Source organism: Crossiella cryophila (genome assembly GCF_014204915.1).
In the GTDB taxonomy this organism is placed as follows: domain Bacteria; phylum Actinomycetota; class Actinomycetes; order Mycobacteriales; family Pseudonocardiaceae; genus Crossiella; species Crossiella cryophila.
This window is the reverse complement of record NZ_JACHMH010000001.1, coordinates 1307570-1363333: the sequence shown is the minus strand read 5'-3', so window position 1 is coordinate 1363333 and position 55764 is coordinate 1307570. Positions and strand designations below refer to the sequence as shown.

The following is a 55764-nucleotide window of genomic DNA, read 5'->3' as shown; positions in this document are numbered from 1 at the left end:
GCGCTCGAGCCCAGCACCGCCCTCGGCCGCTGGTGGAAGGTGACGTCGAGGAAGTCCGCCAGTGCGCCCCAGAACGCGGGCAGGTCGCTGGTGGACCACTGCCACAGTGCCGGGTAGTCGGCCAGGTCCAGTCCGTGCTGGGTGCGCAGCCAGCCGCGGAAGGCCGCCATCCGGCTGGCGCCGACCCGGCCTGGTTGGGGTTGCCACAGCAGTTCCGGCACTCCGGCATCGTTGCCGGGCGTGGAGTCGGTCATGTCTGAGTTCCTAGCTGATCGCCGCCGATCAGGCCAGGTGTGGTGAGCAGCGTCCCAGAACGCCGAACGACCCCGCACCGCGTGTTCCGGCCGGGGTCGCGAGGCTCAGCGCGAAGGGGTCAGCCCCAGCGCTTGACGTTGCGGGATTCCGCGTCCTGGTAGTTCTGGTTGGCGCTCTCCAGCGCCCGGCCGATCTGGCCGAGCACACCCTTGAGGTCGCCGTAGGAGGAGTCCCAGCGCTGCTGGTGCACCTGCCACGCCTCGGAGGCCTTGCCGGACCAGGTGGCCGCGGTGGGGGCCAGGTTGGCCTTGAGGTCACCCAGCAGGCGCTCCAGCTCGGTGGTGGTGGCGCGCACCTTCTCGGCGGTGTTGCCCAGCTGCTCGAAACTGACTTCGATTTCGCCGCTCATCGTCTTCGCTCCCGTTTTCCCGCGCTCAGCCCAGCTCGTTCTGGATCTTGCTCAAGCCCGCAGACTGCGTCTCTTCCTGCTGGGCGTAGCCCCGGTGCATGTTGTCCAGATTGGACGCGATGTCATTCAGCGCGAGGTTCAGCTTGAGGGCGTCCTGGTCCCACTGGTCCATGAGCCCGTCGAACGCCTTGGCCGCGTCACCACGCCAGAACGACTTCACGTCCTGGACGGCCTGGCGCAGCATGCGCAGCTGGTTGTCCACATCGCCGTTGACCTTGCGGACGTCCTGGGCGGCGCGCCGCATCTCCTCCAGTGAAGCGCCGTAACTCATGTGCGCTCTCCCCTTACGACCTGTTCAGTGGTATCCGGGAGCCCCTCGGAGTGGGAACCCGCCGACATCGTGTCAGACGCACTGGGGGGCCTGTGCGGTTCCCGGGAAATTCGTCACCCGGAAAAACCAGTGTTCACACAGGGTGAGGACACCCGGAACGGGGGTCAGCGCAGGTGCGCGTCGAACCAGTTGAGGGTGCGCTGCCAGGCGTCGGCGACCGCGGCCGGGTCCTTGGCCCCGCTGTCCTCGACCGGCCCGGGGTAGCGCACCACGTCGGTGGCCACCTCGGCCTCGGCGGCGGCATCGCGCAGCTTGGCCACGTCCTCGGCCGGGATACCGGTGCCCGCCTCGCTGTAGATGCCCAGCCACGGACAGGTCAGTTCACCGGCCACCTCGACCAGCGAGGGCAGCCCGTCCGAGAGCGGCGCGATGATGCCGCCGCCGTTGATGGTCACCGCCGCGCCCAGGGTGCGGCTGGCCGCGACCACCAGTGCGGCCGAGCCGCCGAGGCCGAAGCCGACGATGCCCATCCGGTCGACGGCCACCTGCCGCTGGGCCAGCCAGGAGAAGGCGGCGTCGGTGTCGGCCAGCACGGACTCGCCAGAGAGCCTGCTCACCTTGTCCGCCACCCGGTCGTCGTCCTCGGAGTCGATCTGCTCGTCGTCGCCGTCACGGTGGTAGAGGTGTGGGGCGACGGTCAGCCAGCCCTCCTCGGCCAGGCTGGCGGCCAGCCCGCGGACCGCGTCGGTGACGCCCCTGGCCTCGTGCAGCAGCACCAGTCCACCCCGCACCACCCCGTCCGGCTCGGCCACGGTGCAGCGCAGTTCGCTGCCGTCGGTGAGCAGCAGCGTCTCGGTGCGGGTCTGCGTCATGGACTCACCCAATCACGCGAGGGTGAACAGCAGTCAACGTGACCAACCATACGGAGCAATTCCGGCGAGCCCGCGTGTTCACCAGGTGACAACTTTCCCTGGACCAGCGGTGTCCCCCAGTTAGGCAACGACCAAGTGGGGGATTCATGAAGGTCAGGCTGTTTGCCCTCGCCACGCTGTTACTGCTGGGTACGAGCGCGTGCACGGTGCGCTTCTACACCAGCACAACGGAAATCACCCCGACGGCGGCACCGGATCCGGCCGCGGCGACCTGGCTGGCCAAGTCCTGCGCGCTGAGCCTTCCGGTGGTTTCGCAGAAGCAGCAGCGGGTAAAGGAACTGGACGAGTCGGCGCTGCCGGAGGAACGCGCCCGGCAGTTCGCCCGGTTGTACCGCGACATGGCGGGCTGGCACGAGACCGCGCGCAAGGCCCACCTGGACTTCATCGAGCCGGGCCCGGACGGTTCGGCGCCGTTCCGGCTGCACTGGATCGCCCTGCACGAGGAGAACCAGCGGGTGCTCACCGAAGTGGCCCCGATGCTGGAGCGCGCGAAGATCACGGCCGAGGCGGATCTGAAGCTCGTGCGGACGGATGTGGACGCGATCATCGACCGCAGCGAAAAGGGGCGGGTCCAGCGCAACCGTCAGCTGAGCCGCGAGTTGCCACCGGGATTCGTGGCCGCCTTCCACACGGTGCCGGCATGCAAGAAACTCGGCTGACCCGCCGGTACGGGTGGCAGGCCATCCTGCTCGTCCTGGTGAGCCTCACGCTGGGTGTGCTGGGTGCGGTGGCCTTCAACCACAATCCGCGGCCACCGCGCGGCGAGATGGACAAGCCCCTCCGGGGCTACTCGGGCGGTCCGGTGGACCAGGTCCTGGCGGGCTGGCTCGGCCAGGCGTGCGGGATGAGCGCGACCATCGTCGACCTGCGGGCCCAGCGTGCCAAGGAGATCGACCGGGCGGGCGGGGCCGAGCCGCTCCGGCGGCAGCTGGCCGGGTTCTATCGCGACCTGGCCGGCTGGCACGACACGGTGTGGCGGGCGCACCGCCGGTCCACCGAGCGGGTGACGACGGGCGTGGTGGAGTTCCGGGAGCACCTGCTCAACCAGCACGAGGCGCAGCTGACGGCGCTGCGGGACGCGCTGGCCATCCTGGAATCCGCGCAGGCCACCGGTGTCGGGGCGACGTGGCGGGCGATCACGACGGCGGAGGAACGGGTCCGGGCCGCGGACCAGGCGAACCTCGTGCGGGGCCGGGCCTTCATCCGCTCCCGGCTCGGTCTGCTCCCGGCCACCTTCCAGTCCGTGCCCGCGTGCGTGCGGCTAGGCTATTGACGACTACCGGAAACAGGTTGAATAATCGGTAGCCACGGGAAGGGGTGGGCCATGTCGATCGTGACCGAGACCCAGCAGTTGCGGGACCTCTTCGCCGAGATCGAGGTGATCGAGGAGGTCGCCGAGACGTTGCCGCGCAACGATGATCGGCGATTGCGACTGCTCAGCCTCGCCGAGAAGCGGCTGGCAGGGGCGTTGCCGGTGCGGCCTGCGGTGGCCGGGGAGCTGCTGGAGCTGACCGAGAAGACCGTGCGGGCCTGGGCGAGTGAGGGCGTGCTGACCATCGCGCAGGTGGATCCGACGTTGCGGATCGATGTGCGGCGGCTGCACCAGGTGCGGTTGCTGGTGGAGGATCTGCGGCAGGCCGGGCGTAGCCGGGGGTTGCTGGAGGAGGTGCACCGGCGGCTCAGCGATCAGGCGTTGCTGGACCGGCTGGACCTGGCCGAGAGCCTGGCCCAGATGGACCGCGGCGAGGGACGCGTCGTGCGGCGGGTGTGACCACCCGGAACCCATGCCCATCACCGTCATCGAGACGCCGGTCGCCGTTGCCCAGGTGGCCGCGCTGCGTGGTCCGTCCAAGCGGGCCTACGAGCATTTCCTGGACGAGCTGAGCCACCGCGCCTGCGCCGCGCTGTCCTACCGGGTGACCGGGCCGGAGCCGTTGCCACGGTTGTGCGTGCGGCATCTGTGGGGCGCGGACCGGGTGGTGGTCGCCTTCAACGACGCCGACTCCGCCTACGTGCTGCTGGTCGGCCCGCACGACACCGATCCGGACCAGGACGTCTACGAGCTGCTCTACCGGCTGGCCGGGGTGCGGCCCTCGGACAGCACCAAGCGCACCAAGCCGAGTTGCTGCGATCCCAGCACCGGGACCACCCCGACCGCGGAGACCCAGATCGTGGACGACCTGTGCCGCCGGGCCAGGGTGATCTCCCGGTCCCGCAGGCGGTTCTAGCCGAGGCGGCGCAGGGTGAAGGTGTCCACGGGCTTACCTGCGAGCAGGGTGCCGAGGCGGCCGTCGAGCACGTAGCTGCCGTGCGGGGTGCCCGCGACGGTGGTCGGCTCGGTGTCGGCCCACGGCTCGGCGCGGCGGGTGACCTGGGCCGAGCGCCAGCCGTCGGTGGAGCGCAGGGTCCGGACCGCGACCCGGCCGGGGGCGGAGAGCTTGTTGGTGACCACGGTGAGCGAGCCGTCCGGGCGCAGGTCGAGGCCGTCGCCGCCGACCAGGGGTTCGGGCAGGGTGACCTGGGTGAGCGCGGCCGGGTTGGTCAGCGGGATCTTCCACAGCTCGCCGGTGGCGTAGTTGACCGCGAGCAGGTGGCCGCGCGGGTGCCAGACAATGCCGTTCATGCCGATGCCGTTGGTGAGCAGGCGCGGATCGCGCACCAGCACCGAGGCCCGGCCGTGCACGTCCACCCGGTAGATCGCGTCGCTGAACGGGTCGGTGACGTAGGCGTTGCCCGCCTGGTCGATGGCCAGGTCGTTGGCGGCGTGGTCACCGGCGCCGATGGCCAGGTCGACCAGGTGCAGCAGGCGGCCGGTGCGCAGGTCGAAGACGCCGATGCCGGAGGACTTCTTGATCGTCTCCGGGGTGGAGCGCACGCCGAGGCCGAAGTCGCCGTAGGCGGTCAGCACCCGGCCGCGGGCCGCGTCCACGTGCACGCCGAAGGTGGAGATCATCCGCGGGTCCGCGGCCAGGGTGCGCACCTTGCCGTCCGGGCGGACCACCGACACGGTGCCGTGGCGCAGTGAGCTGACCAGGAAGGACCGCCGCAGCGGGTCCCAGGCCACGCCCTCGGGGTGCAGTTGGGCGGCACTGGCGGAGATCACCGCGGGTAAGCCTGCCTGCGTCGCACCGGCCTGCGCGGGCAGGACCAGCACCGATCCGGTGGCCACGGCCAGGGTCAGCAGTGCCCGTCGCCCGATCATCAGCTTGCTCATGTTGCTCCGTCCACTGTTCTTCATCAGGACTCGGAATGTAATCAGTACCCTGATGCTCGTCAACAGGCGAACAGATATTCGATGGACGTACCATCAGCGCATGGGCATGCCGATGGACGAGCGCCTTGGCGGCGACATCAAGCGCGTCGAGCACGAGCTGATGGGCGTCAAGCAGGCGGTCATCCGGCCGGTCGGCCTGACCGTGGCGCAGTACGCGGCCCTGCTGGTGCTCTCCGAACGCCCCGGCATCTCCGCGGCCGAACTGGCCCGCCGCTGCCGGGTCACCCCGCAGACCATGACCACCATCCTGCGGAACCTGGAGTCGGCGGCGCTGATCGAGCGCGCCCCGCACGAACTGCACCGCAACGTGCTGGAGACCCGGCTCACCGAGGCCGGCCGCACCGCCTTCGAGCAGGCCGACAAGCACGCCAGCGCAGTCGAACGCCGCCTGGCCGCCGAATTCACCGACACCGAACGCGACACCCTGCGCGCCCTGCTGGCCCGCTGCTCGGCGGTGCTGACCGCACCGGACATCAGCGGCTGACCGTCAGTCCACTGTGGACGCCCGGTCCGGGGCGGCACCTGAAGTTCCGCGATTGCGCTGATCCGGCAGGCCGCGCTGCCCTAACGTCCGCCGCATGGCGAGTAACGCGATCGTGGTCCTCAAGGGCCGGGGCGGGACTTTCCGACTGGGGAAGTCGGAGATCGAGGTCTTCCGCGGCGGACTGAGCAAGCGGGTGCCACTGGCCGCGCTGACCGGTCATCAGCGGTCCGGGCGGAGCGTGGTGCTGACCACGGCGACGGAGACCTACGAAGTACACGGCGGCAACGACGCGTCGGTGACGGCCTTCACCGAGGCGCTGGAGCGGGCGATGCGCCGGGTCGAGCACGATCCGGCGGCCGCCGTCACCAGCACCACCAAGCCAGGCAGGCCAATGCACTGGGCGGCCAAGGTGGCGCTGGGCGCGGGCGTGGCGGTGCTGTTGCTGGTGTGGTGGGCGGGACTGCAGAACGGGCTGATCATCGCGGCCGGCTTCGGTGTGCTCTGCGGGCTGGCCACGGTGGCGCTCTTCGGCCTGCGCGGGGTGTGGCGCTGGCTGCTGCGCGACCTCTGGGTGCTGCGCAGGCGCGGGGTCACGGTGGCCGGCGAGATCACCGGCTACCGGCACAGTTCCAGCGACCAGACCAAGTACGCCAAGCTGCGGTTCGTCACCGCCACCGGCCGGTCGATGGAGGTCGAGTCGGCGGCCTTCGTCTTCCTGCGGCGGCGGCCGGGCCCGGCGGACATCACCTACGACCCGGAGAACCCCAAGCTGGCCACGGGCCAGCCCGCGATCGGCCACCTGCTGGCAGGCATGTTCAGCGGGGTGCTCTGCCTCGGGCTGCTGGCGGCCGCGGTGACCGGCATCGTGCTCATGGTGCTCACCGGGCTCGGGCTGTACCGGTAACGAACTCCGGCGGGCCGTCCCTGGTCAGGGGGCCCGCCGGGCTGGCGGAAGCGGAGGGATTTGAACCCCCGGACCCGTTAAGGTCTCCCGCTTTCAAGGCGGGTGCATTCGGCCGCTCTGCCACGCTTCCGAGAGGAGAGATTAGTCGGTCCTGGTCGAGGGCGTGCTACTGACCGGACAGGTGGGCCTGGACCTTCTCGAAGACCCTGGCCAGCGCGGCCTGTTCGGTGGGGGTGAGCAGGTCGATCAGGTGCGCGCGGACGCCGTCGACGTGGGTGGGGGCCGCGGTGCGCAGGCGGTCCATGCCGGGCTCGGTGAGCTGGGCGAACACGCCGCGGCCGTCGCTGGGACACTCCGTCCTGGTCACCAGGCCCGCGCGTTCCAGGCGGGTGATCTGGTGGGAGAGGCGGCTCTTGGAGCTGGCCACGTCGCCGGCGAGCTGGCTCATCCGCATCCGGTGTTCGGGCTGTTCGGAGAGGCGGACCAGGATCTCGTAGTCGGCCAGGGTCAGGCCGTGCCCGTCCTGGAGTTCGCGGTTGAGCTGGTAGGCCAGCAGCTGGCTGCCGATGATGTAGGTGCGCCAGGCCCGCATCTCCGGGGTGCTCAGCCACCTTGGTTCGGCGTGCGGCTCGGGGGTCACCGGTCCAGGCTATTGGTTTCCCGGCCGCGCGCTGTTCATCACGACGCGACCACACCACTGGTGTACCGCCCTTGACACGAGGCAGACTCCTCGGCCGGGCTTCGCACCGCGCGGCCGCCCGGAGGAGGGACAGCGACACATGAGCAATCCAACCCGGCTGCCGCGCCGGGCGGGGATCCTGGCCGTGGCCGTGCTGGCCGTGGCCGGACTCACCGCGGGCACCGCGGCGGCGACGCCGGCGAACTGGGGCGGCACGGACGTCCGGTTGATCGCCTTCAACGACTTCCACGGCAACCTGGAGCCACCGGCCGGGTCATCAGGGCGGATCACCCTGTCCGACGGCAAGCAGGTGGAGGCCGGTGGCGCGGCCTACTTCGCCAGCCACCTCAAGGCGCTGCGCGCGCAGGCCCGCAACTCGGTGCTGCTCTCCGCCGGGGACAACGTGGGCGCCTCGCCCACCACCTCGGCGCTCTTCCACGACGAGCCGACCATCGAGTTCATGAACAACATCGGGGTGGCCGCCAGCGCGGTGGGCAACCACGAGCTGGACGAGGGCTACGCCGAGCTGCAGCGCATGCAGCGCGGTGGCTGCCACCCCACCGACGGCTGCCAGTTCCGCGATCGCTTCCGCGGCGCCCGGTTCCCGATCCTGGCCGCGAACATGACCTTCGAGAAGGACAACCGGCCCGCCGCGCTGCCGTTCACCATCACCTGGGCCGGTGGTTTGCCGGTCGGCGTGATCGGGGTGCCGCTGGAGGACCTGCCCAGTGTGGTCTCCGCCGAGGCGATCAAGGGCCTGAAGTTCGGCGATGAGGTCGAGGCGATCAACCGGACCGCGAACACGCTGGACCGCTTCGGGGTCAAGGCGATCGTGGTGCTGCTGCACCAGGGCGACAACACCGAGGGCGGCGGCCCCAACGACTGCCGCACCACCCCCGGCCCGGCGCGGGAGATCGCGCAGAAGGCCTCGGCCAAGGTGGACGCGATCTTCACCGGGCACAGCCACCAGCAGTACGTCTGCTCGATCAACGACCCGGCTGGCAACCCGCGGCCGGTGCTGCAGGGCGCCTCGTTCGGGCGGATCCTCTCCGCGGTGGACGCCCGGATCGACTGGCGCACCAGGGACATCGTGCGGTCCTCGGTCAAGGCGTTCAACACCGTGGTGACCCGGGACGTGCCCGAGGATGCCAAGACCAAGGCGCTGGTGGACGAGGCCAAGGCCAAGGCGGCGCCGATCGCGAACCGGCCGATCGGCTCGATCACCGCCGACGTCACCCGGATCGGGGTGGCCTCCGGCGAGTCCCAGCTCGGCAACCTGATCGCGGACTCCCAGCTGGAGGCGTCGAAGGTGGCCGGGGCGCAGCTCGCGCTGATGAACCCTGGCGGTGTGCGCACCGACCTGACCTTCACCTCCTCCGCGGCGGGTGAGGGCAACGGCGTGGTCACCTACGGCGAGGCATACGCGGTGCAGCCCTTCGGCAACATCCTGCAGACCATCTCGCTGACCGGCGCACAGCTCAAGGCGGTGCTGGAACAGCAGTGGCAGCAGGGCCCGGCCGGGATCGTGACCAGGGTGCTCCAGCCCTCCAGCACGCTGAAGTACTCCTGGTCGGCCGGTGCGGCACTGGGCAACAAGGTCTCCGGCATCACGGTGGCCGGGCAGCCGGTGGACCCGGCGGCCAAGTACCGGGTGACGGTGAACAACTTCCTCGGCGGCGGTGGCGACGGCTTCACCGAGCTGACCAAGGGCACCGAACTCGTCGGCGGCGCGATCGACCTGGACGCCTTCACCGGCTACCTGGGCGCGCACCCGAACCTGGCGCCGCCGGCCACCGACCGGATCACCGCCAAGCCCTGATCACTGTTGCGGCGCAGGGCCTTCCAGCGACAGGAGGGCCTTGCGCAGCAACGCCGCGAGCTGCTGCTGTTCCTTGGCCGAGAGCCCGGACAGCAGGTCCCGCTCGGTCTCCATGTGCGGCACCAGCACCTGCTCGGCCATGGTCACCCCGGCCTCGGTGAGCCGCACCAGCACGCCCCGCCGGTCGGCCGGATCGGGCTCGCGGGTGAGCAGTCCGCGCGCGGCCATCCGGTCGATCCGGTTGGTCATCGCCCCTGAGCTGATCATCATCGAGGCCATGAGCTGCCCCACGGTGAGCCGGTAGGGCGCACCGGCCCTGCGCAGCGAGGCGAGCACGTCGTACTCCCAGTGGGCCAGCCCGAACCGGGCGAAGTTGGCGCCGATCCCCTTGTCCAGCAAGGCGTGCAGCCGCGCGGTGCGACCGACGATGCCGACCGGGCTGACGTCGAAGCCCGGTTTTTCCCGCGCCCACTGCTCGATGATCACGTCCACCGCATCCCGCATCCCCGGGATTCTATCTTGACGTCGAGACACCTGCTGCCGTACAAATCTCGACGTCGAGATACTTGACGTCGAGATACCTGGGGTCCGCATGTCCGCACTGCTGGCCAGGACCGCGATCGCGCCGGTGCTGTGGGGCACCACCTTCCTGGTGGCCGCCGAACTGCTGCCGGCGAGTCCGCTGTGGAACGCGTTGTTCCGCGCGCTGCCCGCCGGGCTGGTGCTGCTCGCGCTGCGGCCGGGCCTGCCGCGCGGGGACTGGTGGTGGCGGGCGCTGGTGCTGGGCGCACTGCACATCGGGGTGTTCTTCACGCTGCTGTTCGTCGCGGCGCAGCGGCTGCCCGGCGGGGTGGCGGGCACGCTCGGCTCGGTGCAGACGGTGCTGGTCATCGGCCTGGCCGCGCTGGTGCTGGCCGAGCCGGTGCGGGCGGCGCAGTTGCTGGCCGCGCTGACCGGGATCGGCGGGGTGGCACTGCTGGTGCTCAACGACGAGGCGGGGCTGGACCTTCTCGGCGTGCTGGCCGGACTCGGCGGCGCGGTCAGCGTGTCCTGCGGGATCGTGCTGAGCCGCCGGTGGGGCCTGCCGCCGGGAGTCAGCGGACTGACGTTGACCGCCTGGCAACTGCTCGGTGGCGTGGTGATCCTGCTGCCGGTGGCGCTGCTGGTCGAGGGCGCTCCGCCCGCGCTGGACGGCGAGGCGCTTGGCGGGCTGCTGTGGTTGTCGCTGGTGGCAACCGCGCTGGCGCACTCGCTCTACTTCGCCGGGCTGCGCCGGATCCCGGCCGGCGCGGTGGCGCTGATCAGCCTGCTCACCCCGCTGACCGCGACCCTGCTCGGCTGGGCCGTGCTGGACCAGCGCCTGACCGGCCTGCAACTGCTCGGCGCGGCGCTGGTCCTCGGCTCGGTGCTGCTGGGTCAGGCGAGCAGGTCGACCCAGACCAGGTGGTGGTCGGAGGTGTCGTTCAGGCGGGCCAGCGGTGAGCGCGCGGTCGGCCAGAAAACACCCGCGGCCAGCGGGAACAGCGGCCGGGAGGGCAGCACGTAGTCGATCCGCAGGTTGCCGGGGGCCTTGTCGTTGAAGTCCCCGCTGTCCAGCCAGGACGGACCGCGCTGACCGACGTTCGCGCCGCCCTGGTCCCTGGCCGCCTCGATCGCGCCCAGGCTGCCCGGCTTCGGGTCGATCACCTTGGGCGCGTTGAGGATCTGCCGGATCGCGTTCTGGTAGCTGTCGCCGTCGACCGGGTCCGCGTTCTGGTCGCCCGCGATCACGAACCGCTCCCCCGGCTTCAGCCCGCCGCGCTTGCCCGCGTCGTCGTAGAGGTAGCCACCCTTGCCAGGGGTGACGTAGTCGGCCCAGAGCCGGATCTCGTCGTGGTTGCGACGGCCGTTGCGGTCCTCGGGGCCGTCGAAGGTGGGCGGGGTCGGGTGCGAGACCAGGAAGTGCGTGGTCTTTCGCCCGATCCGGATCGGCAGGTCCCAGTGCGATTTGGAGGAGAGCCGGAACACGCCCAGCTCCTCAGGGGAGTACCAGCCCTCGGGCAGCACCGCGCCCGGCATGTCCTGCCAGCGGAAGTTCTGGAAGGTGCGCACCGCGGCGGTGTCGATCGGGTACTTCGAGAGCACCACCATGCCGTACTGGCCGGGGAAGAGCCCGAAGCCGAAGGCGTCGTCCCCGCCGCCGACCTTGCCGTCGTTGTTCAGGTCGAACCCGGACGGGACGCCGGTGTTGACCGGCGCGGTGTAGGCGTGCGGGTAGTCGATCGGGCGCGCGCCCTGCTGGCCGACCGCGAGGTAGTTGCGGCGGAACAACTCAACCGCGCGGTTGCCGCTGACGTAGTCGAACTCGTTGATCAGCAGCACGTCCGGCCGCACCCGCTGGATCACCTCGGCGGCCTTGCGGGCCTGCGGGTTGTCCGGGGTGGCCAGGTGCGCGAGCAGCTCGCCGTCGGCGTTGCGGTTGAGCGAGGCGTTGAACGTGGCGAAGCGGACCGCGCCGGGGATGTGGGCACGGTCCTGCGTGGCCTGCGCGGTTGGCGCGAGCACACCGGTCGCCACGGCCAGCGTTGCCGCCAGCACGAGCAGTCGACGCATCCGGATCACGGACACCTCCCTTTCCGATGGGGCACCCTTCCACTCGCGAACGACCGGTGGTTGAGCGCAGGATGAACACCAGCTGGCCTATCTTCGGCGACGAGCGGGAGTTGTGGTGCGTTTCAACGAGGACGCCGAACTGGATGTGTCCCAGGTCGAGGACCTAGGCGGGTCCGGCGGGGGTGGTATCGGCGGGCGGGTGGCGATCGGCGGTGGCGGCCTCGGCGTGCTCGGTGTGCTGATCTGGTTCCTGTTGTCCCAGTTCGGCGGTGGTGTGCTGCCCGCGGCGCCGGGTGGCGCGGCGGACCGGGACACCGTGCCGCGCGGCGGGATGATCAACAACACCAAGCTCGCGGAGAAGTGCAAGACGGGCGCGGACGCCAACCGCAACCAGGATTGCGCGGCCATCGCCTCGATCAACTCGATCCAGGGCTACTGGACCGACGTGTTCGCCCGTTCCGGCCGCACCTACCGCAGGGCCACCACGAACTTCTTCAACGGCGCGGTGAGCACCCGCTGCGGCAACGCGGACTCCTCGGTCGGCCCGTTCTACTGCCCCGGCGACAGCGAGGTCTACATCGACCTGAGCTTCTTCCAGGAGCTGCGGGACCGCTTCGGCGCGGCGGGCGGCACCTTCGTCGAGGCATACGTGCTGGCGCACGAGTACGGCCACCACGTGCAGAACCTGCTGGGCACCTCGGCCCAGGTGCGCGGCAACGCCACCGGGCCGACCTCGGGTTCGGTGCGGCTGGAGCTGCAGGCCGACTGCTACGCCGGGGCCTGGGCCAACCACGCCAAGACGGTGGCCACCGCCTCCGGCAAACCGCTGATCGCCGAGATCACCGACGACGACGTCAAGCGGGCCCTGGACGCGGCCGCGCGGATCGGTGACGACTTCATCCAGTCCCAGCTCAACGGGCGCAAGCCGGATCCGAGCCAGTTCAGCCACGGCAGCTCCAAGCAGCGGCAGAAGTGGTTCACCACCGGCCTGCGCACCGGCAACCCGACCTCCTGCAACACCTTCGACCGCAATGTGGACCTGGGTTAGGCGCCGAGCAGCTCCCGGCAGGCGTCCAGGCCCTCGACCTCGAGTGTCCAGTCCGGCCGGACGAACTCGGCGGCGGGCAGCCGCAGGCCGATCTCGGTGGCCTGCTGACCGCGCCGGGCCACCAGCTTGGTGCCGTTCTCCCGGTAGCCGAGCCGACGGCTGACCGCGCGCGAGGCGGCGTTGTCCGCGAACGCCTCCGATTGGGCCTGCACCGCGCCCAGGTGGTCGAAGGCGAAGGCCAGCACGGCCGCGCGCATCTCGGTGCCCAGGCCCTGGCCCTGGTGGTCCTGGCCGAGCCAGGAGCCGGTGCGCACCTCGCGGGTGATCGCGAACTCCTCGCCGGTCAGGCCTTGGGTGCCGATCACCCGGCCCTGGTGCCGGACCAGGAAGCTGATCGTCCACTTGGCCGGGCCGAGTTCGGCGCGCTGCCGCCAGTTGTACTGGACCACGCCCAGTTCCAGCTCGCCCGGCGCCTTGTCGGTGAACGGGACGATGAAGGGCATGTCGCCGGGCGGGTGGATGCCGCGACCGGCCAGCTCGGCCAGTTCCAGCAGGCCGGCGTCGTCATCGGGGCGCAGTTCCAGGCGCGGGGTGCGCAGCACCAGCCTGCGTAGTGGCCACGGGTCCATGTCAGGCTCCCAACAGTTCTCGGCAGGCCTCCAGGCCCTCGACCTGGAGTATCCAGTCCGGCCGGCGGAACTCCGCCGGGGTCAGGCGCTGGTCGACCTGGAGGGCGATCTTGTCCCGTTGCAGGACGCGACGGGTGCCGTTGTCCCGGTAGCCGAGCTTGCGGCTGACCGCGCGGGATCCGGCGTTGTTCACGAAGGCCGCGGCGTGCGCGTGCGTGGCGCCGAGGTGGTCGAAGGCGAAGGCCAGCACCGCGGCCCAGGCCTCGGTGCCGAAGCCCTGACCCTGGTGTTCCAGGCCGTACCAGCAGCCGCAGCTCACCTCGCGCAGCTCGGCGAAGTCCTGCGCCATCAGGCTCTGGGTGCCGATCACCCGGCCCCGGTGCCGGACCAGGAAGCCGAGGTCCCAGCTCGCCGCGGTGTGCCCGGCGCGCAGCCGCCAGCGCTGCTGCAGCGCGCCCAGGCTCATCTCCGCGTGCGGCAGATCCGTCCACGGCATGGAGAAGGGCATCTCCTCCGGCCGGTGCACACCCCGGCGGGCCACCTCGAGCAGCTCCAGCATTCCGGCGTCGTCATCCGGGCGCAGCTCCAGGCGCGGGGTGCGCAGTACCAGGTGGCGGAACGGCCAGGGGTCCATGCCCGGATCGTCCGGGATGGCGGACTGCCCCGCCACCGAATTGGGTCTAGCTTCAGGGCATGTACGCGATCAGTATCCGCGAGCCCGGTGGTCCAGAGGTGTTGCGCTGGGCGCCGAGGCCCGATCCGGAGCCGGGTCAGGGCGAGGTCGTCATCGACATCGTCGCGGCCGCGGTGAACCGGGCCGACCTGTTGCAGCGTCAGGGCTTCTACCCGCCGCCGCCCGGGGTGACCACCGTGCCGGGGCTGGAGTGCTCCGGCCGGATCGCCAAGGTCGGCAAGGGTGTGACGCAGTGGCAGGTCGGCGATGAGGTGTGCGCGCTGCTGGCCGGTGGCGGTTACGCCGAGCGCGTGGCGGTGCCCGCGGTGCAGGTGCTGCCCGCGCCCAAGGGCGTCGACCTGGTGACCGCGGCCGGGCTGCCCGAGGTGACCTGCACGGTCTGGTCCAACGTGGTGATGCTGGCCGGGCTGGCCGCCGGGGACACCTTCCTCGCGCACGGCGGTGCCGGTGGCATCGGGACCTGCGCGATCCAGATCGGCAAGGCGCTGGGCGCGACGGTCGCGGTGACCGCCGGGACGCCCGAGGGCCTGGCCGAATGCGCCCGTCTGGGCGCGGACATCACGGTGAACTACCGCGAGCAGGACTTCGTCGAGGTGGTCAAGGAAGCCACCGGTGGCAAGGGCGCGGACGTGGTGCTGGACAACATGGGCGCCTCCTACCTGGCGCGCAACATCGACGTGCTGGCGGCGGGCGGTCGGCTCGTCGTGATCGGCATGCAGGGCGGCCGCAAGGCCGAGCTGGACCTGAGCAAGCTGCTGGCCAAGCGGGCCAGCGTGGCCGCGACCGGGCTGCGCGGCCGTCCGGTGGACGGGCCGGGCAGCAAGGCCGAGGTGGTCGCGGACGTGCGTGAGCGCCTGTGGCCGCTGGTCGAGGAGGGCAAGGTCACCGTGGTCGAGCACGCCAGGGTGCCGATGCAGGAGGCAGGCGAGGCGCACCGGCTGCTGGAGGCCGGCGGCGTGGTCGGCAAGATCCTGCTCGTGCGCGGGTGAACGGAAACCTGCCCATCGGTGCGATGTAACTAACTAGTTGGTTGACAGCCGTGGACCGCGGGTGTTCCCTGGTGGCATGAGCAGAATCTGGCTTGTCACCGGCAGCTCCCGCGGTCTCGGGCGGGAGATCACCAGGGCCGCGCTGGCCCGCGGCAACCGGGTGGTCGCCACCGCGCGACGACCTGAGGACCTGGCCGAGTTCACCGAGACCTACGGCGACGCGGTGCGCGCCACCTCGCTGGATGTCACCGACCCCGCCGCGGCACGGGCCGCGGTCGAGCTGGCCGTGCGCGAGTTCGGCGGCCTGGACGTGGTGGTCAACAACGCCGGCTACGCCAACAGCGCGGCCTTCGAGGAGACCCCGGAGGATGACTTCCGGGCCCAGGTGGAGACCAACCTGTTCGGCGTGGTCAACGTGACCAGGGCGGCGTTGCCGGTGCTGCGCGGGCAGCGGTCCGGGCACATCGTGCAGATCTCCTCGGTCGGCGGCCGGGTCGGCGGTTCACCTGGGCTTTCGGCGTACCAGACGGCCAAGTTCGGGGTGGCGGGCTTCTCCGAGGTGCTGATCAACGAGCTGGCGCCGCTGGGGGTGAAGGTGACCGTGGTGGAGCCGGGTGGTTTCCGCACCGACTGGGCCGGACCGTCGATGCGGATCGCCGAGCCGGGACCGGACTACGCGGAGACGCTGCGGATGATGACCGACTACCGCGAGCAGCGGGCGGGCCGGGAGCCGGGCGATCCGGCCAGGGCCGGCCAGGTGATCGCGGACCTCATCGAGCACCCTGATCCGCCGCGGCGGCTGCTGCTGGGTTCGGACGCGCTGACGGTCACTGTGACGGCGAATGAGCGGCAGATGGCCGAGGCGCAGGCGTGGGCGCAGGTCAGCCGGTCCACCGATTTCCCGGCCTAGCCGGGGTCCATCACGCCGATGGCCAGGCGGGAGCCGGTCGGGTCGGCGCGGAAGCGCAGCCCGAACTGCTCCTGCCAGCGGGTGAGCACGGTCAGCTCGCCTGGCCGGTCGACGTCGTCGAGCAGGATGGTCGCGCCGGGGGCGAGGGCCCAGCGCAGCACCGGCAGCGCCGGGTAGCGAGCCAGGTCCTTGCCCGGTTCGAAGGCAGGCGGGCCGTCCACCAGCAGCAGGTCCACCAGGCCGAAGCGGTCGACGTAGGCCATCACCTCGTCGTGCACGAGCTGCGGGGTGTACCAGTGCAGTGCGCCGACCGCGGCCGGGTGACCGCTGAGCGGGGTGTGCACCACCCTGGCGATCTGGTGCAGGCCCTCCCGGCGGAGCTGGGTGTTGACGAAGGCGGCCCAGCGCTCGTCGTGTTCGAGCGAGAGCAGGTGGCCGAAGCCGCGGCGGGCCAGCATCCGGGCCACCACCACCGAGGAGGAGCCGCTGCCGCATTCCAGCAGCACGGTCCGGTTGCCGATCATGGCCTCGTCCAGCACGGCGGTCAGCCCGGACGGGCGCAGTGAGGCGTCGCCGAAGGGCAGGTACTCGGTGAGCAGCGGCGCGAGCTTGTGCCAGGCGGCCAGGTCGCCCATGGCCCGCGCGAGCGAGTCGTTCAACCAGCCTCCATGCGGCCCGGCTCAGCGCAGTTCGGCGACCGCGCGCACCAACTGATCAACCTCGGCCGCGTTGGTGTAGTGGGCCAGACCGACCCGGATCGCGCCACCGACCTCGCCGACCCCGAGTGCGGCGAAGACGCCATTGTGCCCGGAGTCGTGGAAGGCGCACACCCCGCGTTCGGCCAGATGTTCCACCGCCTCCCAGGCTTTGGCGCCGGTGATGGTGAAGGCGAGGGAGGGCACCCTGCGCATGGCGTCGCCGATGACCATGACGTGCCGCATCGAGCGCAGCTCGTTGATCAGGTTGGCCAGCAGGCCGGCCTGGTATGCCTTGACCGAGCCGAGTGAGGTGAGCAGGCGTTCCCGGCGCGGGCCGATGGCGGCGTCGTCGAGTCCGGCCAGGTAGTCCACTGAGGAGACGAGTCCGGCCAGCAGCGGGTAGGCGTGCGGGCCGAGTTCGAGGCGTTCCGGGCCGCGGGCGCCGTGTTCGAGGGCGGCCGAGGGCAGCCGGTCGAGCAGGCTGGCGTCCCGGAAGGCGAGTGCGCCCACCGGCGGGCCGCCCCAGGCGGAGGCGGACACGGCGACCACGTCCGCGCCCATGGACAGCACGTCCAGCGGCACGAACGGGGCGGCGGAGGAGGCGTCGACCACGACCAGGGCGCCGTGTTTGCGGGCCGCGTTGGCCACGTGCCGGACGTCAGGGCGGGTGCCGACGGCGCCGGAGGCGGCGGTGATGGCCACCGCCTTGGTGCTGCCGGTGATCAGTCCGTCGTACTGCCAGGCGGGCAGTTCGCAGGTCTCGATGTCGATCTCGCCCCAGCGCACGCTGCCGCCCGCGCGCTGTGCGGCGCGTACCCAGGGTGAGACGTTGCCGGGGTGGTCGAGCCGGGAGACGACCACTTCGTCGCCGAGCATCCAGGCTTCGCCGAGGGCGTCGGCGAGGCGTTGCAGCAGGACGGCGGAACTGGGTCCGAGGACCACGCCGGCCGGGTCGCAGCCGACCAGGTCGGCTACGGAGCGACGGGCCGCGTCCACGATCGCCTCTGCCCGCTGTGAGGCCGGAAATATTCCGCCCGGCCCGGACACCGGGGCGCGCAACGCGGTGGATACCGCGGTCGCCACCTGTTCGGGTACCTGCATACCCGCTGGTGAATCGAGGTGGACCCACCCGTCGCCCAGCGCGGGGAACAAGCCCCGTACCCGAGCGACGTCGTACGCCATGAAAGACACCGTACGGAGGACGCCAAATCGCCTGAACCCCGGGGTTACCTGGTGACCGCGGGTAGGCGACGGTTCGGGGTATCCGGGTCGCATTCGGCCACCAAGGCGAGCGAGGATGTGCACATGAACCAGCCCAACGACAGCGAGCAGCAGGTCGTGGTCATCGGACCGGACGGCACGCCCATCGGCACCGCGCTCCCGTTCGGCGCCTCGGTCACCGACGGTGACGGGGAGCAGCCGGGGAACGATGTGAGTGACATGGTCGAGCAGCCTGCCAAGGTCATGCGGATCGGCACCATGATCAAGCAGCTGCTCGAGGAGGTGCGGGCCGCGCCGCTGGACGAGGCGAGCCGCAACCGCCTGCGGGAGATCCACAAGTCCTCGATCACCGAGCTGGAGCAGGGCCTGGCGCCCGAACTGCGGGACGAGCTGGAGCGGCTGTCGCTGCCGTTCAACGACGACGTGACGCCATCGGACGCGGAGCTGCGGATCGCCCAGGCCCAGCTGGTCGGCTGGCTGGAGGGGCTCTTCCACGGCATCCAGACCGCGTTGTTCGCCCAGCAGATGGCCGCGCGGGTGCAGCTGGAGCAGATGCGCAGGGGCGCGCTGCCGCCGGGCAAGGGCGGCGAGACCGAGGGCGGGCACCTCGGCGGCGGCGGTGGGCAGTATCTCTGACCCATTGTCAGGCTAATTGAAAATGATTATCGTCCCCTCCTGAAGTGACCTTCAGGAGGTAGGACGACATGCTGAAATCCCTCACCGCGGTGGCGGCGGCGTTAGCCATGACCGCGTCAGCCGCACCCGCGGTCGCGGCCCCGTCCGGGGCCCGGGTGCTGGTGGCCGACCAGCACGCGGCCACCGTGCACGTGCTCGACCCGGCCACCGGTCGGGTGACCGGCTCACTGCCCGACCGGGTGCTCAACGACCACGCGGGCGTGGTGACCCTGCCGGACGGCCGCGCGATCTTCGTCGACGACCGCAACCACGCCCTGGTGGTGCTGCAGCTCAGCGGCACGCCGAAGGTGCTGGGCACCGCGCCGGTGGACGGCGAGGTCGCACACCTGACCGTGGACCCGGCAGGCGGCTACGCGGTGGTCAGCAGCGCCGCCCACCACGAACACGAGGAACCGGCCGCCCCGCACGCGGAGGGCGCCCACCTCACCGTGGTGGACCTGCGGACCTGGCAGACCAAGGAGGTCCCGGTGGCCGCCGGTGAGCCGGGGGTGCTCATCGACGCCGCCACCGACTCGGTCCTGCTGCGCAACGACGACCCCGCCGCGGTCCAGGCCTTCCCCCGCCGCGCCCTGCTGGCGCACACCGGCGAGGCGCCGCTGTCCCCCGCCCGCTCGGCCGAGATCGGCGCGCACGGCCACGGCGAGGCGTTCTCCGCCCGGCACCGGGTGATCGCCGCCGCCACCGAACGCGGCCTCGACCTGCTGCCCACCCACCCCGACGGCACCTTCGGCCCCGCCCGCACGGTGCCATGGAACATCTCCGGCCGCACCGGCGGCCGCGCCTTCTACCTGCGCCTGGCCGACGACAGCCGCACCGTGGCCAGCTACGTCCGCGACGACCGCGCCACCGACTGGACCCAGTGGACCGAGGACGCCTACCTGACCAACGCGACCACCGGCGAAGCCCACCGGATCCCCCTTGGCACCGGCTACCTGTACCGCTTCGGCCTGTCCGACAGCCTGGCCGGGTACGTGGTGCAGGGCGGCCGCACCGATGAACTGGTGCTGGTGGACCTGGGCACCGCGAAGGTGACCGGGCGGGTCGACCTGGGGACGCTGCCGGGTGGGCCGCAGGGCGGTACGGAGCCGTTCAGCGCGCAGGGACGGCGGGTCGCGCTGACCGATGACGGCGGGCGGGCGTTCGTGACCGCGGGCGGTCAGGGGCGGGTGGATGTGGTGGACACCGCGGGCAGGCGGATCCGCGGCACGCTGAAGCTGCCCACCGCGCTGACCGGCGGCGGGTCGGTGGCGGTGTGGGAGCCCGGGGTCCGGCACGCGGACCTGGTGGGTCGCTAAGGCCCGACGGCCAGCGCGTGCAACACGCGCTGGCCTCCGTGCCAGGCCCGGATCCAGCACCCCACCGGCCGGACCGACAACCCCGCGGCGGTGGCCAGCAACCAGGCCCGATGCACAGCCATCCCCGCCCGCACGAAGTTCAGCGGTTCGGGCTCGCCGGTGGCCAGGAGCAGGAGTTCGGCCTTGGCGAGTTCCGGTTGCCCGCACGAGCTGCCAGCCAGTTCCGCGGTTGGCCGGATCGCGATGAGTCCGTGCTCCGGCAAGGAGATCGGGCCGCGGGTTGGCCAGGGGGCGGTGTGGCGGGTGCGCAGGGTTTCCGGGGTGACGGCGGGGGGTTGCCAGGGCAAGGGGGTGGCTGGGTGGGTGCTCAGTTCGGTGAGGGCGGCTTCGATCAGGGGCAGGGCGGGTGGGTCCGGGAGGGGGGCCGGGGTTGGGCTTTCGGGTTGCTCGCCTGTGGACAGTCCTAAGTGGACTGTTGCGAGTGGGTATTCGCCGTGGCGTGGGGGTTGTGGGGTGAAGGTGGCTTTGGCGGGGATGCCGAGGGTGTGGGCGGCGGTGAGGATGGCGGCGAGGGCGTGGCCGAGGTCTAGCAGGAGGACGGGGAGGGCGCGGGGGCCGTAGCGCCAGGTGGTGCGTTGTGGTTGCAGGGCAAGGGTGATGGTGTTGGCCGGGGGGCCGTGCAGGGTGTGGGTGATGGGGTCGTAGTAGGCGGGGCCCAGGTAGGCGTTGACGGGGTAGCGGCCGCCCGCTGAGGGGACCCGGCGGAGGCGGACGCCGCCGACCTTGCGTGCCGGGTCGCCTGCCAGGGAGAGGTCGAGTAGCGCGCCGAGGCCGGGGGTGGGGTGGCGTGGGAGGTCCTGGGCCGGGCCTGGTGGGAAGCGGCGGCGGCTGGGTGGCCAGTTCTCCAGGATGGTGGGGCCGGGGTCGGCGCCGGTCCAGGCTGCGGTGAGAGCCTGTTCGATCGCGGTCACAGGAACGGGGGCGGGTCCAGGACCAGGCCCTCCGGACCGGCCAGTGGACTGGCTGCCGGGGCCCAGCCGCGGGCGCGCTGTACCTCGCGCCAGCGGGGCAGGCCGAGGTAGCGGAAGGCCGCCGGGGCGTTGGGGACCAGGCCGGTGGCGGCGACCCGGAGGACTCGCCACGGGGTTTCCGCGACGTCCGGGGTGGTCAGGTCGACGGTGGCCACCCGGCAGCCTTGGGCGCGGAGGCTTTCCTGGAGTTCGGGGAAGGTGCCGACGGGGAGGTCGGCGGCGGTGATGTGGGTGCCGGGGTTGGTGAAGCGGTGGAGCAGGGATTCCTGGGTTCTGGGGTCGAGCCAGATCTGGGGTTGGGCGCCCAGGTCGCGGACTCGGGCGAAGTGGGGGCCGGCGTTGTCGCGGTAGTGGCGGTCGGCGCGGTGGTCCAGGTACAGGCCCTTGGCCAGGATGCCGGCTTTGATCGTGTCGAAGACCCAGCCGTCGGGTTCGAGCAGGCCCAGGGTGAAGACCCAGGTGTGGATGGCTTCCATGGCGGCCTTGGCGCAGGCCTCGGCCGGGTCGAAGCGGGCCGCGCCGCCGCCGGCGACGATGCCGGTCTCCTCGTCGATGGCCACCGCGGCGACGCAGGCGACCGGGTGTTCGGTGGGGAGTTCGACCAGGTGGATCTTGAGGCGGGTGCCGGCGAGGTCGGCTCGCAGGCCGGGGACCGAGTCCAGGGCGATGCCTCTGCTGGGGGCGTCCAGGTGCCACCAGAGTTCCAGGGCGTCGCGTTCCAGGAGTTCGAGCAGGCCGCGGCGGTGGGCGTCGGGGGCGTCCGCGCCGGTGGCGATGCCTGCGTAGTTGAGGTGGTGCAGGCGGGGTTCCCGCCTGCGTTCGCCGGTGAAGTAGTTGAGGTAGACCCAGGAGGCGGGCAGCCAGCAGGGGTCGCCGTCCTCCTCGCCGCGGGTCCACAGCAGCTCGGTGTCCGGGGTGAATTCCTGGTACGGGAAGCCGGGTTCGCGGTGTTGCCAGGGGGCGAAGAACGGCAAGTCGGCGGGGCCGAAGTGGCGGTGGCCCTCGGCGGCCAGGGTGGCCGCGGTGGTGCGGCGCAGGCGGGGATCGTCGAGTGGGGGCAGGCGGTTGCCGCAGTAGCGTTCGACGGCCTCGCCAAGGGCGGCGACCCTGGCGCCTTCGACGTCGCCGAAGGTGGTGCCCAGGCTGACCCGGTCCGCGGGCCAGGCGCCCAGGCGGCGGGCGTCGGAGACCTCGGCGGTGACGCCGCGGTAGCGGTGCGGCAGTCCGGGCACCGGCGCGACGTCGACGAACCGGCGCACGATGCCGGTGAGCGGGTCGACCATGGTCTCCGGCGGCAGGCTCACCGGACCACCTCCTCGATCAGGTTCGCCGCGGCCACCGCGTCGGTGGCCGTGGCCAGGGGCAGGGTGAACTCGGCTGCCAGGACCTCGCGGCGGCTGGGGCGCAGCTCGATCGCGTCGACCGGGTCCACGCCGGTGTGCGGGTTGCGGGCGTGCCGGGGCCAGTGGTGGCCGGCGATCTCCAGCCGCAGCCGGGTTCCCGGCGGCAGCTCGACGCCGAGTGGGCCCAGCTCGGCGGTGCGCTCGACCGGGTGGCCGGGTGGGGCGGTGTCGCGGAAGATCACGTGCGCGAGCTGCCGGTTGTCCTCCACTGTGGACAGTCGGAGCAGCCAGTCGTTGTCCGGGGTGTCCGCGCGCAGCCGCAGCCGGACGCCGATCCGGCCACGCAGCACGCCGCCGGGCAGCGGGGCGGAGTGCAGCAGGGCACGGTCCGGGCGGTTGGCGTCGATGCCCAGGTCGGCGGCGGGGGCGCGGGAGGGGAACGGGTTCGTGGGGTCGGCGGTGAACACGCCGCGGGCCACGGACAGCTGGTGGGTGGGGCCGGTGCCGGTGGGCCAGTGGGACCAGTGGTCGCCGGTGGCGATCCAGGCGCGGTGACCGGTCTGGGTGTCGGCGAGGGCGGCGTGGGCGAAGGCCAGGTAGAGCGCGCCGATCCGTTTACCTGCCAGGGCGGCGCCCGGGGCGTGGCTGTCCAGGAGGTGGCCCCAAGGGCCCAGGACCAGGCGGGACGGGCCGCCCCAGGTCGCGGCCAGTTCGGCGGTGTCGGCGGCGAAGGGGTCGTGCACGCCGCCGATGGCGAGCAGGGGGACCTCGCAGTGCGGGAGTTCGGACCAGAGTGGGCCGCGGCGGGGGGCGGACCAGAGTTCGGGCCAGCCGGGCTGGTCGACCAGGTCGCGGACGGGCAGGTGGGTGAGGTCGAGGTCGGCCGGTGGGCGGGGCCGGCCGGTGCCGCCGTGTTCGGACCACCAGCCCGCGCGGCAGGCCAGCCTGGCCGCGCCGCCGGGGTCGCGGGCGGTTTCGCCGGGGCCCATGGCCGGGACGGCGGCGATCACCCCGGCTACCGGGGCGGTGCGGGCGGCGGCGGTGACCAGGGCGCAGTAGGCACCGTAGGAGGCGCCGGCGAGCAGGACCCGGCCGTCGCAGAAGTCCTGGGCGTGTACCCAGTCGAGCAGGGTGGCCCCGTCGGAGCGTTCGTGCGCGTACGGCAGGAAGGTGCCGCCGGAGCCGAATCTGCCCCGGGTATCAGCCGTTACGCAGGCAAAACCCCGGCTCGCCCAACTTTTTGCCTCGGCGTGGTTTAGCCGCTGATCGTAGGGGGAACGAAGAAGTACCACCGGAGATCGCTCACGCTCGGGAGAGCGAAACACGGTGGTAGCGAGGGGCACCTCGTCCGCGGCGGGGACGAGGTGCCCCTCTACTTCTGCGCTCACGGGGCGCAGTCCGGGACCCGGAGTACCGGGTGGTCGGTGATCGCACCGGTGTCCAGGTCGAGGACCCGCAGCCGCCGGTTGGCGGGGAGTTCGCTGGTCACCAGGGATCCGGCGGTGCGGGTGGGCTGGTCGGTCGCCCAGACGCGGAGATCCAGGGCGGCGGCGGCGAGCACCAGGTTCAGGTCGGCGGGGTCGAACTGCTCCGCGCCGGTGAGGACATCCCGCTGGGCCCAGTACGCGCTCAGGTGCTCGTGCCCGGAACCCGCGGCGGCCAGGCGGCGCAGCCGGACGTCGCGGTGCCGGACGTCGGCCGCGGTGGCGGCGACCGGTTCCAGCAGGGCGTGCCTGCCCTCGCGGCTGATCCGCTGCCAGGCGATGCCGCGATCGGGCAGCTCGTCCAGTTCGGTCCACCACTCGGGGGCTGGGCCGTCGTGCAGGGCGCAGACCGCGGCCAGGCCGTCCAGGGAGTCGGTGCCGGTCAGCAGGCGGGGCTGGGCGCCGTGGCCGCGCAGCAGGTCGGCGTAGGACTCGGCCAGGTCGTCGGCGGCCAGGATGCCGACGGTCGCGCGTTCGGTCGGCCAGCTCCGGCGCCGGCCCAGGAAGCCGGACGCGGCGAAGGCGGCCAGCTCCGGCGGGGCCTGCGCACTGCCGGACAGGGTGGCCCGCACGGCGGCGAGGACCTCCGGCGGCAGCGCGATGTCGAGCACCTCGCCCTCGGGCGAGCGCAACGCGGTCCGGTCCGCGGGCAGCCCGAAGAGCACGGCGCCCGGCGTCAGCTTGCTCATGCGCACCTCCACCACCAGCGGTGGCCCGCCGCACCCCGGGGTACGACGGGCCACCTTGAGGTCAGACCGGAATCAGTCCTGGTCGGCGAACGGGTTCTCGACCAGGGCGTTGCTGTGGCTAGCCGAGTTGTGCGGCAGCTCGCGCTCGGCCTCGACGCGCACGAAGACCTTGTCCATCTCGTACCTCCTCCAGATCGCGGTTGACCTTCAACCTCCTCATGCCTATCACAAATGAAAGTCATTACCAATAGTGTTAGTGTGCTCGGGTGACGAACGTCGTAGCCCTCCGGCGGGACCCGGACTTCCGCCGGTACCTGGCCGCCAGGGTGGTCTCCGTGGCCGGTTCGCTGGTCACCGTGGTCGCGCTGCCGATCCTGGTGTACCGATTGACCGGTTCGGCGGCCTGGACCGCGGCCGTTGCCGCCGCGGAGGCATTGCCCTACCTGCTGTTCGGCCTGCTCGCCGGCGCGCTGGCGGACCGGCTGGACCGGCGCGCGCTGATGGTGACGGTGGACCTGCTCAACGCGCTGCTGCTGGCCAGCGTGCCGATCGCGTGGGCGCTGGACGGGCTCAGCGCGGTGCACGTGGTGGCGGTCGGGTTCCTGTCCCAGACGCTGTTCGTGGTCTTCGACTCGGCCAACTTCGGCGCGCTGCCCACGCTGGTCGGCAAGGACCGGACCACCTCGGCCTACTCCACCGTGTTCGGGGTGACCACGGTGGTGGAGATGGTGGTGCCGCCGCTGGCCACGCTGGCCGTGACGATCTTCTCCCCCGCGCCGATGCTGGCCCTGGACGCGCTCAGCTACGGCATCTCCGCACTGCTGATCCGGGCCATCACCCGCCCGCTGTCCGCGGCCGACCGGGCAGGGCGACCGCGCTCGATGGCCGACATCAGGGCCGATGTCCGGGCCGGGCTTGGCTTCCTGTGGCGGCAGCCGACCGTGCGCACGCTGACCCTGGTCGGCGCGACCCACTCGGCCGCCGGCGGGGCCTGGGTGGCGATGGTGGTGCCGTGGGCGGACCGCTCGCTCGGCGTGCCACCCAGCGGCGATGCCCGGCTGGCGGTGCTGATGAGCTGCTGGGGCGTTGGCGGGCTGATCGCGGCCAAGCTGGTGCCGGTGCTGAGCCGTCGGCTGGGACCGGCGCGGCTGGCCTTGCGGGCGCTGCCTGCCTCGCTGCTGTCCGGGCTGGCGGTGGTGTTCAGCTCGCACTGGCTGCTGGGCGCGCTGGCCGCGATCGCCTGGGGCACCGCCTACACCACGGTGGTGATCAACGCGATCACCTTCCGGCAGCAGGTCACCCCGGTTGAGCTGCAGGGACGGGTCAACACCACGGCCAGGATGCTGTCCTGGGGACTCGGTCAGCCGCTGGGCGCGACGCTGGCGGGCGCGGTCGCGGTGGCGGCGAGCCCGAGTGCCGGACTCGCCGCCGTGGTCGGCGTGCTCGCGATCGGCGTGGTGCTCGCCTGGTGCTCGCCGTTGCGCACCGAGGCGAAGCCGGAGCCGGTCTACAGCACCGTGTCGTAGGAGCAGGCCGGACGGCCGGTGTGCTCGTCCCGCCAGACCCGGCCACGCACGCCGAAGACCCCGGCCAGCAGGTCCGCGTCGACCACCTCGGCGGCCGGGCCGTCCGCGTGCACCACGCCGTCCCGCAGCGCGAGCACCCGGTCGGCGAACCGGGCGGCCTGGGCCAGGTCGTGCAGCACGGTGACCACGGTCAGGCCGCGTTCGGCGCGCAGCCGGGCGACCAGTTCCAGTACCTCCAGCTGGTGCCGGACGTCCAGGTAGGTGGTGGGTTCGTCGAGCAGCAGCACCGGCGCGTCCTGGGCCAGCGCGAGGGCCAACCGGACCCGCTGGCGCTCGCCGCCGGAGAGCCGGTCCACCGCGGCGTCGGCGTACTCGGCCACCCCGGTCTCGGCCAGCGCCCGGCGCACCGGTTCGTCGTCACCGGCGCGCAGCATGCCCAGCGGGCCACGCACGGCGTAGCGGCCCTGCCGGACCAGCTGGCGCACGGTCAGCCCCGGCACCGCGGGCATGGCCTGTGGCAGCACCGCGATCCGGCGGGCGATCTCCCTGCGGGACAACGAGTTCAGCTCGTCCGCGCCGAGGGTCACGGTGCCCTGATCCGGTGGGTGCAGCCCGGCCAGCACGCGCAGCAGGGTGCTCTTGCCGCAGCCGTTGCGGCCCACCAGCGCGAGCCACTCCCCCGCGGCCACCCGGATGTCCACAGTGGACAGAACCGCGCGCAGGCCGAACCGGACGGTGATACCGGTTCCACTGATCATGACTGGTCCCTCCCCGCCAGCGCGCTGGAGAACCGGCGCGCGACCACGATCAACACCACCGCGCCCGCCAGCGCGGTCACCGCACCGACCGGCACGCCCAGCCGCTGACTGCCCGAGGCCGGGACCAGCAGCGTCACCGCCTGCGCGAGGAAATCCGCACCGCACACACTGGCCGCGCCCGCGATCCCGGCCGCGGGCAACAGCAACCGGTGCTCGGCCCCGGCCAGCAGCCGGGCGGCGTGCGGGGCGAGCAGTCCGACGAAGGCCACCGCGCCCACCGCGGCGACCGCGGCCGCGGTGGCCAGCACCGCACCGAGCAGGGCCAGGCTGCGCCACGGGGTGACCGCCAGGCCGACGCCGCGGGCGTGGTCGTCGTCCACCGCGAGCAGGTCCAGCGCGGGCGCGACCATGGCCAGCAGCAGGACCACCGCGAGCAGCCAGGGCCACAGCGCGTGCCAGTGCTCCCAGGTCCGCCCGTTGAGCGAGCCGACCAGCCACCGGGCGGCCGCCCCGGCCAGTTGCGGGCGGGCGGTGAGCAGCACCAGGGACAGCCCGGCCAGCACCGCGGACACCAGCACGCCGAGCACCACCAGCCGCAACGGATCCGTGCCCGCCCTGGAGGCGATCAGCCAGAGCGCCGCGCCGCCGAGGACCCCGCCCAGCACGGCCGCCGCGGTGAGTCCGCCCGCGGTCCCGGCCAGGCCGAACACGGTGGCGGTCACCGCGCCGAGCACCGCGCCGGAGCCGACCCCGGTGACCTCCGGGGAGGCCAGCGGATTGCGCAGCACGGCCTGCAGCACCACGCCGCCGAGGCCGAGACAGGCGCCGGTGCCCAGCGCGACCAGCATCCGCGGCAACCGCAGTTCGCCGACGATGGTCAGTTCCAGTTCGCTGCCACTGCCGAACAACGCGCCCAGCGTGGTCAGCGGGCCGACCGCACTGCCGACCGAGAGCTGGGCCAGCGCGGCCAGCGCCAGCAGCACGGCCAGCACGGGCAGGGCGAGTGCGCGGGTCATCCCAGTGCCTCCCGGTCCGCGCGGCGACGGAACATCAGCAGCGCGCCCAGCACCACCGCGACCACCGCGGTCAGCCCGCCCACCGGCAGTTCGACCGGGTAGAGCACGGTGCGGGCCAACAGATCCGCCACCGCGACCAGCAGTGCGCCGAACAACGCCGACCAGGCCAGCCAGCCCCTGGCCTCGGCCGAGGGACGCAGTCGCCGGGCCAGCTGCGGGCCGAGGAAACCGACCCAGGCGATCGGCCCCGCCGGTCCGACCGCGACCGCGACCAGCGCGCAGGCCAGCACCAGCACCGCCAGCCGGGCCCGGTCGGCCCGCAGGCCGAGTGCCGAGGCGGTGTCATCGCCCAGCCGCAGCAGGCCGAGCGCGGGCACCGCGAGCAGGGCCAGCGGCAACGCGGCGAGCAGGCCGGGCGCGGCGAAGGCGACCGTGTCCCAGGTGGTACCGGTCAGCGAGCCGAGCAGGTAGCGGAAGAGCACGCCCTGCTCCCGGGAGTCCGACAGCGACAGCCCGGTGAACATGATCGCCTGCAGTCCGGCACTGACCGCGGCGCCGATCAGCAGCACCGCGGCCGGTCCGACCGCCTTGCGCGCGGCGAGCAGGGTCAGCAGCCCGCCGAGCACCGCGCCCAGCAACGCCGGGACCAGCGGCGCGCCCGGCACCGGCAGTGCCCACACCACGGTGATGGCCACCGCGGCCGAGGCGCCGCTGGAGACACCGAGCAGTTCCGGCACGGCCAGTGGATTCCGGAGCGACTCCTGCAACAGGAGTCCGGCCGCGCCCAGTGCCGCGCCCGCGCACAGCCCGAGCAGCAGCCGGGGCGTGCGCAGCAGCACCACCACGGCGTGCTCGAGGTCGGTCTCGCCGGCGAACGCGGCGGGCAGCCGGTTGACGCCGACCAGCGGGGTGCCAAGGCAGAGCGTGGCCGTGCCGATCACCAGCAGCGCCAGCACGGCCAGCAGGGGCGCGCGGAACCGGCTCACGCCGCAGGCGCCGCGGACACCTTGGCGATGGCCTCGTCGATGATCGCGCCGAGGCTGCGGGTGCCCCGGCCGGAGCCCCAGAGCTTGGGCACGACCTCGTGCACCTGACCGGACTGCACGGCCTTCACCTGCTTCCACACCGGGTTCGCGGCGAGCTGTTCGGACAGCTTCTTGTCGCTGGCGGCGAAGATCAAGGAGTAGACGAAGACCACGGTCGGCTGCTTGGCCAGGATCTCCTCGACGCTGTAGGTGTTCGCGGTCTCGGCGTTGGTGCCCTTGGCCGGGAACGGGTAGCCGAAGAGCTGGCCCAGCAGCTTGCCGTTGATCGAGTCGGCGGTGTCCACGCCGATCGAGTCGGCGCTGCCGAACATCAGCAGCACGGTCTGCTTGTGCAGGCCCTTCTGCTTGCTGGTGGCGATGGCCTTGGCCAGTTTCGTCCGGAACTTGGTCTCCGCGGCCACCGCCTGCTCGGTGCGGCCGGTGAGCGCGCCGAGGTTGCGCAGGTAGCCGACGGACTGCTCCCAGCTGTTCGGGTTGACCGTCCACAGTGGAGCATTGAACTTGGTCACCGCGGGCCGGAGTCCGTCGTGCACACCGGAAAGTCCGATCACCAGGTCCGGTTTGAGCGCGCCGATCGCCTCCACGTCCTCCTGACCGAAGCTGCCGGGGACCACCGGCACCGACTTGCCTGCCTCGCCGGCGATCTGCGGCAGGGTCAGCAGCACCGCGTTGGAGCTGCCCGCCGGTTTCAGACCGAGTTCGGTGAGCGCGTCGTCACACAATCCGGTGAGGCAGACGATGCGTTCCGGGATCTTGGGCAGGGTCAGGTTCTGCCCGTTCGGGTCGGTCACGCTGAGCGAGGGCGCGAGCGGTGCGGCACTGACCGGAACGTCGGTTCCGGCGGCTCCGGAGGTGTTCGCGGGAGCGGTCGCGGGTGGTGCCGCGGTGCACGCGGAAACCAGGACTGTCGACACTGTGACCAGGCTGAGCAGGCCGATCTTGGCGTGCGACGGACGCACCAGGCACCTCCAGGTGGGAACGGGACCAAGCAAGACGATAACGGTTTTCATCTTGCCTTGGTTTTGTCACCCGGAAGTCGTGGGCACCGTCACGATCCCCTAACGCCACGCTTGGTGAAATCCACTGTTCGGGCGGCCGGTCATCGCGCACCGCGACCGCGCTATGACCCACCGGTGGCCAAGTACGGATTGTCGCGCCGGTACCCTCACTTTCGTGTCCAGCAGCACTCTTGAAAATCCAGCGGTGAACACTGCCCGCGCGTACCGCAGCTGGGGCCGGGCCTTCGCAGACCTGCGCGCCGGCTGGAACCAGCGCTCGCTCTGGGGCCACCTCGGTTGGCAGGACATCAAACAGGGCTATCGGCGCTCCGTGCTCGGTCCACTGTGGATCACCATCAGCACCGGTGTGATGGCACTGGCGATGGGCATCCTGTTCTCCGCCCTGCAGAACCAGCCGATCAACTTCTTCCTGCCGTACGTGACCGTCGGCCTGGTCTGCTGGACGTTCATCGCCAACTGCGTCAATGAGGGCGCGAACGTCTTCATCGCCAACGAGGGACTGATCAAACAGCTCCCCTCGCCGTTGACCACGCACGTGTTCCGGCTGATCTGGCGGCAGGTGCTGCTGTTCGCGCACAACTTCCTGATCTACTTCATCATGCTGGCGATCTTCCCGCAGGACCTGAAGTGGACCGTGGTCTACGCGATCCCGGCCTTCGTGCTGATCGTGCTCAACGGCGGCTGGGTCGCGCTGCTCACCGGCATCATCAGCACCCGGTTCCGGGACATCCCGCCGATCATCGGCAGTGTGGTGCTGCTGCTGTTCTACATGACGCCGATCGTGTGGGACTTCCGGATCCTGGAGAACCACTCGAACCCGCTCATCGCTGATCGCGCCTACCTGGCCCAGTTCAACCCGTTCCTGCACTTCATCGAGATCATCCGGCGGCCGCTGCTGGGCCAGGACCAGCTGTTCCACCACTGGATGATCGTCGGCATCATCACCGTGGTCGGCTGGGCCGCCGCGCTGGTCCTGTTGCGCAACTACCGTGCCCGCGTGTCCTACTGGGTGTAAGGGGGCTGAATTCCCATGGTCAGCATCGATGTACAGAACGCCTGGGTCGAGTTCCCCATCTTCGACGCCAAGACCCGCTCGCTGAAGAAGGCCGTGCTCGGCAAGGCAGGCGGCAAGATCGGCGGCGAGGGCAAGGTGCCGGTGATCGAGGCGCTGCGGGATGTCTCCATCTCGCTCCAGCACGGTGACCGGGTCGCGCTGGTCGGACACAACGGCGCAGGCAAGTCCACCCTGCTGCGCCTGCTCTCCGGCATCTACGAGCCGACCCGCGGCACCTCGCGGATCGTCGGCAAGGTCGCGCCCGTCTTCGACCTCGGCGTCGGCATGGACCCGGAGATCTCCGGCTACGACAACATCATCATCCGCGGGCTGTTCCTGGGCATGACCCGCAAGCAGATGGAATCCCGCATCGACGACATCGCCGAGTTCAGCGAACTGGGCAACTACCTGTCGATGCCGCTGCGGACCTACTCCACCGGTATGCGGGTGCGTCTCGCCCTCGGTGTGGTGACCTCGATCGACCCCGAGATCCTGCTGCTGGACGAGGGCATCGGCGCGGTCGACGCGGCCTTCCTGGACAAGGCGCGGGACCGGCTCAACGACCTGGTCAAGCGGTCCGGCATGCTGGTGTTCGCCTCGCACTCCGACGAGTTCCTGAAGAGCCTGTGCAGCACCGCGATCTGGGTGGACCACGGGCAGGTCAGGGAGCACGGTCCGCTGCGCGAGGTGCTCACCCATTACAAGGGCAGGGACCCGTTCGCCAATGACGACGAACACGCTTCCGTGGGAGCTGGTGGCACACCATGACTGATCGGGCTGGGTCGAAGTCGCCGGAGGGCAAGGTCATCGCGGTGGTGGTCACCTGCCGCCGGCGGGAACTGCTCGCCGATTCGCTGAAGGTGATCGCGGCCCAGACCCGTCAACCAGACCACCTCATCGTGGTCGACAACGGGCCGGACCAGCCTGCGCGCGAGGTCGTCGAGGCCACGCCGATCCCGACCACCTACCTGCTGTCCCAGCGCAACCTCGGTGGCGCGGGCGGTTTCGCCCTTGGCATGCTGCACGCGCTGGCCATGGGCGCGGACTGGGTCTGGCTGGGCGACGACGACGGCCGCCCCGCCGACGACACCGTGCTGGAGGTGCTGCTGGATGAGGCCAAGCGCCGCAACCTGGCCGCGGTCAGCCCGGTCGTGGTCAACATCGAGCACCCGGACACGCTGGCCTTCCCGCTGCGCCGCGGCCTGACCTGGAAGCGCCGCCGCGAGGAACTGTCCAGCCCGGACAGCCCCGACTTCCTGCCCGGCATCGCCTCCTTCTTCAACGGCGCCCTGTTCCGCGCCTCCACCCTGGACGTGGTGGGCGTGCCGGACTACCGGCTGTTCTTCCGCGGCGACGAGGTCGAGATCCACCGCAGGGTGGTCCGCAGCGGCCTGCGTTTCGGCACCACGCTGAAGGTGGCCTACGCCCACCCGGACGGCTCCGACGAGTTCAAGCCGATGCTCGGCGGCCGCTTCCACGCCCAGGACCCCGGCGACCCGGTGAAGCGCTACTACACCTACCGCAACCGCGGCTACCTGCTCTCCCAGCCGGGCATGCGCAAGCTGGGGCTGCTGGAGGCAGTGCGGTTCGGGCTGTACTTCCTGGGCCAGAAGAAGGACCCGAAGGCCTTTGCCGAGTGGCTCAAGCTCGTGCTGCAGGGGCGTCGGGAGAAGTTCTTCCGCAAGTGAAGTAGTCCAACAACGCGTAAGAGGCCGTCCACAACATCCCGTGGGCGGCCTCTTCAGTTGAGATGAGCAGCTCACTTGGGGTCTGACGACAGCCTCGACACACCTTCGAACATCTGATCGATTCAGAAAGCGACATTCACGCTGTTGTCGGTACCAAAAGCTAAAATGGCCCTAGCGAAGGCAACCGCCCGAGCTGGGGCAGCCACCTCCGACTAGGGTCCAAAGGGTCGCACCTTGGAAACTACCCGACCTGAAGCTCGGCCGCGAAGCCGGGCAAGCAGCGTCACTCGGCCGGACGCGCTGCTCCTTGAATTCAAGTAAGGAGCAGAACCGATGCCAGTTCCACAGGTTCCCGCAGAGGGCGGCGGCACACAGGACCGTGACCGCAACAACGACGGGTCGTGGCGCAAGAAGCGCAGCGACGCTGGCAAGCCCCGCAAGTAGTTCTGTGTAGCGTGGCAATGCAATGTAGTCGCTCGGTCGGCGACCATCGCCTGAACATGCCGCACTAGTTCCGGCGCGCTAGGTCGCCCGCGTTCGATAGGCCCTGAGCGCAACGCGAGTTCACCCGTAGCGGATCCGCTGCGGGCGAACTCGCGTTGTGCCCCAAGGGTTTCCGTGGTCAGCTTGCGCCCATGGCACAGAAACAGGCACTCATCCTGCACATCGCCGGGGTCGGCGAGCCGGTGCGGATCGCACTGACCGACGAGGTGGCGGCCGACCTCGGCCCCCGGCTGCGCAGGCATCTGGAGACCGCGAGCACCCAGGCGGTGCCCACCGAGGACGGTGGGGAGTTCGTGGTCAACTTCGCGCAGGTGGCCACCGCGCATATCGGACCGGTGAACGCACCCGGTGGGTTGTACGGAAAGGCGCCGGTGGCGGCCAGCCGGGAGACCGCGCTGACGCCCTGATCGGGTCTGTGGGTAACCAGTCCGGCGCGGAGTGTAATCTCCGCCCCGATGTCCGTTCGCCGCCCGTCGAGCCTGTCCCTACCCGCCCTGCTGGGCCGGGTGGCGGCGGCGCTTGCGCCGAAGGTCACCGAGGCGTTGCTCCGGATGGAGCTGCCGGAGGCCTCCGTGGCGCAGCGGGCGGCCGCGGTGGCGCATGTGCGCGGGGCGATCCTGGGGATGCCGGATCTGCTGCGCTGTGGGGTGGCGGTGGCCGCGGTGGGGTACCTGGTGGCGCGGCGGGTGCTGGGGCCCGGAGTGGCCCGGCTGAATCTGCCGGTGGTGGCCGAGTTCGTGCGGCTGACCCGGGGGCTGGGGCTGGCCGGGGCGTTTGAGCGGGAACACCGGTGAGCCGGGTGTGGGACGCGCTGGTCATCGGGACCGGGCCGGGGGGTGCGGTCACCGCGCGGGCGCTGGCCGAGGCCGGGTTGCGGGTGCTGGCGGTCGAGGAGGGGGACTGGACCGAGCCTGGTTCGGTCGAGCCGTTCTCGCTGGAGCAGATGCGGCGGCAGTACCGGGGTGGCGGGCTGACCGCGGCGCTGGGGCGGCCGTCGGTGGCCTACACCGAGGGGCGTGGCGTCGGCGGCGGGTCGGAGGTCAACTCCGGGCTGTACCACCGGCCGTCGGCGGAACTGCTCGACGGCTGGTCGCGGGACTGGCGGATTGACGGGCTGGGCGTGCCCGAGCTGTCCGCGCACAGCGATCTGATCGAGAAGGAACTCTCCGTCTCGACCCTGCCGTGGGCCATGCCCGCCTCCTCCCAGGTGCTGGCCAGGGGTGCGGATGCGTTGGGGTGGCGGGGTTTCGAGGTTCCCCGGTGGGCGATCTGCGATGAGCGCGGGGTGCGCAGGCAGACCATGTCGGTCACCTACTGGCCGCGGGCGATCGCGGCCGGGGTGGAGCTGCGGCAGCGGAGCAGGGCACTGCGGCTGGAGCTGGCCGGGCCGAGGGCGGTGTCCGCGGTGCTGCGGGATGTGGCCACCGGGCGGACCGAGCGGGTGCGCTTCGAGCACGTGTTCGTGTGCGCGGGCGCCATCCAGACGCCGGCGTTGCTGCAGCGGTCCGGGTTGCGGCGCAACATCGGTGGCAACCTGTCGGTGCACCCGACGGTGAAGGTGACCGCCGAGTTCGACGAGCCGGTCAACGATCCCGGTGACGTGCCGGTGTACCAGGTCAAGGAGTTCGGCCCGGCGTTGTCCTTCGGCGGCTCGGCCTCCCGGCCCTCGTTGCTGGCGCTGGCGCTGAGTGAGAACTGGCCGGCCTTCGGGCCTGCCATGCGGCGCTGGGAGAACCTGTTCGTCTACTACGCGGCGATCCAGAGCGCGGGCCGCGGCCGGGTGCTGGCGCTGCCGGGCTTCGCCGATCCGCTGGTCAGCTACCGGCTCACCCGCGGTGATCACGAGCTGTTGCGCACCGGGCTGGCCCGGCTGATGCACCTGCTGCTGGCCGCCGGGGCCAGCGTGCTCTACCCGTCCTTCCGCGGTGCCCCGGTGGTGGCCAACCCCGCCGGGATCGCCGCCGCGGCCGCGGCCATGACCCCGGCCCGCTCCAGCCTGATGACCGTGCACCTGTGCGGGACGGTGCCGATGGGCGAGGACCTCGCCCGCTGCGGCGCCGACTCCTACGGCCGGGTGCACGGCACGGTGAACGTGCACGTCAACGACGCCTCGCTGCTGCCGTCAGCACCCGGCGTCAACCCCCAGGGCACCATCATGGCGGTCGCCGCGAGGAACGCGCAGCGCTTCCTCACCGGCCGCCTCGACTGAGCAGAAGGTCTTCATGTCCGACCTGGTTCCACCGGCTGAGCTGACCGTCCTGACCGGGGCGAGTGGCTGGTTCGGCCGCGCCTACCTGGCCCACCTCAAGGACACCGCCGAGGGCCGGATCCGGGTGCTGGTCCCGGCCGCCGCCGAGGTGCCCGCCGTGCTCGCCGCGCATCCCGGGGTGGCGGTGCACGTCGGGGACATCGCCGATCCGGAGGTGACCCGGCGGCTGCTGGCCGGGGCCGAGGGCGCGAGCCTGGTGCACGCGGCCGGGGTGATCCACCCGCACCGCACCGCGGAGTTCACCAGGGTCAACGTGCTTGGCACCCAGGCGTTGCTGGCCGCGGCGCGGGCCGCGGGGGTGCGGCGGCTGACGCACATCTCCTCGAACTCGCCGTTCGGGGTCAACCCGCGGCCGGACGAGGTGTTCCGGCACAGCGAGCCGTACCGGCCCTACCTGGGTTACGGCGAGTCCAAGATGCACGCCGAGATCGCGGTGCTGGCCGCCAACGGCGAGGGCCTGGAGACCACCGTGGTCCGCCCGCCGTGGTTCTACGGCGAATGGCAGCCCGCGCGGCAGACCACCTTCTTCAGCCTGTGCAGGCACGGCCGTTTCCCGCTGCTGGGCGACGGGTCGATGCGGCGCTCGATGACGTATGTGGGCAACCTGATCCAGGGCGTGGAGCTGGCCGCCCGGCACGTCAAGGCGGCAGGCAACGGCTACTGGGTGGCCGACGAGCGGCCGTACCCGATGCGGGAGATCGTGACCACCGTGCGGCAGGTGCTGCGCGAGGAGGGTTACGCGATCTCCAAGCGCCAGGTCCGGCTGCCGCTGGCGCTTGGCGCGCTGGCCGAGCGCGCGGACCGGCTGGTGCAGGCCACCGGCCGGTACAGCCAGGAGCTGCACGTGCTCGGCGAACTGGACAAGACCATCGCCTGCGACGTCGCCACGACCACCGCGGACCTGGGCTACCGGCCCTCGGTCGCGCTGGCCGATGGCATGCGGCGCAGCATCCGCTGGTGCCGGTCCCGCGGCATCGATCTCTAGGAGAACTTCCGTGGCACAGACCGCCCTGGTGACCGGCGGGTCGGGGTACTTCGGCTCGCTGCTGGTGCGCAGGCTGCGCGAACGCGGTGACGCGGTGCGGGTGCTCGACCTCAACGACGCCGCCGATCGACCCTCCGATGTGGACTTCGTGCGCGGGGACATCCGCGACGCCAACGCGGTGGAGCACGCCTGCGAGGACGTCGAGGTGGTCTACCACAACGTCGCGCAGGTCCCGCTGGCCCGCGACGCCGCACTGTTCGAGTCGGTCAACGTCGGCGGCACCGAGACCCTGCTGCGCGGCTGCGCCGACGCCGGGGTGCGCAAGGTCGTCTACACCTCCTCCTCGGCGGTTTTCGGGGTGCCGCTGGAGAATCCGGTGTTCCCGGACACCCCGCCGCGCCCGGCCGAGGAGTACGGGCGGGCCAAGCATGCCGGTGAGCTGCTGTGCCGGGCCGCGGTGAGCCGGGGACTGGACGTCTCGATCGTGCGGCCGCGCACCATCCTCGGGCACGGCCGGCTGGGCATCTTCGGCATCCTCTTCGACTGGATCGCCGACGGCGCGGACGTGTTCGTCTTCGGCAGCGGCGCCAACGTCTATCAGTTCGTGCACGCCAACGACCTGGCCGAAGCCTGTGCGCTGGCCGGGAAACGGGCCGGTCCGGCGACCTACAACATCGGCGCGCGGGAGTTCGGCACCATGCGCGCGGCGCTGGAGAACCTGTGCGCGCACGCGGGCACCGGGTCCAGGGTGCGCTCGCTGCCGGTCGGACCGGCCGCGCTGGGCATGCGGGCCTCGGCCCGGCTCGGGCTGACCCCGTTCGGGCCGTACCACTGGATCATGTACTCGAAGTCGCTGTGGTTCGACACCTCGGCGGCCGAACGGGATCTGGGCTGGCGGGCCGAGTACTCCACGGACGCGATGTTCGCCGACTCCTATGACTGGTTCCTGGCCAACCGGGACGCACCGGCGGGCCCGAACGCCTCACACCACCGGTCCCCGGCGAAGCAGGGCGCGCTGACCCTGCTCAAGAAGATCATGCGGTGATGGGCAGGCGCTGGCCGTTGCTGGTGCGGTGGCCATCGACGTTGCTGAGGCGATTCCGGAGTCCAGGCGTCGCCTCGCAAGGCGGAGGAGGTGGCCATAGTGGTTCTATGGCCGCCGACGACAACGCGGCGAGGCGGCGGCTGGGCCCGGAAGCGCCCCGGCGAACGTCGCTGGCCACCGCACTTGCGCTGGCCGCGGTGCTGACCGGGCTGGTGCTGCCGCTGCTGCCGGTGCGGGTGGCCGATCCGGTGGTGAGCTGGCCGAAGCCGGGCGGGCCTGCCGAGTCCACGGTGGCGTTGTTCGTGCCGTACCGGCCGCTGCGGGTGGAGCTGACCGTGTCCTGCGCGGTGCTGCGGGAACCACGTCAGGTCACCGTGTTCTCCACCTTCCGGCCGGAGGACGCGGACGGGCGGCTCGCCGGGCTGTACGTGTCCACTGTGGACGGTCGGGTGCAGGTGGCGGCCAACGGGCGCGAGGTGTTCGGCGGTCCGGTCGGCGGCGGCGCCTGCCAGTACCTGGTGACCGCGGCGGACGGGCGGATCTCGGTGCGCCGGGACGGTGTCGAGCTGGCCGCGGTCGATGGACTGGTGCCGCAGGTGGCCGCGTTCGTCACCGAGTTGCCGCCGGCACTGGCCACCGGTCGGATCTCGCTGACCGCGCACGCCGACGCCCGCTTCCAGGCCAGTCCGACGCTGGTGAAGTACCTGCTGCTCGCGCTGTCCGGGCTGCTGGCACTGGCCTGCGCGGGGGCGCTGCTGGTGCGATTCCGCCGGAAACAGCCGAGAAAGCTGCCCCGGCCTGGCGTGGTCGACCTGGTGGTGCCGGGGGTGCTCGCGGGCTGGGCGCTGATCGGGCCGATGACCACCGACGACGGCTTCTACGTGTGGATGGCGCGCAACGCGGCCAACGTGGGCTACGTCGGCAACTACTACCACTGGTTCAACGTGCCGGAGGCGCCCTTCGGCACGCTGCAACGGTTCTACGCCGAGTGGGGCGCGATCTCGCTGCACCCGCTGTGGCTGCGGCTGCCCGCGGTGCTGGCCGGGGTGCTCGGCTTCTGGCTGCTGCGCGGGGTGCTGCGCCGGATCCAGGCCGTGCGGCCGTCGGTGCACGCGCCGGGCTGGCTGCTGGCCGCGGCCTTCCTGTGCTGGTGGCTGCCGCTGGACCTGGGGGTGCGGCCGGAACCGCAGATCGCGCTGGCCACCGCGGTCACCGCCTACGCCGCGGTGCGTGCCCGGCTCGATCAGGAACCCGCCTGGCTGGCACTGGCCGCGCTGGTGGCCGGGGTCGCGGTGACCATCACTCCCAGCGGGCTGCTCGCGCTGGTGCCGCCGCTGCTGGCGCTGCCCGCGGTGCTGCGCGCGCTGCCCGGACGCTCCCAGCGGATCACGTTGTGCGCGTTGCTGATCGGCGCGGGCTCGGTCGCGCTGCCGCTGGTGTTCGCCGATGTCGGCCTTGGCGCCCTGCTGGAGGCGACCGCGGTGCACGGCTGGTACGGCGCGCATTCGCCCTGGTACCTGGAAATCCAGCGGTACCAGTCGCTGCTGGGCGGGCTTGGCGAGCAGGGCAACGTGCTGCGCCGGGTGCCGGTGCTGCTCGGCGTCGCCGCGCTGCTGCTGGTGGCCGTGCTGCGCACCCGGCATCGCGGTGGCGCGCTGGCCGGGGCCGCGAGCTGGCCGTATGCCTGGCTGGCACTGGGTTTCGGCGTGCTGGCGCTGGCTCCCTCGAAGTGGACCCAGCACTTCGGCGCGCTCGCGGTCTTCGGCGCACTGGCGCTGGCCTGCGCGTTCGGCAGCCTGCCGCGGATCTTCGCCGAGGCCAGGGCAGGCTGGCTGCTGCGGCTGGGTTCGCTGCTGCTGGTGGTGCTGTTGCTCGGGGTGGCCTGGCACGGGCCGAACTGGTGGTGGTCCTACTCCGACCGCGGCATGCCGTTCCGGCAGCAGGAACTCTTCGGCGGGGTGCTGGGCAGCCCGCTGGTACTGCTGGTGATCGGGCTGCTGACCGGGTTGCTGATGACCCGGCGGCGACCGCTCAACGACGAGCGCGGCCGGTGGATCGCGGTGTTCGGCTGGGCCGCCGCCGGACTGGCCAGGGTGTCCATGGTGTTCGCGGTGCTGCTGCTGATCGGGCTGTTCGGGTTCACCGCGGTGCGCGAGCCCTGGTCGCTGCGCAGTTCCTGCGGCATCGGCGACGCCATCCGGGTACGCACCGACCGGGAGCCGATGCGTCCCACCGAACCCGTCGCGGTGCAAGGGTTCCTGCCCGGCCGTGGGTTCACCGGTGAGTTCCCGCCACCACCGCGGACCGGGCCGGTGTGGGGCAGTTTCGCCGATCTGGACCGCGGCACCGGAACGCTGAACACCGGCTGGCACACCACTTCCGTGGCCCCTGGTGACGTGCTGGTGGTCTCGGCGGCCGGGCTGACCGGCAAGGCCAACCAGCTGCGCGCCGAGATCGAACTGCCCGGCGCGGCCCCGGTGTCCCGGTCGCTGGACGATGAGCTGGACAGCCCGGAGTGGCGGGACTTCGTGCTCGGCACCGCCACCGCTCCTGGCCCCGCCCGGGTGCGGATCTCGGCCGTGGACAACAGCATTGGCCGCGGCGGCTGGCTCGCGGTGTCCACCCCCGGCCGGGAGCACACCCACCCGCTGGCCGCCGACACCGGCCCTGACGACGGACCGACCCTGGTGGACTGGCCGATCTCCTTCGCGCTGCCCTGCGCCCGGCCGCCGGTGCTGGCCGCCGGACTGGCCGAGCCGCCTGCCCGGATCCTGTTGACCGATGAGGACTACACCGAGATGGCCGCGATCACCCAGGATCCGCTCTGGGGCGGGGCGTACGCGAACCTGCTCGCCGTGGCCAAGTACCGCGGTGTGTCCACCCACCTGCCAGGGCGGCCGTGGGGGCGGTTCGTGGACGTGGCCTACGACTACCGGCTCGACGGCCACGCGGTGCGCGTCGAGTACGTGACCAGGCCCGGCTGGTGGCGCGGGCCCAGCATCGCGAACAAGGACTATTCCGGCCGCAGCACACCGACTAAGGCGCCCCGATGAACTCGCGTGCCGCGCTCGCGCTCGCCCTCAGCACCGTCCTGTGTGGACTGCTCCTGCCGTTCGCCCCGGTGCTGGTCAACGATCCGGTGCTGAGCTGGCCCAAGGATCCGGACCGGCCGGAGTCCAGCCTGGCGCTGCTGGTGCCCTACCGGCCGCTGAGCCTGGACGTCCGGCTGCCCTGCACCACGCTGCGGCCGGCCAGGGCGGACACCGTGGTCTTCGCCAGCCACCGCCCGGACGACGCGCACGGGGCCGCGCGCGGGCTGACCGTGCTGGCCGGGGCCGGGACCGTGCGGATCACCTCCGACGGGTCCGGGCTGTACCAGGGCGCCGCGCCCGCTGGCGACTGCGCGCTGCGGATCAGGGCGAACACCACCGAGACCGTGGTGGAACTGGACGGCGACCGGTTGACCGCGGCGCATCGGGATCCACCGCAGGTCAGCGCGTTCGCCACCGCGCTGGACCCGGCCGCGGCCAGCGGGATGAGCGCGGTCGCGCACACCGACGCCCGGTTCGAGAGCAGCCCGGCCCTGCTGAAGATCCTGCTGCTGGCCACCCAGGTGCTGTTGCTCGGCGGCTGCCTGTTCCTGTTGTGGCGCGGGGATTCCCGGCGCAGGCGACGCTGGCTGCCGCGGCGGCCGGGCTGGCTGGACGGGGTCATGCTGACCGTGCTCGGCGCCTGGGCGGTGGCCGGGCCGATGACCGACGACGACGGTTTCTACGCGGCGATGGCGCGGGCCGCCGCGGACACCGGGTACGTGGGCAACTACTACCACTGGTTCAACGTCACCGAGGCCCCGTTCAGCCTGCTGCAGGAGCTGCTCACGCCGTGGGTGCAGCTCAGCCAGGCCCCGCTGTGGCTGCGGCTGCCCTCGCTGGTGGCCGCGTTCGGCACCTGGCTGGTGCTCAGCCGCGGCGTGCTGCCCCGGCTGACCGAGCACCAGCCGCGGATCCTGACCGCGGCGGTGCTGCTGTGCTGGCTGCTGCCCTATGGCATCGGGGTGCGGCCGGAGCCGTGGGTGGCGCTGGGCTTGGCCTCGGTGCTCGCGCTGGTGCTGCGCGCGCTGGCGCACGGCCGGGCCTTCCCGCTGGGCGTGGCCGTCGCGCTGGCCGGGCTGTGCGCGGCCATCACCCCCAGCGGGCTGGTCGCGTTCACCCCGTTCCTGGGGCTGGCCCGGCCGCTGAGCCGGTTGCTGAAGGCGCGGCGGGGCGGGCTGCTGGTGCTGGCCTGCGCGTCCACCGGCCTGCTCGCGGTCTTCGCCGACACCAGCCTGGGCGCGGTGCTGGAGGCGACCAGGGTGCACGGCGAGATCGGCCCGGCGCTGGCCTGGCACGAGGAGATCGTCCGGTACTTCTTCCTGCTGGACGAGGGCAGCATGGGCTCCTTCGCCCGGCGGTTCCCGGTGCTGCTGGCCCTGGGGCTGCTCCTGCTGCTGCCGGTGCTGCGGCTGCGCATCCGCAACCGGGTCAGCGACACGCTGCCGCCACTGGCCGCGGTGGCCGGTCCGGGGATCGCGCTGGCCGCCGGGCTGGGCCTGCTGTGGCTGGCGCCGTCGAAGTGGACGCACCACTTCGGTTCGCTGACCGCGCTGGCCACCGTGGTCACCGCGCTGGTGCTGGCCGAACTCCCGGCCGCGCTACGGCTGGCCGGGTACACCTGGCGGGGTGGGCTGGCGCTGACCGCGGGCAGTGCGGTGCTGGTCGCGCTGGCCATGGCCGGACCGAACACCTGGTACGGCTACTCCCAGTTCGGGGTGGACCCGAAACTGCCCTCGATCCTGGCCAATCCGTTGCTGTGGCTGGCCATCGGCCTGGTGCTGGCCTGGTGCTGGCGGGACCTGCTGCCCGCGCCCCGGCTGATCCTGGTGCTGGGCCTGGTGACCAGCCTGCTGCTGACCGCTGGCACCTTCGCGCTGGCCACCTGGCGGCTGCGCGATTCCTGGTCGATGGCCAAGGAGAACTTCCGGCACGTCCTCGGCCAGAGCTGCGGGATGGCCGACGAGGTCAGCACCCTGACCTACCAGCGGCTGACCCCGCAACACAGCGTCCCCTCCCCCGGCGGCGCGCCCACGCCGCCGCCGGAGGAGCAGCCGGTGTGGGGCACCTTCGGCAGGCTGGGCGGCCCCGGCCACGAGTGGTTCACCGGCGAGGTGCTGACCCCCTGGCACCCCCTGCCCGCGCTGGGGCCTGGCCAGGACATCTCGGTGCAACTGGCCGGGAAACTCAACGGCGGCAACACCGCGTCCGTCCACTTCGGACACCAGGACAAGTTGCTCGCCGAGCAGACCGTCACCGACGTGCAGGACTCCCCCGACTGGCGGGAGACCGGCCTGCGCCCACCGCCCGGGGCCACCCAGGTCCGGGTCAAGCTGCGCGACGGCACCGTCGGCGCCGGCGGCTGGCTGGCCACCACCGCCCCCCGCCTGCGCTCGGCGCACCCGCTGCTGGCCCTGCTCGGCCCGGACCGCCCGGTGATGATCGACTGGCAACTCTCGCTGGCCTTCCCGTGCCTGCGCGCCGCCCGGGTCAGCCACGGCCTGACCGAGGCCCCCGAGTACGTCCTGGTCCCCCGCATCCGCGACCGCTGCAAACGCTACGGCGCGGCCTGCCTGCCCTTCGGCGTGCCGGGCATCGCCCGCGAGGAACCCCAGGGCGGCTCCTTCCTGCCCGCCCACCAGGCCGCCGCGGCCCGCCCGGAACTGCCGACCCGGTTCGCCGGGCTGCCGGAGCGGAGCAGGCGGATGGGCGATGACTGGGGTGCGCTGATCCGGTACGACTACCCGTTCGGCGGGCATGGGTACCGGTTGGAGCTGCGGGAACGGTTGGTGGCCGGGTGGGAGTGGGGGTGGCGGCAGCCGATCGTGCCGTCGCTGGAGAAGCAGCGGGAGCAGTACGCGAACAACTAGGTCCAGATGCTGCTGATCGGTGCGGCGGTGATGCGGTCGCCCATCGGGATGACGTGCGGGCCGGTGTGCAGGACGATGCCGTGCACGAACTTGTCGCCGAGCTGCTCGCGCAGCCAGACCAGGTGCTTGGCCGAGTCCGGGCCGGGCGCGGCACTCGCCTTGATCTCGATGCCGATCACCCGCTGTCCTGGCAGCTCCACGATCAGGTCCACCTCGTGCCTGCCGCCCTGGTCCCGCAGGTGGTAGAGCCGCGGGTTGTGCTCGCTGAGCGGTAGTTCGGCGCGGATCTGGGCATGTACGAAGGTGTCCAGGAAGCGGCCGAGCAGATCGCCGTCCTGGAGCAGTCCCTCCTCGCCCATGCCCAGCGCGGCGGCGAGCAGGCCGGGGTCGAGCACGTATCGCTTGGGGCCGCGGACCAGTCGCTTCAGCCGGTTGGAGTGCCAGGCGGGCACGGCCGCCACCACGAACAGGTTGGTGAGCAAGTGCTCGTACGCCTCGCCGGTCTTCCGGTTCACCCCGGCGGTTTCCAGCAGGGTCTGCTCGGTGACCAGCCCGGCGGTGTTCAGCGCGTACGCCTCGAAGTACCGGTGCAGCCGCACCGGGTCCCTCGGCACGTCGACCTGGGCCAGATCCCTGGTGAAGAGCTGGTCGAGGTAGCTGCGGGCCCAGCGGCGGCGGCCGCGTTCGCTCAGGTGCAGCGCGGCCTCGGGGAATCCGCCCTGCAGCGCCAACTTGAGGTAGTTGCGCAGGTCGGCCTGATAGGACGACGGGGCGCGGAGCCCGGCCCTGCCCTGCGCGAGGACGCGGTCGATGAACGGGGGCTTGCTCAGGTCGGCGCCGATCAGCTCCCGGACGGTGAGGCCGGACATGTCCACCCGCAGCAGGCGGCCGGTGCCCGGCCAGGTCGGCTGCTCCAGGTCGGCGTGCACCGAGCCGGTGATGATGAACCGGCCGGGCCTGCGCTCGGTGTCCACCGCCCGTTTGACCGCGCCCAGCACGGACGGCACCAGCTGCCACTCGTCGAGCAGCACCGGCTCGGGCAGGCCGCGCAACACCACATCGGGATCGGCCGCCAGCGCCGCGGCCTCGGCGGGCTGGTCCAGCCGGATGATCGTCTTCGCGTGCTCGACCGCGCTGGTCGTCTTGCCGACGCCGCGGGGGCCGAGTACCAGCAGGGCGGGGAACTCGGCGACCAGCTCGGCGATCAGCTGATCACAGAGTCGAGGAAGGTACCCTGCCATAGCAGCACAGTACCACTTTCATGCATTGATCAATACCAGTTTGATGCACGCTTGAGTAGCGATCTCATGCACTGCCGAGTACTGCTTTCGTCCAAGATCAGCTCAAGTAGACCGCGACCGAGAGGGTGGCCAGCCAGCACAGGCCGAGGGCCTGGAGCGGGCGGTCGGAGAGGATCAGGTGTTCGGGGGCGCCCGCGTTGGCGCTGTCCACGTCCACGGCGTAGCGCAGGACGGCCATCACGAAGGGGATCATGGACAGGACGGCCCAGACCGAGTGGGAGCGTTCGCGGATCTCGAAGGCCCACAGGCCGTAGGTCATGATCAGGACGGTGGCCGAGCTGCCCCAGACGAAGCGCAGGTAGGACGAGGAGTAGCGGTCCAGGCTGCGGCGGATGCGGGCGCCGGTGCGTTCGGCGTAGCGCAGTTCGGCGTAGCGCTTGCCTGCCACCATGAACAGCGAGCCGAAGGCCGCGGCCAGCAGGAACCACTGGGAGAGCAGGATGCCCGCGGCGGCGCCACCCGCGATGGCGCGCAGCAGGAAGCCGGAGGCCACGATGCACAGGTCGATCACCGGCTGGTGCTTGAGCGCCAGGCAGTAGCCGACCTGCACGGCCAGGTAGACCGCGACCACCGCGGTGAGGTCCAGCGAGGCCACCGTGGAGGTGGCCAGGGCGGCGGTCAGCAGGACCGCGGCCAGGGCCAGGGCCAGCCGGGGCGGCACGATGCCGGCGGCGATCGGGCGGCGGCACTTCACCGGGTGCGCGCGGTCGGCCTCGACGTCCTGGACGTCGTTGACCAGGTAGATGGCCGAGCCGGCCAGGCAGAAGGCGGCGAAGGCGATGCCCGCGGCGGCCAGCACCCTGGGGTCGCCGACCGTGCCACTGGCGAACGGGGCGGCCAGGACCAGCACGTTCTTCACCCACTGGCGGGGTCGCAGCGCGCGGGCCAGGCCGCGGAGCTGGACGCCGAGGCCCAGGCTGGGGGCCGGGGCGATCGCCGAGGCGGTCACCGGAGCAGGCCCATGGCCGAGCGCACGCCCGCGCCGACCGCGGCGCCGAGGGCGGCTCCGGCCAGCACGTCGCTGGGGTAGTGCACGCCGAGTACCAGCCTGCTCAGCGCCATCGGCGGCACCACCGCGGTCAGCAGCACCGGGGTGGCGTTCCTGCCGGCCAGGCCGCCCAGCAGCACCGCGGCGGCGGTGCTGCTGGTGGCGTGCGCGGACGGGAAGCTGAGCTTGCTGGGGGTGCCGGTGCGGATCTCGATCTCCGGGTGGTCCGGGCGCGGCCTGCGCACCGCCCGCTTCACCGCGATCGAGGCCGCGTGCGCCAGTGCCACCCCCGCGGTGGCCGCGATCCACTGTGGACGGCGGCGGCGGTCCAGGGCCGCACCGGCCGCGCCCACGGCCAGCCAGCCGGCGGCGTGCTCGCCGAAGCCGGAGAGCAGCCTGGCCGCGGTGATCGCCCGCTGATCCGAGAGCGCGCGCTGGATGCCTTGCACGGCAAGGCGTTCCAGCTTCACCGGTCGCCGCCGAAGGCCCGCTGCCACGCCTCGTGCGCGGTCAGGTCGGGCAGTGCGCGGCGGAAGTCCTTGCGGCTGCGCGGGAACTCGCGCAGCAGCCGCAGGTGATTGCCCAGCGCGCGGCTGAGCAGCCGCCAGAAGATCCGCGGATCGCGCTTGCGGAAGGCCACCCCGCGCCCGTCCGCGGTGGCCACGGTCGCGCCGTCCAGCCGGGCCAGCAGGAACCAGCGGGCGTCCTGGGCCGGGATGTTGAGCTGCGGGCGCAGCAGGTGCTTGGTGTTGGTGGGCAGCACGTTGCGCACGATCGCGGACAGCACGGTGCGGGCGATGGTGAGCGGGGTGCCCGGCGGGCGCAGGAACCGCTCGGCCTTCACCGCGTCCATCGAGGGCAGCGGCAGCCGCCGGGCCGAGGGCAGCACCCGCCCGTCGTCGTACTCGCCGCGCTGCTCGCGGATCTCGCCGAGCGCGGTGGGCAGCTTGCGGAACAACGACTTCGGCCCGTCCAGGAAGTCCCGGATGGCCATGTCCTGCAGCGCGACCGTGGAGTACTCCAGGGACAGCAGGTGCTTGAGCGTGCTGCGCAGGCTGTGCCGGACCAGCTCGCCACCGCGCGGGTGCGGGCTGTACAGCGCGGCCGCCACCAGCCGGTTGCGCAGGTGGAAATACGCCTGCCAGTCGGTGGAGTCGTCCTTGTCCGACCACGGCATGTGCCAGATCGCCACCCCGGGCAGGGTCGCGGTCGGGTAGCCCGCGCGGCCGGCCCGCAGCCCGAACTCCGCGTCGTCCCACTTGATGAACAGCGGCAGCGGCAGCCCGATCTTCTCCACCACCTGCCGCGGGATCAGGCACATCCACCAGCCGTTGTAGTCCACGTCGATGCGCCGGTGCAGCAGGTGCGCCTCGCGCAGGGACTCCCTGGCGAAGTCGTGGTCGTAACGCACGTTCGGCGCGGCCCGCCACATGAACTTGCGCCGGTCCACCACCTCGCCCATGGAGTGCAGGTGCGAGCGGGCCTGCAGGTTGAGCATCTGCCCGCCGACCAGGGTGGGGTGCTCGGCGTAGCGGGCGAAGGCCAGCGCGCGCAGGATCGAGTCCGGCTCGATCACGATGTCGTCGTCCATCAACAAGATCTGCTCGCAGTCGGTGCCGCGCACCGCCTCGTGCATGACCCTGGCGAACCCGCCGGAGCCGCCGAGGTTCGGCTGGTCGAACACCCGCAGCCGCTCGCCGAGCCGGGCCGCGGCGACCTCGAACCCGTTGGCGTCGCTGACCTTCTTGCTGCCCTGGTCGGCCACGATGACCGCCTGCACGGCGGCCAGCACCAGCGGGTCGGCGCCGATCGCGGCCAGCGCGCCCACGCAGTCATCCGGCCGGTTGAAGGTGCAGATGCCGATGGCCACCGAGGACGCGCGCAGTGGTTCGACCCCGGCGTGCCAGGCCGCGGCGAGCAGGGTGACCTCGTGCTCCTCCTCGGTGGTGATGTCGAACCAGTACCAGCCGCCGTCCTCGAACGGGGCCAGGTCCAGCACGAACTTCAGGTCCGAGCGCGAGCCGCCCTCACGCACCTCGCCACCCACGTGGATCTGGGTGCCGTCGGCCTTGGAGCGGTACAGGTCGATCCGGCAGTCCCCGTCCACGCTCAGGTGCAGTTCGACCTGTTCCAGCGTGGTCCAGCGCCGCCAGTAGCTGGCCGGGAAGGCGTTGAAGTAGGTGGCGAAGGAGATCTCGGACTGTTCCGGGATGCGCAACGCGGTGCGGGACAACGGTTTCGCCCGCCGCTGGTTGGTCCGGTCCTCGTCCAGGTAGAGCGCGCGCACGTCCAGCGGGTCGCCGGGCCGAGGCAGGATGATCCGCTGCAACAACGTGCCGGGCGGTGCGGCGGGCTGCTGGGGCGGGCTCACGGGCTGCGCCGTGGTCGAGCTGGACATCGTGGGGACCTCGTCTGGGAGCGGGGGCGTGGGTGGAGATCACACGCGACACAGAAAAACCCAAGAGGGGGCGGCCAATTCGCCGCCCCCTCTTGGGCATCGGTCCACTTCAGACAAACCTCAAGGCTTACAAGATCAGCCCATCGGGTGGTTCTGCCTAGTCAGGATCAGCCGTGAAACGTCTGCTTCCACGCGTCCCGGCTGGTCAGCTCGGGCAGCGCCTTGCGGTAGGCGCGCTTGAGCCGCGGCCACTCCTGGACCAGGCGGCGGTGGTTGGCCGCCGCGCGGGCCATGAGCTGGCGGAACACCTTCGGGTCCCGCCGCCGGAAGGCGACCCCGCTGCCGTCGGCGTTGGACACGGTGGCGCTGTCCAGCGCGCCGAGCAGGAACCACCGCGCGCCCTGGGCAGGCACGTTGATCTGCGGGCGATCCAGCGCTTCCTGGCTGGGCTCCTGCAGGTGGTGGGCCAGCGAGAGCGCCGCGCGAGCCGCGATCACGACCGGGTTCACCGGCGGCTTGAGCAGCCGCTCGGCCTTCACCGGGTCGAAGGTCGGGGCCGGGAACTCACCGGCGGAGGGCAGGATCTGCGCGTCGGTGTAGCCCTTGCGCAGCTCGCGCACCTCACCCAGTGCGGTGGGCAGGTTCGCGAACAGCTTGTCCGGCCCCGCCAGGAAGTCCTCGATGGCCTTCTGGTGCAGCATCACCGTGGAGTACTCCATGGAGAACAGGTGCCGCAGCGAGGACTTGAGGCCCTGCTTGAGCAGTGTTCCGCGCACGTCGTACGGGGAGTGCAACGCGGCCATGATCAGCCGGTTGCGCACGTGGAAGTACGCCGTCCAGTCGGTGGCGTCGTCCTTGTCCGTCCACGGCATGTGCCAGATCGCCGAGCCGGGCAGGCTGACCGTCGGGTAGCCGTGCTCCAGCGCGCGCAGCGAGTACTCGGCGTCGTCCCACTTGATGAACAGCGGGAGCGGCAGGCCGATCTCCTCCACGATCTGCCGCGGGAAGGAGCACATCCACCAGCCGTTGTAGGTGCCGTGGATGCGGGCGTGCAGTTCCTTGGTGTCGCGCAGCGAGTCGGTGCCGAAGTCGTGATCGGTCATCGCGCCGGGCGCGGCCCGCCAGAAGCACTCCTTGAGGTCGACGACCTCGCCCATGCTGTGCAGCCGGGTACGGGCCTGCAGGTTCATCATGTGCGAGCCGACGACCACCGGGTTGATCAGCGCGCGGGTGAACGCGTTGGCGCGCAGCACACTGTCCGGCTCGAGGCGCACGTCGTCGTCGAGCAGCATGACCTGCTCGCAGTTGGTGTTCTCCAGGAACTCGTAGAACACCCGCGCGAAACCGCCGGAGCCACCCAGGTTGGCCTGCTCGATGACCTCGAGCTTGTCGCCGAGCACCTTGGCGGCCTTGTCGAAGCCGGGGGTGTCCTTGACCTTCTGGTTCGGGCCCTGGTCGACCACGACGATCTTGCCGACCACGTCCAGCACGGCCGGGTCCTCACCGAGGGCCTGCAGGGCGATCACCGCGTCCGCCGGGCGGATGGTGGTGATGCCGACCGCGGTGCGCTGGGTGGGCAGCTCCTGCTCGGTGGTCCAGGCGGCGTCCCGGATCTCCAGCGCGGTGTCGTCGGTGAAGACGTCGAACCAGATCCAGCCGCCGTCCTCGAACGGCTGCAGGGAGACCCGGAACTCCAGCGTGGTGGCGGCCTTGGTGCTGCGCACCGGCCGGCCCTGCAGGTGCACGATGTCGCCGTTGGCCTTGGAGCGGTAGACGTCGATCCGCCCGGCGCCCTTGACCGTCATGCGCAGCACGGTCTCGTTGACCGTGGTCCACCGCTTCCAGTAGGAGGCGGGCAGCGCGTTGAAGTAGGTGGAGAAGGACACCTTCGCCGAGGCCGGAACGGTCACCGACCGGCGCGAGGTGACGAGGCAGCGGTTGGCGGCCGTTTCCGGCTCGTCCAGGTAGAGCGGCCGAACGTCCAGCGGGTCGTCCTCCCGCGGGAGGATGATCCGCCACAGGATCTGGCTGGCAGGCACCTCGTCGTTCTTCGGCGCCACCCGCGACGAGGTGACGTCGCTGAGCTTGCTGTCCTGGGCGTGTTCTGCGACGGCTGGGGTGCCGCCAACCTGCTGCTCCGTCACGTTCTCAGTCCTCCAGGGAGCCGTCGAAAGCGCGACCCTCGGTGAAGTAAGGGGCGATCTTGTTGTCGTACGCCGACAACGCCGACCCGATGGCCATGTGCATGTCCAGGTACTTGTAGGTGCCGAGGCGACCGCCGAAGATCACCTTGCGCTCCTTCGCCTCGGCCTTCGCCAGCTCGCGGTAACGCTCGAGCTTCTGGCGGTCCTCGGCGGTGTTGATCGGGTAGTACGGCTCGTCTTCCTTCTCCGCGGCGCGGGAGTACTCGCGGACGATGACCGTCTTGTCCGTCGGGTAGTCGCGCTCCGGGTGGAAGTGCCGGAACTCGTGGATGCGGGTGTAGGGGACGTCCGCGTCGTTGTAGTTCATCACCGGCGTGCCCTGGAAGTCGCCGATCGGCAGCACCTCCGGCACGAGGTCGACGGTACGCCAGCCCAGCCAGCCCTCGGAGTAGTCGAAGTACCGGTCCAGCGCCCCGGTGTAGACGATCGGGGTGCCCTCGGGGATCTCGTGCTTGATGTCGAAGAAGTCGGTGCTCAGCCGAACGTCGATGTTCGGGTGCGCGGCCATCTTCTCCAGCCACGCGGTGTAGCCGTCGACCGGCAGACCCTCGTAGGTGTCGTTGAAGTACCGGTTGTTGAAGTTGTAGCGGACCGGCAGCCTGCTGATGATCGCGGCGGACAGCTCGGTGGGGTCGGTCTGCCACTGCTTCGCGGTGTAGTCCCGCACGAACGCCTCGTAGAGGGGGCGCCCGATCAGCGAGATCGCCTTCTCCTCCAGGTTCTTGGCGTCCTTGGAGTCGATCTCGGCGGCCTGCTCGGCCACCCACGCCTTCGCTTCCTCAGGCGTGAGGTACTTGCCAACGAACTGGGAGATCAGGCCCAGCCCCATGGGGAACTGGAACGCCTGCCCGTCGTGCATGGCGAAGACGCGGTGCTGGTAGTCGGTGAACTCAGTGAACTGGTTCACGTACTCCCATACGCGCTTGTTGGAGGTGTGGAAGAGGTGCGCACCGTACTTGTGCACCTCAATACCCGTTTCGGGCTCGGCCTCCGAGTAGGCGTTGCCGCCGATGTGGTCGCGTCGATCGATCACCAGCACGCGCTTGTTCAGCTTGCTGGCGGTCTGTTCAGCGACAGTAAGGCCATAGAATCCGGAACCGACGACAATCAGGTCGTAACCCGCGAAGCTCACGGCAAGCCAGGGTACCGACGTCATCTGAAACCTCCGAATCGGCCGTCGCCCGCGGTACGCCGGCGACTACGGAACTGCACGACACACAGGGCCAGCGCGGCCAGCAGACCGGCCAGCGCCGAACCAATCCCGATCTTGAAACCGGGTGGGTCCCAGTGCAGGCGCAGCTCACCGGAGCGGACTCCCGCCGGCAGCTCCACCACCACCGTGCCTGCCGGGCCATTACGCACCGCAACCGGTTGATCGTTCACGGTCGCGCTGTACCCCGGCCAGTTCAGCCGGGCGAACGTCAGCTCCGCTTTGCTCTCCACTGGCCCTGATCTGCTGAAACGCACCAGCTCAGTGCGCTGCCCAGCCATCTTGTCGGCCTCGATCCGGACCCCGGCGCCAACCTGGCTCAACCGACCTTCGGACCACTCCAACGGCTGGATGCGCCGGAGCACTGTGACCGCATCGTTACTTTCCTCGACCCGCCAGCCGGGGTACACGACGGGTGGATAGGAGGGTTCGGGCAGGCCGGCGAGCGGGTCGGGTTCGATCTTCGCGCCCGGGATCGGGGGTGCCTTGACCTCCGGTGTGGTGAACAAGCTGCGCTGGACCACGATGGTCTCGACCCGCAGCAGGTCTGCGAGTGACCTGCCCGACTCGGTGGGCTGGAACAGCGCCGGATAGGCCTTGCGGCAGGTGCCGCCGTAGAAGGTCAGGCACAGCGCCTTGTGCAGCGGCTTGAAGCCCATGCCGGTGTAGGCGGTCAGCGTGGGCACCCCGGCGGCGGCGTACATGTTGCCGAAGAGCAGGTCCCGGTTCTCCCCGTTGGGGCCTGGCAGGCCGCGGTCGGCGATCTGCACGGTGGTGCCCCGGTAGCGCTTGGCGAACTGCTCGTGCAGCTGATCCGTCGACTGCGGGAACCTGTACCCGGCCACGTCGGCGTTGTACGGCTGCCAGGTGGTCTGCAGCAGCAGCACGATCGCGGTGCCGCCGCAGAGCACCGCCGCGCTCAGCCGCCCGGTCCAGCGCCCGCCCCGGCGGGCGGCCAGCACGACAAGCGCGGTCAGCCCGGCGAGCAGGGCCAGCGAGAACAGGTGCCGCAGCGAGATCTTGGGCCAGGCGGCGAAGGCCAGGTAGCCGCTGAGCAGCAGGATGCCGCCGGTGGCCAGGATCCGCAGCCGCAGCCGGTCGGTGCGCAGGCCGGCGCTGAGCAGCACGGCGGTGAGCACGGCCAGGGCCAGGAACAGCGATTCCACGTGCCGCAGCGGCCAGCGGAACATCCACAGGTTGGACGGGCCGAGGCTGAGCAGCAGGTAGCCGCCTGCCACCACGAAGGCCGCGGTCAGCTCCCGCCAGCGGCGCCGGAGCACGCCGAAGTCCAGCCAGGCCAGCAGCGGCAGCACGAACCAGGCGAAGTAGGTGGCAGGCACGGTCATCCGGAACGCGTTGGGGTTGAAGGTCCGGATGCTCGGCAGGTGGCTGGGCATGCTCAGGTTGAGCAGGTCGGTGAAGGCAGGCACCAGCTGCCCCAGGTTGAACAGCTCCTTGCCGGTGCGCAGGCCGACCGTGGAGGCGCCCAGCAGCGGCAGGAACACCAGCGGCACCACCGCGGCCACGCAGCCGCCGACCAGCAGCACCCGGTACACCGCGCGCTTGTCCTTGCGCAGCCAGAACTCCAGCAGCAGGCCGAGCAGCACCGCGCACACGCCGAGCACGCCGTAGGGGTTGCCGTTGGTCACGCACAGCGCGCCGAAGACGAACGGCCACACCGCGTAGAGCTGTCCGCGCGCGGTGCGCCGGGCCGACCACCAGACGTAGGGCACCCAGGCGAAGGCCATCAGCCCGGCCACCCAGGTGCTGGCCTGGAAGTAGAGGGTGAAGCCGCCGAAGGGCAGCGCGACCGCGAGCGCGGCACCGGCCCAGCGGGCCGCGCCGTACTCCCGGCAGAGCAGGTAGACGCCGAGTGCCAGCAGCACCAGGAACTCGGTCTTGACCACGGTGGCGGCCAGCGCGAGGTCGTCCAGCCCGGCCACCAGGACGTAGTTGGCCAGGTTGACCGGGTTCCACACGCCGAAGAGCGCCTCGGCGGCCAGGTTGCCGCCCATCCAGGCGTCGTTGTCCAGCAGCGGCGGCCAGTTCCCGGCCAGCAGCTGCTCGCCCAGCCGGTGCCACATGGGCAGGAACTGGGCCGCGCTGTCGTCGGTGAAGTAGAAGGTCGGGTTGTGCAGCAACGGAACCTGGGCCAACAGCGCGACGAAGACGCAGAGGCCGACCGGAACACTCGCGCGGTTGAGCCAGATTTTCACCGAACGGCTGCCTTTTCCTTACCCACCAGCACAAGCTGGGACACGACGAAGGTGACCGGGATGGCCAGCACCGCGACCAGCAGCGGCGCGATGGTGGAGTTCATCCCGCCCAGGTCGACCAGCAGGTAGAGCCCGAGCGAGGTGATGACGAAGTTGGCCGCGTTGGACAGCGGGAAGAGCAGGAACTTCTTCAGCGTCGGCTTGGTGCGGAAGGTGAAGTGGCAGTTGAGGAAGTACGAGCCGATCATGGCCAGGCAGAAGGCGAGCACATGCGCGGCCAGGTACGGCAGCACCTGGTGCAGGGCCAGGTAGAGGCCGTAGTAGACGCCGGTGTTGACCGCGCCGACCAGCGCGAAACGCAGGATCCGGCCAGGGATCACCGGCCGACCGCCCAGGGTGCGGTGGCACGCTGGTGCAGCTCCTCGGAATGCTCGACCGCCTTGGGGCCCAGCACGGTGAGCGCGGGCGGCTGCGGCTCGCTGGCCTCCTTGACCAGGAAGTGCGGGCGGCGCTTGGTCTCGTAGTAGATCCGGCCCAGGTACTCCCCGATCACGCCGAGGAAGAGCAGCTGGATGCCGCCGAGTCCGGCGATGCCGACCATCAGGGTGGCGTAGCCGGGCGCGTCCACCCCGGTGAAGATCACGTCCAGGGCCACGTACCCGGCGTAGAGGAAGGCCAGCGCGGTGACCATGGCGCCGAGGTAGATGGCGATCCGCAGCGGCCGGTTGTTGAACGAGACCACGCCGTCGATGCCGTAGTTGAGCAGCGCGCCGAAGCTCCACTTGGAACTGCCGTGCGCCCGCTGCACGTTGTCGTAGTCCACGATCGCGGTGTCGAAGCCGATCCAGGAGAACAGGCCCTTGGAGAAGCGGTTGTACTCGCCGAGGGAGAGCAGCGCGCGCACCGCGCGGTGGCTGAGCACCCGGAAGTCGCCGACCCCGTCCTTGAGGTCCACCTCGACCATCTTGTTGATCAGCCGGTAGTACAGCCGGGAGACCAGCGTGCGGGCCCGGCCGTCGCCGTCCCTGGTGCGCCGGGCCACCACCTGGTCGTGGCCCTCATCCAGCCTGGCCAGCATCGCGCCGAGCAGTTGCGGCGGGTGCTGGAGATCGGCGTCCATGATCGCCACCGCGTGGCCGGAGGCTTCGCTGAGCCCGGCCAGCATGGCGGCTTCCTTGCCGAAGTTGCGGCTCAGCGCGATGTAGCGGAACCGAGGGCTGAGCGCGCTGATCCGGCGCATCTCGGCCAGGGTGCCGTCGCTGCTGCCGTCGTCGACGAGCAACACCTCGAAGTCATCGGCCACCGCGGGTAACACCTCAAGGAGGGTGGCGTGCAGTTGGGCAAGCCCCTGCTCCTCGTTGAAGCAGGGCACCACGACGGACAGGCGCCGACTTCTGGTCTGTGTCACGCTCGGGGGACGCTTCAGGCTGGCTTCAGGTTGCACCGATATGGGGAACTCGTCCAAGAAATGGCTACGTTCGGTGTCATGCGCCGCGATTCGTTCCCCCATTGGGGAAGCCTGCTGCTCGCCGGAGTGCTGAGCGTAGCCCTGATCGCCTGCAGCAATCCCGATCCGCGGCCCGCCGCGCGGCCGGAATCGGCCGAGGCGCGGTTCATGCAGGTCATCGCGCACGCCGATGACGATCTCATCTTCATGAACCCGGACCTGACCGCCGGGATCCGGGCAAAGAAGCCAACCGTCGCGGTGTATCTGACCGCGGGCGAAACGGACAAGCCCGACGCGAATGGCTACGCAGCGCAACGGCAGGCTGGCACCCGGTCCGCATACGCGCGGATGGCCGGGGTGCCGGACCGGTGGCGCGCGGAACTGCTGAACAGTGATCCTGATCACGGCGTCGAGCTGTACACATTGGACGGCAGGCCCGAGGTCCAGCTGGTGTTCGTGAACCTGCCGGAGGACAACGATCCGCGGGCCAACGGCGGCAAGCACGCGCTGACCCGGCTCTGGCAGGACAGCGCGGAGGCGCTGAAGCTGCACACGCTCACCCCGACCGGAGGCAAGCTGCCGCGCAGCTACGAGTACAGCCGCGGCGAGGTGATCGACCTGCTGGTGGAGATGTTCCGCCGGTTCCGGCCGACCGTGGTGCGCACCCAGGACCCCAGCCCCGACCCGAGGTACCAGCGGAACTGGGCCCGGTTCAACGACCACCC

General features: G+C 71.3%; 54 protein-coding genes, 1 tRNA gene and 1 pseudogene (2 of these 56 only partly in view). 25 read left to right on the top strand and 31 right to left on the bottom strand.

What is annotated here, in order from left to right:
• From HNR67_RS06435 to HNR67_RS06420, 4 genes are all read right to left on the bottom strand, one after another.
• Positions 1-254 carry the 5' portion of an acetoacetate--CoA ligase gene (locus HNR67_RS06435; protein WP_185001179.1) on the bottom strand. The gene continues 1756 nt to the left of window position 1, outside the view, so only the first 254 of its 2010 coding nucleotides appear in the window; the start codon lies at positions 252-254; its stop codon lies off the left edge, out of view.
• Between the two features lie 119 nt (positions 255-373).
• Positions 374-664 (bottom strand): WXG100 family type VII secretion target, encoded by a 291-nt coding sequence (locus HNR67_RS06430; RefSeq protein ID WP_185001178.1) that lies wholly within the window; start codon positions 662-664, stop codon positions 374-376.
• A 25-nt stretch (positions 665-689) separates the two neighbouring features.
• Entirely contained in the window at positions 690-995 is a 306-nt protein-coding gene (locus HNR67_RS06425) for a WXG100 family type VII secretion target (RefSeq protein ID WP_185001177.1), read from the bottom strand.
• Positions 996-1159: 164 nt separating this feature from the next.
• The gene (locus HNR67_RS06420; RefSeq protein ID WP_185001176.1) at positions 1160-1867 is read right to left on the bottom strand and encodes a dienelactone hydrolase family protein; all 708 of its coding nucleotides are present in this window, start codon (positions 1865-1867) and stop codon (positions 1160-1162) included.
• A 146-nt stretch (positions 1868-2013) separates the two neighbouring features.
• Here HNR67_RS06420 and HNR67_RS06415 point away from each other — a divergent pair, with 146 nt between their 5' ends.
• From HNR67_RS06415 to HNR67_RS06400, 4 genes are read left to right on the top strand one after another with little or no spacing between them, the layout of a single operon-like run.
• Complete coding sequence (locus tag HNR67_RS06415) at positions 2014-2586, top strand: hypothetical protein (RefSeq protein ID WP_185001175.1); 573 nt, start codon at positions 2014-2016, stop codon at positions 2584-2586.
• Positions 2568-3200, top strand: a complete 633-nt coding sequence (locus HNR67_RS06410; protein WP_185001174.1) for a hypothetical protein — start codon at positions 2568-2570, stop codon at positions 3198-3200. The genes HNR67_RS06415 and HNR67_RS06410 overlap by 19 nt, the downstream gene beginning before the upstream one ends.
• 51 nt (positions 3201-3251) lie before the next feature.
• Positions 3252-3698 (top strand): hypothetical protein, encoded by a 447-nt coding sequence (locus tag HNR67_RS06405; RefSeq protein WP_185001173.1) that lies wholly within the window; start codon positions 3252-3254, stop codon positions 3696-3698.
• Between the two features lie 13 nt (positions 3699-3711).
• On the top strand, positions 3712-4155 hold the full coding sequence (locus tag HNR67_RS06400) for a hypothetical protein (protein WP_185001172.1): 444 nt from the start codon (positions 3712-3714) through the stop codon (positions 4153-4155).
• Here the strand turns inward: HNR67_RS06400 and HNR67_RS06395 are convergent.
• The gene (locus tag HNR67_RS06395; RefSeq protein WP_221489791.1) at positions 4152-5141 is read right to left on the bottom strand and encodes an SMP-30/gluconolactonase/LRE family protein; all 990 of its coding nucleotides are present in this window, start codon (positions 5139-5141) and stop codon (positions 4152-4154) included. The two genes, HNR67_RS06400 and HNR67_RS06395, sit on opposite strands and share 4 nt — an antisense overlap.
• A gap of 100 nt (positions 5142-5241) precedes the next feature.
• On the opposite strand from HNR67_RS06395, the gene HNR67_RS06390 reads away from it, so the two are divergent.
• On the top strand, positions 5242-5685 hold the full coding sequence (locus HNR67_RS06390) for a MarR family winged helix-turn-helix transcriptional regulator (protein WP_221489790.1): 444 nt from the start codon (positions 5242-5244) through the stop codon (positions 5683-5685).
• 94 nt (positions 5686-5779) lie between these two features.
• Positions 5780-6589 carry a DUF3592 domain-containing protein gene (locus HNR67_RS06385; RefSeq protein WP_185001171.1) on the top strand — a complete coding sequence of 270 codons (810 nt, stop codon included), beginning with the start codon at positions 5780-5782 and terminating at the stop codon, positions 6587-6589.
• A 42-nt stretch (positions 6590-6631) separates the two neighbouring features.
• On the opposite strand, the gene HNR67_RS06380 is transcribed toward HNR67_RS06385, so the two are convergent.
• A tRNA-Ser gene (locus HNR67_RS06380) sits at positions 6632-6719 on the bottom strand.
• Between the two features lie 36 nt (positions 6720-6755).
• Complete coding sequence (locus HNR67_RS06375; protein WP_185010232.1) at positions 6756-7181, bottom strand: MarR family winged helix-turn-helix transcriptional regulator; 426 nt, start codon at positions 7179-7181, stop codon at positions 6756-6758.
• 187 nt (positions 7182-7368) lie between these two features.
• Between HNR67_RS06375 and HNR67_RS06370 the strand changes: the two genes are divergently transcribed.
• Positions 7369-9087, top strand: coding sequence for a bifunctional metallophosphatase/5'-nucleotidase (locus HNR67_RS06370; RefSeq protein WP_185001170.1), 1719 nt, complete (start codon positions 7369-7371; stop codon positions 9085-9087).
• Here HNR67_RS06370 and HNR67_RS06365 read toward each other — a convergent pair whose 3' ends face one another.
• Positions 9088-9591, bottom strand: a complete 504-nt coding sequence (locus tag HNR67_RS06365) for a MarR family winged helix-turn-helix transcriptional regulator (RefSeq protein WP_185001169.1) — start codon at positions 9589-9591, stop codon at positions 9088-9090.
• A gap of 88 nt (positions 9592-9679) precedes the next feature.
• Here HNR67_RS06365 and HNR67_RS06360 point away from each other — a divergent pair.
• A pseudogene (locus tag HNR67_RS06360) lies at positions 9680-10441 on the top strand (EamA family transporter); the annotation flags it as partial.
• A gap of 62 nt (positions 10442-10503) precedes the next feature.
• Here the strand turns inward: HNR67_RS06360 and HNR67_RS06355 are convergent.
• Positions 10504-11679 carry an endonuclease/exonuclease/phosphatase family protein gene (locus tag HNR67_RS06355; protein WP_185010230.1) on the bottom strand — a complete coding sequence of 392 codons (1176 nt, stop codon included), beginning with the start codon at positions 11677-11679 and terminating at the stop codon, positions 10504-10506.
• 115 nt (positions 11680-11794) lie between these two features.
• Here HNR67_RS06355 and ypfJ point away from each other — a divergent pair, with 115 nt between their 5' ends.
• A complete protein-coding gene (ypfJ, locus tag HNR67_RS06350; protein WP_185001168.1) occupies positions 11795-12727 on the top strand; it encodes a KPN_02809 family neutral zinc metallopeptidase in 933 nt (310 codons plus the stop codon).
• Here the strand turns inward: ypfJ and HNR67_RS06345 are convergent.
• Both HNR67_RS06345 and HNR67_RS06340 read right to left on the bottom strand, forming a co-directional pair.
• A complete protein-coding gene (locus tag HNR67_RS06345) occupies positions 12724-13356 on the bottom strand; it encodes a GNAT family N-acetyltransferase (protein ID WP_185001167.1) in 633 nt (210 codons plus the stop codon). The two genes, ypfJ and HNR67_RS06345, sit on opposite strands and share 4 nt — an antisense overlap.
• Before the next feature lies 1 nt (position 13357).
• Positions 13358-14026 carry a GNAT family N-acetyltransferase gene (locus HNR67_RS06340; protein ID WP_312986598.1) on the bottom strand — a complete coding sequence of 223 codons (669 nt, stop codon included), beginning with the start codon at positions 14024-14026 and terminating at the stop codon, positions 13358-13360.
• Positions 14027-14049: 23 nt separating this feature from the next.
• Between HNR67_RS06340 and HNR67_RS06335 the strand changes: the two genes are divergently transcribed.
• Together HNR67_RS06335 and HNR67_RS06330 are read left to right on the top strand one after the other, a co-directional pair.
• Positions 14050-15039: an NAD(P)H-quinone oxidoreductase gene (locus HNR67_RS06335; protein WP_185001166.1), complete on the top strand. Its 990-nt coding sequence runs from the start codon at positions 14050-14052 to the stop codon at positions 15037-15039.
• Positions 15040-15115: 76 nt separating this feature from the next.
• Positions 15116-15949, top strand: coding sequence for an oxidoreductase (locus HNR67_RS06330; protein ID WP_185001165.1), 834 nt, complete (start codon positions 15116-15118; stop codon positions 15947-15949).
• Here the strand turns inward: HNR67_RS06330 and HNR67_RS06325 are convergent.
• Positions 15946-16608, bottom strand: coding sequence for a class I SAM-dependent methyltransferase (locus HNR67_RS06325; RefSeq protein ID WP_246492470.1), 663 nt, complete (start codon positions 16606-16608; stop codon positions 15946-15948). The genes HNR67_RS06330 and HNR67_RS06325 overlap by 4 nt on opposite strands.
• A gap of 21 nt (positions 16609-16629) precedes the next feature.
• A complete protein-coding gene (locus HNR67_RS06320) occupies positions 16630-17829 on the bottom strand; it encodes a cysteine desulfurase-like protein (RefSeq protein WP_185001164.1) in 1200 nt (399 codons plus the stop codon).
• A 123-nt stretch (positions 17830-17952) separates the two neighbouring features.
• Here HNR67_RS06320 and HNR67_RS06315 point away from each other — a divergent pair, with 123 nt between their 5' ends.
• Positions 17953-18504 carry a bacterial proteasome activator family protein gene (locus tag HNR67_RS06315; RefSeq protein ID WP_185001163.1) on the top strand — a complete coding sequence of 184 codons (552 nt, stop codon included), beginning with the start codon at positions 17953-17955 and terminating at the stop codon, positions 18502-18504.
• A gap of 68 nt (positions 18505-18572) precedes the next feature.
• Complete coding sequence (locus HNR67_RS06310) at positions 18573-19859, top strand: YncE family protein (protein ID WP_185001162.1); 1287 nt, start codon at positions 18573-18575, stop codon at positions 19857-19859.
• Here HNR67_RS06310 and HNR67_RS06305 read toward each other — a convergent pair.
• The 5 genes from HNR67_RS06305 to amiA form a co-directional block, all read right to left on the bottom strand.
• A complete protein-coding gene (locus HNR67_RS06305) occupies positions 19856-20830 on the bottom strand; it encodes a nitroreductase family protein (protein WP_185001161.1) in 975 nt (324 codons plus the stop codon). The genes HNR67_RS06310 and HNR67_RS06305 overlap by 4 nt on opposite strands.
• Positions 20827-22194: a YcaO-like family protein gene (locus tag HNR67_RS06300; protein WP_312986594.1), complete on the bottom strand. Its 1368-nt coding sequence runs from the start codon at positions 22192-22194 to the stop codon at positions 20827-20829. The genes HNR67_RS06305 and HNR67_RS06300 overlap by 4 nt, the downstream gene beginning before the upstream one ends.
• Positions 22191-23576, bottom strand: a complete 1386-nt coding sequence (locus tag HNR67_RS06295) for a CocE/NonD family hydrolase (protein ID WP_312989528.1) — start codon at positions 23574-23576, stop codon at positions 22191-22193. The genes HNR67_RS06300 and HNR67_RS06295 overlap by 4 nt, the downstream gene beginning before the upstream one ends.
• A gap of 41 nt (positions 23577-23617) precedes the next feature.
• Positions 23618-24406 carry a hypothetical protein gene (locus tag HNR67_RS06290; RefSeq protein ID WP_185001159.1) on the bottom strand — a complete coding sequence of 263 codons (789 nt, stop codon included), beginning with the start codon at positions 24404-24406 and terminating at the stop codon, positions 23618-23620.
• A gap of 72 nt (positions 24407-24478) precedes the next feature.
• Positions 24479-24583, bottom strand: coding sequence for a streptamidine family RiPP (amiA, locus tag HNR67_RS44145; RefSeq protein ID WP_246492469.1), 105 nt, complete (start codon positions 24581-24583; stop codon positions 24479-24481).
• 89 nt (positions 24584-24672) lie between these two features.
• On the opposite strand from amiA, the gene HNR67_RS06285 reads away from it, so the two are divergent.
• A complete protein-coding gene (locus HNR67_RS06285; RefSeq protein WP_185001158.1) occupies positions 24673-25932 on the top strand; it encodes an MFS transporter in 1260 nt (419 codons plus the stop codon).
• On the opposite strand, the gene HNR67_RS06280 is transcribed toward HNR67_RS06285, so the two are convergent.
• Genes HNR67_RS06280 through HNR67_RS06265 form a run of 4 tightly spaced genes read right to left on the bottom strand, consistent with a single transcriptional unit; the run spans position 25914 to position 29711 of the window.
• Positions 25914-26690 (bottom strand): ABC transporter ATP-binding protein, encoded by a 777-nt coding sequence (locus HNR67_RS06280; RefSeq protein WP_185001157.1) that lies wholly within the window; start codon positions 26688-26690, stop codon positions 25914-25916. The two genes, HNR67_RS06285 and HNR67_RS06280, sit on opposite strands and share 19 nt — an antisense overlap.
• Positions 26687-27706 (bottom strand): FecCD family ABC transporter permease, encoded by a 1020-nt coding sequence (locus HNR67_RS06275; protein WP_185001156.1) that lies wholly within the window; start codon positions 27704-27706, stop codon positions 26687-26689. The genes HNR67_RS06280 and HNR67_RS06275 overlap by 4 nt, the downstream gene beginning before the upstream one ends.
• Positions 27703-28692 (bottom strand): FecCD family ABC transporter permease, encoded by a 990-nt coding sequence (locus HNR67_RS06270; RefSeq protein ID WP_312986592.1) that lies wholly within the window; start codon positions 28690-28692, stop codon positions 27703-27705. The genes HNR67_RS06275 and HNR67_RS06270 overlap by 4 nt, the downstream gene beginning before the upstream one ends.
• Positions 28689-29711: an ABC transporter substrate-binding protein gene (locus HNR67_RS06265; protein WP_312986590.1), complete on the bottom strand. Its 1023-nt coding sequence runs from the start codon at positions 29709-29711 to the stop codon at positions 28689-28691. Before HNR67_RS06265 ends, HNR67_RS06270 begins: the two co-directional genes overlap by 4 nt.
• Before the next feature lie 244 nt (positions 29712-29955).
• On the opposite strand from HNR67_RS06265, the gene wzm reads away from it, so the two are divergent.
• The 10 genes from wzm (at position 29956) to HNR67_RS06215 (ending at position 43275) form a co-directional block, all read left to right on the top strand.
• Positions 29956-30786, top strand: a complete 831-nt coding sequence (gene wzm, locus HNR67_RS06260) for a galactan export ABC transporter permease subunit Wzm/RfbD (RefSeq protein WP_312986588.1) — start codon at positions 29956-29958, stop codon at positions 30784-30786.
• Between the two features lie 15 nt (positions 30787-30801).
• Positions 30802-31593, top strand: a complete 792-nt coding sequence (wzt, locus tag HNR67_RS06255) for a galactan export ABC transporter ATP-binding subunit Wzt/RfbE (protein WP_185001153.1) — start codon at positions 30802-30804, stop codon at positions 31591-31593.
• Positions 31590-32513, top strand: a complete 924-nt coding sequence (gene glfT1, locus HNR67_RS06250; RefSeq protein ID WP_185001152.1) for a galactofuranosyltransferase GlfT1 — start codon at positions 31590-31592, stop codon at positions 32511-32513. The genes wzt and glfT1 overlap by 4 nt, the downstream gene beginning before the upstream one ends.
• A gap of 635 nt (positions 32514-33148) precedes the next feature.
• Complete coding sequence (locus tag HNR67_RS06245; RefSeq protein WP_185001151.1) at positions 33149-33424, top strand: hypothetical protein; 276 nt, start codon at positions 33149-33151, stop codon at positions 33422-33424.
• A gap of 48 nt (positions 33425-33472) precedes the next feature.
• On the top strand, positions 33473-33811 hold the full coding sequence (locus tag HNR67_RS06240; RefSeq protein ID WP_185001150.1) for a hypothetical protein: 339 nt from the start codon (positions 33473-33475) through the stop codon (positions 33809-33811).
• The gene (locus tag HNR67_RS06235; protein WP_185001149.1) at positions 33808-35226 is read left to right on the top strand and encodes a GMC family oxidoreductase N-terminal domain-containing protein; all 1419 of its coding nucleotides are present in this window, start codon (positions 33808-33810) and stop codon (positions 35224-35226) included. The genes HNR67_RS06240 and HNR67_RS06235 overlap by 4 nt, the downstream gene beginning before the upstream one ends.
• A gap of 13 nt (positions 35227-35239) precedes the next feature.
• Positions 35240-36271, top strand: coding sequence for an NAD-dependent epimerase/dehydratase family protein (locus HNR67_RS06230; RefSeq protein WP_185001148.1), 1032 nt, complete (start codon positions 35240-35242; stop codon positions 36269-36271).
• Between the two features lie 10 nt (positions 36272-36281).
• A complete protein-coding gene (locus HNR67_RS06225) occupies positions 36282-37316 on the top strand; it encodes an NAD-dependent epimerase/dehydratase family protein (RefSeq protein ID WP_221489789.1) in 1035 nt (344 codons plus the stop codon).
• 107 nt (positions 37317-37423) lie between these two features.
• Positions 37424-40369: an arabinosyltransferase domain-containing protein gene (locus tag HNR67_RS06220; protein WP_185001146.1), complete on the top strand. Its 2946-nt coding sequence runs from the start codon at positions 37424-37426 to the stop codon at positions 40367-40369.
• A complete protein-coding gene (locus tag HNR67_RS06215) occupies positions 40366-43275 on the top strand; it encodes an arabinosyltransferase domain-containing protein (protein WP_185001145.1) in 2910 nt (969 codons plus the stop codon). The genes HNR67_RS06220 and HNR67_RS06215 overlap by 4 nt, the downstream gene beginning before the upstream one ends.
• Here the strand turns inward: HNR67_RS06215 and HNR67_RS06210 are convergent.
• The 9 genes from HNR67_RS06210 to HNR67_RS06170 all read right to left on the bottom strand — a co-directional run bounded on the left by HNR67_RS06210 (position 43272) and on the right by HNR67_RS06170 (position 55000).
• On the bottom strand, positions 43272-44516 hold the full coding sequence (locus HNR67_RS06210; RefSeq protein ID WP_185001144.1) for an ATP-binding protein: 1245 nt from the start codon (positions 44514-44516) through the stop codon (positions 43272-43274). The genes HNR67_RS06215 and HNR67_RS06210 overlap by 4 nt on opposite strands.
• Before the next feature lie 97 nt (positions 44517-44613).
• Positions 44614-45525 carry a decaprenyl-phosphate phosphoribosyltransferase gene (locus HNR67_RS06205; RefSeq protein WP_312986582.1) on the bottom strand — a complete coding sequence of 304 codons (912 nt, stop codon included), beginning with the start codon at positions 45523-45525 and terminating at the stop codon, positions 44614-44616.
• Complete coding sequence (locus HNR67_RS06200) at positions 45522-46034, bottom strand: phosphatase PAP2 family protein (protein WP_221491514.1); 513 nt, start codon at positions 46032-46034, stop codon at positions 45522-45524. Before HNR67_RS06200 ends, HNR67_RS06205 begins: the two co-directional genes overlap by 4 nt.
• Entirely contained in the window at positions 46031-47962 is a 1932-nt protein-coding gene (locus HNR67_RS06195) for a glycosyltransferase (protein ID WP_185001143.1), read from the bottom strand. Before HNR67_RS06195 ends, HNR67_RS06200 begins: the two co-directional genes overlap by 4 nt.
• A 167-nt stretch (positions 47963-48129) precedes the next feature.
• Positions 48130-50106, bottom strand: a complete 1977-nt coding sequence (locus HNR67_RS06190) for a glycosyltransferase (protein ID WP_312986577.1) — start codon at positions 50104-50106, stop codon at positions 48130-48132.
• A gap of 4 nt (positions 50107-50110) precedes the next feature.
• On the bottom strand, positions 50111-51322 hold the full coding sequence (gene glf, locus HNR67_RS06185; protein ID WP_185001142.1) for a UDP-galactopyranose mutase: 1212 nt from the start codon (positions 51320-51322) through the stop codon (positions 50111-50113).
• Entirely contained in the window at positions 51319-53592 is a 2274-nt protein-coding gene (locus tag HNR67_RS06180; RefSeq protein WP_185001141.1) for a glycosyltransferase family protein, read from the bottom strand. Before HNR67_RS06180 ends, glf begins: the two co-directional genes overlap by 4 nt.
• Complete coding sequence (locus tag HNR67_RS06175) at positions 53589-53972, bottom strand: GtrA family protein (protein ID WP_312986575.1); 384 nt, start codon at positions 53970-53972, stop codon at positions 53589-53591. The genes HNR67_RS06180 and HNR67_RS06175 overlap by 4 nt, the downstream gene beginning before the upstream one ends.
• A complete protein-coding gene (locus tag HNR67_RS06170) occupies positions 53969-55000 on the bottom strand; it encodes a glycosyltransferase family 2 protein (protein WP_312986573.1) in 1032 nt (343 codons plus the stop codon). Before HNR67_RS06170 ends, HNR67_RS06175 begins: the two co-directional genes overlap by 4 nt.
• 78 nt (positions 55001-55078) lie before the next feature.
• On the opposite strand from HNR67_RS06170, the gene HNR67_RS06165 reads away from it, so the two are divergent.
• On the top strand, positions 55079-55764 hold the 5' end (the start) of the coding sequence (locus HNR67_RS06165; RefSeq protein ID WP_185001139.1) for a PIG-L family deacetylase. The gene runs 1171 nt beyond the window's last position; the window shows 686 of its 1857 coding nt (coding positions 1-686); its start codon is at positions 55079-55081; its stop codon lies off the right edge, out of view.

Excerpts from the sequence above, each read along its gene's own strand:
- HNR67_RS06320 (WP_185001164.1), bottom strand. The coding sequence starts at position 17,829 with ATGGCGTACGACGTCGCTCGGGTACGGGGCTTGTTCCCCGCGCTGGGC.
- HNR67_RS06315 (WP_185001163.1), top strand. The coding sequence starts at position 17,953 with ATGAACCAGCCCAACGACAGCGAGCAGCAGGTCGTGGTCATCGGACCG.
- HNR67_RS06425 (WP_185001177.1), bottom strand. The coding sequence starts at position 995 with ATGAGTTACGGCGCTTCACTGGAGGAGATGCGGCGCGCCGCCCAGGAC.
- HNR67_RS06370 (WP_185001170.1), top strand. The coding sequence starts at position 7,369 with ATGAGCAATCCAACCCGGCTGCCGCGCCGGGCGGGGATCCTGGCCGTG.
- HNR67_RS06395 (WP_221489791.1), bottom strand. The coding sequence starts at position 5,141 with ATGAGCAAGCTGATGATCGGGCGACGGGCACTGCTGACCCTGGCCGTG.
- HNR67_RS06210 (WP_185001144.1), bottom strand. The coding sequence starts at position 44,516 with ATGGCAGGGTACCTTCCTCGACTCTGTGATCAGCTGATCGCCGAGCTG.
- HNR67_RS06430 (WP_185001178.1), bottom strand. The coding sequence starts at position 664 with ATGAGCGGCGAAATCGAAGTCAGTTTCGAGCAGCTGGGCAACACCGCC.
- HNR67_RS06405 (WP_185001173.1), top strand. The coding sequence starts at position 3,252 with ATGTCGATCGTGACCGAGACCCAGCAGTTGCGGGACCTCTTCGCCGAG.
- HNR67_RS06240 (WP_185001150.1), top strand. The coding sequence starts at position 33,473 with ATGTCCGTTCGCCGCCCGTCGAGCCTGTCCCTACCCGCCCTGCTGGGC.
- HNR67_RS06195 (WP_185001143.1), bottom strand. The coding sequence starts at position 47,962 with ATGTCCAGCTCGACCACGGCGCAGCCCGTGAGCCCGCCCCAGCAGCCC.
- HNR67_RS06355 (WP_185010230.1), bottom strand. The coding sequence starts at position 11,679 with ATGCGTCGACTGCTCGTGCTGGCGGCAACGCTGGCCGTGGCGACCGGT.
- HNR67_RS06275 (WP_185001156.1), bottom strand. The coding sequence starts at position 27,706 with ATGACCCGCGCACTCGCCCTGCCCGTGCTGGCCGTGCTGCTGGCGCTG.
- HNR67_RS06375 (WP_185010232.1), bottom strand. The coding sequence starts at position 7,181 with ATGCGGGCCTGGCGCACCTACATCATCGGCAGCCAGCTGCTGGCCTAC.
- HNR67_RS06220 (WP_185001146.1), top strand. The coding sequence starts at position 37,424 with ATGGCCGCCGACGACAACGCGGCGAGGCGGCGGCTGGGCCCGGAAGCG.
- HNR67_RS06330 (WP_185001165.1), top strand. The coding sequence starts at position 15,116 with ATGAGCAGAATCTGGCTTGTCACCGGCAGCTCCCGCGGTCTCGGGCGG.
- HNR67_RS06345 (WP_185001167.1), bottom strand. The coding sequence starts at position 13,356 with ATGGACCCGTGGCCACTACGCAGGCTGGTGCTGCGCACCCCGCGCCTG.
- HNR67_RS06290 (WP_185001159.1), bottom strand. The coding sequence starts at position 24,406 with ATGAGCAAGCTGACGCCGGGCGCCGTGCTCTTCGGGCTGCCCGCGGAC.
- HNR67_RS06410 (WP_185001174.1), top strand. The coding sequence starts at position 2,568 with ATGCAAGAAACTCGGCTGACCCGCCGGTACGGGTGGCAGGCCATCCTG.
- HNR67_RS06400 (WP_185001172.1), top strand. The coding sequence starts at position 3,712 with ATGCCCATCACCGTCATCGAGACGCCGGTCGCCGTTGCCCAGGTGGCC.
- HNR67_RS06230 (WP_185001148.1), top strand. The coding sequence starts at position 35,240 with ATGTCCGACCTGGTTCCACCGGCTGAGCTGACCGTCCTGACCGGGGCG.
- HNR67_RS06415 (WP_185001175.1), top strand. The coding sequence starts at position 2,014 with ATGAAGGTCAGGCTGTTTGCCCTCGCCACGCTGTTACTGCTGGGTACG.
- HNR67_RS06335 (WP_185001166.1), top strand. The coding sequence starts at position 14,050 with ATGTACGCGATCAGTATCCGCGAGCCCGGTGGTCCAGAGGTGTTGCGC.
- glf (WP_185001142.1), bottom strand. The coding sequence starts at position 51,322 with ATGACGTCGGTACCCTGGCTTGCCGTGAGCTTCGCGGGTTACGACCTG.
- glfT1 (WP_185001152.1), top strand. The coding sequence starts at position 31,590 with ATGACTGATCGGGCTGGGTCGAAGTCGCCGGAGGGCAAGGTCATCGCG.
- HNR67_RS06215 (WP_185001145.1), top strand. The coding sequence starts at position 40,366 with ATGAACTCGCGTGCCGCGCTCGCGCTCGCCCTCAGCACCGTCCTGTGT.
- HNR67_RS06420 (WP_185001176.1), bottom strand. The coding sequence starts at position 1,867 with ATGACGCAGACCCGCACCGAGACGCTGCTGCTCACCGACGGCAGCGAA.
- HNR67_RS06280 (WP_185001157.1), bottom strand. The coding sequence starts at position 26,690 with ATGATCAGTGGAACCGGTATCACCGTCCGGTTCGGCCTGCGCGCGGTT.
- HNR67_RS06245 (WP_185001151.1), top strand. The coding sequence starts at position 33,149 with ATGGCACAGAAACAGGCACTCATCCTGCACATCGCCGGGGTCGGCGAG.
- HNR67_RS06390 (WP_221489790.1), top strand. The coding sequence starts at position 5,242 with ATGGGCATGCCGATGGACGAGCGCCTTGGCGGCGACATCAAGCGCGTC.
- wzt (WP_185001153.1), top strand. The coding sequence starts at position 30,802 with ATGGTCAGCATCGATGTACAGAACGCCTGGGTCGAGTTCCCCATCTTC.
- amiA (WP_246492469.1), bottom strand. The coding sequence starts at position 24,583 with ATGGACAAGGTCTTCGTGCGCGTCGAGGCCGAGCGCGAGCTGCCGCAC.
- HNR67_RS06310 (WP_185001162.1), top strand. The coding sequence starts at position 18,573 with ATGCTGAAATCCCTCACCGCGGTGGCGGCGGCGTTAGCCATGACCGCG.
- HNR67_RS06385 (WP_185001171.1), top strand. The coding sequence starts at position 5,780 with ATGGCGAGTAACGCGATCGTGGTCCTCAAGGGCCGGGGCGGGACTTTC.
- HNR67_RS06365 (WP_185001169.1), bottom strand. The coding sequence starts at position 9,591 with ATGCGGGATGCGGTGGACGTGATCATCGAGCAGTGGGCGCGGGAAAAA.